A 57256-nucleotide genomic window follows, 5' to 3' on the forward strand; every position below is an offset into this window, starting at 1 on the left:
GTCACCCAGGAAGGCCATTTCACCGTCGACGAGAAGACCCGTCAGGTCGAACTCAACGAAGCCGGTCACCAGTTCATCGAAGACCAGCTGACCAGCATCGGCCTGTTGGCCGAGGGCGAGAGCCTGTACTCGGCGCACAACCTGAGCCTGCTGACCCACGTCTATGCCGGCCTGCGCGCGCACAAACTGTTCAACCGCAACGTCGAATACATCGTGCAGGACGGCCAGGTCGTTCTGGTCGACGAACACACCGGCCGTACCATGCCGGGTCGTCGTCTGTCCGAAGGCCTGCACCAGGCCATCGAAGCCAAGGAAAACCTGAACATCCAGGCTGAAAGCCAGACCCTGGCTTCGACCACGTTCCAGAACTACTTCCGTCTGTACACCAAGCTGTCCGGGATGACCGGTACGGCCGACACCGAAGCGTTCGAATTCCATCAGATCTATGGTCTGCAGGTCGTCGTCATCCCGACCAACAAGCCGTTGGCCCGCAAGGACTACAACGACCTGGTGTTCCTGACCGCCGAAGAGAAATACGCGGCGATCGTCAATGACATCAAGGAAAGCATGGCCGCCGGCCGTCCGGTGCTGGTGGGGACGGCGACCATCGAAACTTCCGAGCACATGTCCGCGTTGCTCGTGAAGGAAGGCATCGAACACAAGGTCCTGAACGCCAAGTTCCACGAAAAGGAAGCCGAGATCATTGCCCAGGCCGGCCGTCCGGGTGCCCTGACCATCGCCACCAACATGGCCGGTCGTGGTACCGACATCCTGTTGGGCGGCAACTGGGAAGTGGAAGTGGCTTCGCTGGAAAACCCGACCCCTGAGCAGATCGCCCAGATCAAGGCCGACTGGCAGAAACGCCACCAGCAAGTGCTGGAGTCCGGCGGCCTGCAGGTGATCGCGTCCGAGCGTCACGAATCCCGTCGTATCGACAACCAGCTGCGTGGCCGTGCCGGCCGTCAGGGCGATGCTGGTTCCAGCCGCTTCTACCTGTCGCTGGAAGACAGCCTGATGCGCATCTTCGCCTCCGACCGGGTGAAGAACTTCATGAAGGCCCTGGGCATGCAGCCTGGCGAAGCGATCGAGCATCGCATGGTGACCAACGCCATCGAAAAGGCCCAGCGCAAGGTTGAAGGCCGCAACTTCGACATTCGTAAACAACTGCTGGAGTTCGACGACGTCAACAACGAGCAGCGTAAAGTGATCTATCACATGCGCAACACGTTGCTGGCCGCCGACAACATTGGCGAAACCATTGCCGACTTCCGCCAGGACGTACTGAACGCCACCGTCAGCGCTCACATTCCGCCGCAATCGCTGCCGGAGCAGTGGGACGTGGCCGGTCTGGAAGCCGCGATTGCCAGCGACTTCGGCGTGAAACTGCCGATTCAGCAATGGCTCGACGAAGACGATCACCTGTACGAGGAAACCCTGCGCGAGAAGCTTATGAACGAGCTGGTCGCCGCGTACAACGAGAAGGAAGACCAGGCCGGTGCCGACGCACTGCGCACCTTCGAGAAACAGATCGTGCTGCGCGTGCTGGACGACCTGTGGAAAGACCACCTGTCGACCATGGATCACCTGCGTCACGGCATCCACCTGCGCGGTTATGCGCAGAAGAACCCGAAGCAGGAATACAAGCGCGAGTCCTTCACGCTGTTCTCCGAGCTGCTGGATTCCATCAAGCGCGACTCCATTCGTGTGCTGTCGCACGTTCAGGTGCGCCGCGAAGATCCGGCCGAGGAAGAGGCGCGCCTGCGTCAGGAAGCCGAAGCACTGGCCGCTCGCATGCAGTTCGAACACGCCGAGGCGCCAGGTCTGGAGCAGTCGGAAGCCGTCAGCGGTGAAGAGGTCGATGTGGCCCTGGCCGCCGCGCCGGTTCGCAACGAGCAGAAGCTGGGCCGCAACGAACTGTGCTACTGCGGTTCGGGCAAGAAATTCAAGCATTGCCACGGGCAGATCCAGTAAACCCCGTTTCAATCGCTGAAATACCCGCGCCGCGACCGGCATCAGCCGTCGCGGCGTTTTGCCATTTACACCACCGTCAATACGTCTGGCGGTGCTGACATCATTGAGTAAGGAGCGCATTCATGGCTGTTGGTCTTGGTCCTTTGCCAACGTTGCACCCGGTTGCCGGTTTTGAACTCGGTATCGCTTCGGCCGGTATCAAGCGCCCCGGGCGCAAGGATGTCGTGGTGATGCGCTGCGCCGAAGGTTCTACCGTGGCGGGCGTGTTCACGTTGAACGCTTTCTGCGCGGCGCCGGTGATCCTGGCCAAAAAACGTGTGCAGAACGCTGTGCGCTACCTGCTGACCAACACCGGCAACGCCAACGCCGGCACCGGCGAGCCGGGTCTGGCCGCCGCCGAGCGCACCACCGCGAAACTGGCCGAACTGACCGGTGTGGATGCCAGCCAGATCCTGCCGTACTCCACGGGCGTGATCGGCGAGCCGCTGCCGGTCGAAAAGATCGAAGGCGCCTTGCAGGCTGCACTGGACGATCTGTCGGAAAACAACTGGGAAGCCGCCGCCACCGGCATCATGACCACCGACACGTTGCCAAAGGGTGCCAGCCGCCAGTTCCAGCATGACGGCGTGACCATTACCGTCACCGGCATCAGCAAGGGCGCGGGCATGATCCGTCCGAACATGGCGACCATGCTCGGCTACATCGCCACCGACGCCAAAGTCTCCCGCGACGTGCTGCATAACCTGATGCTGGACGGCGCCAACAAGTCGTTCAACCGCATCACCATCGACGGCGACACCTCGACCAACGACTGCTGCATGCTGATCGCCACCGGCAAGGCTGCACTGCCGGAAATCACCCGGGCCGAAGGCGAGCTGTTCGCCAAGCTGAAACAGGCGGTGTTCGAGGTATGCATGGACGTGGCCCAGGCCATCGTGCGTGACGGCGAAGGCGCGACCAAGTTCGTGACCGTTGAAGTCAATGGCGGCGGCAATCACCAGGAATGCCTGGACGTCGGCTACACCGTGGCCCACTCGCCGCTGATCAAGACTGCCCTGTTTGCGTCCGACCCGAACTGGGGCCGGATCCTCGCCGCTGTCGGCCGTGCCGGCGTGCCGGATCTGGACGTGAGCAAGATCGACGTGTTCCTCGGCGACGTGTGCATCGCCAGCCGTGGTGCCCGTGCGGCGACCTACACTGAAGCCCAGGGTGCGGCGGTGATGCAGCAGGAAGAAATCACCATCCGTATCGAACTGGGTCGCGGCGATTGCAGCGAAACCATCTGGACCACCGACCTGTCCCACGAATACGTGAAGATCAACGCCGAATACCGCACCTGATCCCTGCTAAAGAGGGAGGTCCGCGGACCTCCCTTTTCTGCTGTCCCATGAAAGGACCCGAACATGAGCCTTCACCTGATCATTGGCGACAAACTGCTTTCCTCCTGGTCCCTGCGTGCGGCACTGGCGCTTGAACTGACCGGCGCGCCCTACACCGAAGAACTGATCAAGCTCGGCAAGCCCGACACCCGCGAGCGGCTGCTCAAGCATTCGCCGACCGCCAAGGTGCCGCTGCTGAAAACCGCTCGAGGCACCATCGCCGACTCTCTGGCGATTGCCGAATACCTGGCCGAGCAGTATCCATCCGAACAACTCTGGCCAACCGATATCGCGGCCCGCGCCCAGGCGCGTTCTGCCTGCGCGCAGATGCACAGCGGTTTCTTCGCCATGCGCAATCACATGCCATTCAACCTGAGCCATGACGCACCGCTCAATCCGGTACCGCCGGAGGTGAAAGTCGATGTCGAGCGCATGCTCGCGCTGTGGGCCGAGTGCCGTGCGGCGGCGACCGAAGAGGGGCCGTTCCTGTTTGGTCGCGTGTCGCTGGCCGATGCGTTCTTCGCGCCGATTGCCGTGCGCCTGCGGACCTATCGGGTGAAGCTGCCGGCCGAAGATGAAGCCTATGTTGAAACCGTCTACCAATGGCCGGCCTTCAAGGCCTGGCAAAAGGCCGGACTGGAGGAATTGCAGTCGTGAAACGCGTACACGTCGCTGCCGCCGTCATTCGTGACGACAGCGGCAAAATCCTTATCGCCCGTCGTGCCGATACTCAGCACCAGGGTGGTCTGTGGGAATTCCCCGGTGGCAAGGTCGAGGCCGACGAGTCGGTTCAGACTGCGCTGGCCCGTGAGCTGCAGGAAGAGTTGGGCATAGTCGTCGGCGCCGCCCGCCCGTTGATCAAGGTTCGTCACGATTACCCGGACAAACAGGTGTTGCTGGATGTCTGGGAGGTTTCGAGTTTCACCGGCGAGCCTCACGGCGCCGAAGGCCAGCCGCTGGCCTGGGTTTCGGCGAAGGAACTGACGAACTACGAATTCCCGGCCGCCAACCAGCCCATCGTGGCGGCGGCGCGCCTGCCTGCCCAATACCTGATCACCCCGGAAGACCTGGAAGCCCCGGCCTTGCTGCGCGGCATCCAGAAGGCGATTGCCGGTGGGATCAAGCTGATCCAGCTACGTGCGCCCAATGGTTATGACCCGAAGTACCGCGACCTGGCGGTGGACGCGGTCGGTCTGTGTGCCGGCAAGGCGCAGTTGATGATCAAGGGACCGTTCGAGTGGCTCGGGGATTTTCCGTCCGCCGGGTGGCACATCACTTCGGCGCAGTTGCGCAAGTACGCCGTCGCCGGGCGGCCGCTGCCGGCGGAGCGCTGGTTGGCGGCGTCTTGTCACAGTGCTGAAGAACTGGCGCTGGCCGAGCAAATGGGCGTGGATTTCGTCACCCTGTCGCCGGTGCAACCGACCCTGACTCACCCGGACGCACAGCCGCTGGGCTGGGAGCAGGCTTCGACATTGATCGAAGGTTTCAGCAAACCGGTATTCCTGTTGGGCGGAGTCGGACCGAACGAGCGCGAAAAAGCTTGGAGTGCGGGGGCTCAGGGTGTGGCGGGGATTCGGGCGTTCTGGCCGGAAGCTTGATGAAGCATTGATGCAACTGGCCCTTTCGCGAGCAGGCTCGCTCCCACATTTGATTGCATGCCAATTACAGGAATGCATTTTCTTTGTGAGAGCGAGCCAGCTCGCGAAGGCGTCCTGACAGTCGTTATTGATCTGAAGGCTTGCTCGCCGGCTGCCACAGAATCTCGGCAACACCCTGGCGCCGTGCAATCAGCCTCGCCGCCACAAAAAACAGATCCGACAAGCGATTGATATAAGCCAGGCCCACCCCGGCCAACGGTTCAATGGCATTCAAATGCTGACAACGCCGCTCGGCACTGCGCGCCAGGCTGCGGCAGACATGGGCCTGGGCAATCAGCATCGAGCCGCCGGGCAGGATGAAATTCTCCAGCGGCCCCAATTCTTCGTTCCATACATCGATGGCCGCTTCCAGCCTGTGGATTTCTGCTGCATTCAAGGCCTGGTATTCCGGCATCGCCAGCTCGCCACCGAGATCGAACAATCGGTGCTGGCAGGGCGCCAACACGTCGATCAACTCATTCAGCCCGGGGCAGGTCTCGCGTTCGGCGATCAAGCCGGCCAGCAGTACGCCGACCTGACTGTTCAGGGTGTCGACTTCGCCAATGGCTTCGATGCGCGGGTGATCCTTGGGCACGCGGCGACCATCGCCGAGGCCGGTCTCGCCTTTGTCGCCGGTGCGGGTGTAGATCTTCGACAAGCGATAGCCCATGGTTTACCTCGGTAGTGGGGTGGTTTCGGCAGCGATGGGCGCCGGTTGTGCAAGCGGCAGGCGCAGGGTGAAGCAAGTGCCTTGCCCCGGTGTGGACTGCACTTCCATCTGCCCCTTGTGATTGTTGGTGATGATGAAGTACGACACCGACAGCCCGAGGCCGGTGCCCTGGCCGATTTCCTTGGTGGTGAAGAACGGTTCGAACGTGCGTTTGCGCACGTTCTCGCTCATGCCGATGCCGTTGTCCTCGACCTGAATCTCGGCCCAGGGTGGATTGAGCCGGGTACGCAGGATGATCCGCCCCGGTTCGCTATCGTCTGCGCGCTGGTGGATCGCTTGCGCAGCGTTTTTCAGCAGATTGAGCAGTACCTGTTCGAGTTCGTTGGCGGTGCCCGGCACCGGCCCGAGTGCCGGATCGAACTGGCGGATGATCGCCTGGCCCTTGAAGTCGAAGCCGATGGCCAGATCGAAGTCGTTGCCGGCGATCTCCACCGCTTGATCGATCAGGGCCGGCAGGTCGCACGGCGCCATCTGTCGCGTGCTGCGACGGCTGAAACTGAGCATGTGAGTGACGATCTTCGCCGCCCGGGCGCCGGCCTGCTGGATGCCGTCGAGCAGTTGCGGGACTTCCCGGGCTTGCAGGTAGCGGTTCACGGTCTCCAGCTCGATCCCCAGGTGTTCGGCCTGTTCGAGGTTCTTCGGCAGGTCCGGCGACAGGCGCCGGCGAATGTTTTGTACGTTATGCAGGATCGCGCCCAGCGGATTATTGATTTCGTGGGCCATGCCGGCGGCGAGGCCGCCGACCGAAAGCATTTTTTCCGACTGCACCATCATTTCTTCCAGGGACAGACGCTGGGTGATGTCGTCGATCCGGATCACCACGCCACGCCCGGCGCCACCCATCAGCGGGTAGAAGGTCAGGGCGTAGTGCTTGGGTTCGTCGTCCTTGAGCCAGGTCACCCGCTCGATCTTCGCCACGGTGTGTTCTTCCACCGTTTGCTTGAGTTGCGGCAGAAACGGCTTGAGCGGTTCGAAGGCGAGGAAGATCGGCTGGTTCAACGCTTCGTCCAGCCGCGTACCGGAGAGGGCGCTGGCCTCCTGGTTCCACTGTGTGACGTAGAGCTGTTCGTCGAGGGCGATCAGCGCCGAAGGCATGGAGTCGATGATGCTGTTGAGGTAGTTCTGAAAGCCTGTGAGCTTCTTCTCGATCTTGCTGCGCACCTGGACTTCCAGTTCCAGTTTGCGATTGGTGTGGCGGGTTTCTTCGGCCAGGCCTTGCGCCTGATCGTAGGCCGCCTGCGAGTCGTCGCGGGCACGCTTGAGCTGCTGTTCCCGGGCCTCGATGCGCGAAAGCATGGTGTTGAAGGCCTCGGCCAGGCTGCCGATTTCGTCGTGGTTGCCACGGGAGGCGCGCAGGGAGTAGTTCTCTTCGCGGGTTACCTGACGGGAGAGTTCTTCGAGTTCATGGATCGGCCGGGTAATCAGGCGTTTGATCTGTCGGGCGATCACCAGCCACAGCAGCACGCTGAAAATCAGGATCCCCAGGCTTGCGGTCAGGGTGCCGGTGTAGAACGCCATCGGCAATTCGCTGCTGGCCACCAGCAACAGATGACCTGGCGCAGTGCCGGGGCGGGGCAGGGTGATCAGTTGATTGCTGCGAAACTCGGTGAGCTGCCAGGCTTCGATGTGCCGGTAGCGTTCCGGCAGGTTGAGCTTGTCGCCGCGCTGCACCTGAGCGATGCGCTCGCCCTTGCCGTCGTACAGCGCGGCGGCGCGTAGCGGCGAGTAGCTGTCGAGCTCCTTGAGCAGGCGTTCGGCGCTTTGCGGTGATTGCAGGGCTTCGGCGATCAGGCTCGGGTTCGCGACCAGGCGGCCGATGGTCTGCAGCGCCTGGGGTGCCATGCTTTCCTGGGAAATGTAATAGGCCGCGCTGATGAAAGTCAGATTGGCGACCAGTAATACGGTGGTCAACAGCACCAGCAGGGCGGCCAGCAGTTTCTGGCCGACCGGCAGGTTTTCGAGGCGCTGGCGCAATGGCATCAGTTTTATCGCTGCAAAGGAACAAGTGGGCAGCGTAGCCGCTGCTCAGTCGACGGGCAATCCGAGACTGTGCAGATGGGCTGTCAGCCGTTGCTGCAATTGTTGCAGATGCGGCAGGCCGATTTGATGGCGTTGCGCAACTCTGCAGGCATGGCCCAACAGGTAACTGATTTCGGTGCGGCGTCTGTTGGCCACGTCCTGATACATGGAAGAGAAGTTGGCCGCGGTGGCATTAATCACCCGCTCGACTTCCTGTTGCAAGTTGTCGGCCGCCGCAGGCTGACCGCAACGTTCCAGCAGTTCGGTCAGTTCGGCACACAGGGTGGCGACTTCGCAGTGATGCTGCTGCAAACCGCCATTGCGGCAGTCGTGTAACACGGTCAGAGGATTGATCGCACAATTGAGCGCCAGTTTTCGCCACAGTCGGGTGAGAATGTCGGCGCTCCATTCGTGGGGGATTTTTGCAGCCTCCAGATCGTCGAGCCAGATCGGTGCCACAGGATGGCCGGCATCACCGAGCCAGGTGTAGCCGTGGCCGGCGAAGACCACGCGCCAGTCACCGTCGCGAAATGCACCTTCGGTGCTCGATGCGCTGATGCAGCGTACCTGCGGCACGAGTGCTGCGACGGCTTCCTGGCTGCCGAGGCCGTTCTGTAGAAGAATCAGTTCGGCGTCCGGCGCCAGTCGATGAGCCACGGCGGCCACGGCATTTTCGGCGTCGTAGGCCTTGCAGGCCACCAGCAGGCGGCGGATCGGTTCGGGGCTGTCCGGGGTTTCGCCAGGGATGACGTAAGTGCTGGCGATGCCTTGTTCGACGAGAGTCAGCCCGCCAGCGGTCGCATAGTCATGCAGGCGGTCGATGTCGCGCAGGATCAGCCGCACCGGCAATCCGGCCCGGGCCAGACGTGTGGCCCAGAGGGTGCCGAGACTTCCGGCGCCGAGGATGTGCCAGGGGGTGGACATCAGTTTTTCACTCGGTAAGGTACAGGCATGCAAGGCTCGCCGTGTCGGTGGGTAAAGACCCGTTATAATGAGCCCGATTTTAACCGCAAGCCAAGCGCGCCGCGTCCTGAACGAGCGCGCCTTTTTATTGGAGAGATTACATGCCGTCGTTCGACGTGGTATCCGAACTGGACAAACACGAGCTCACCAACGCGGTCGAGAACGCCGCGAAGGATCTCGATCGTCGTTATGACCTGAAAGGCAAGGGCAGCTACGAGTACAAGGAAAAGGAACTGACCGTCAACCTGACCGCCGAAGCCGAGTTTCAGCTGGAGGCGATGATCGAAATCCTCAAGCTGGCACTGGTCAAGCGCAAGATCGATGTGCAGTGCCTCGAGGTCAAGGACGCTTATGCATCGGGCAAGGTGATGAAGCAGGATGCCGTACTTCGGGAGGGCATCGACAAGGAGCTGGCGAAAAAGATCGTCGCTCATATCAAGGACGCCAAGCTCAAGGTGCAGGCCGCCATTCAAGGCGAGCAGGTGCGCGTGACCGGCAAGAAGCGTGACGATCTGCAGGAAGCCATTGCAGCACTGCGTGCCAAGGAGTTCGGCATGCCACTTCAGTTCAACAACTTCCGCGATTGAGCCACCTCGGTCGGGAACCTCTCGGCGTTTTCAGCGTCCGAGGGCCAAGCAACGGCAGAAACGATTGAGCCTCAAGGGGCTCGGTCTTTCTGCCGTTGATCTTTCATAGCCCGGGTAGCCGGAAATCAGGAGATAAAAGATGGATTTGAATGCTGAGGTGGACAACCTGGTCAAGGTGTCCCAGGCGTGGATTCCGATGATCATGGAGTACGGCAGCCGTGTGCTGCTGGCGGTGATTACCCTGGCCATCGGCTGGTGGCTGATCAACAAGGTCACGCAAAAGCTGGGCGGCCTGCTGGCCCTGCGCAATGCCGATCTGGCCCTGCAAGGTTTCATCAGCAGCCTGGCCAATATCGTGCTCAAGGTGCTGCTGATCGTCAGCGTCGCGTCGATGATCGGTGTGGAGACCACCTCGTTCGTCGCGGCGATCGGTGCGGCGGGCCTGGCCATCGGTCTGGCGTTGCAGGGCAGCCTGGCGAACTTCGCCGGCGGCGTGCTGATTCTGCTGTTCCGTCCGTTCCGTATCGGTGACTGGATCGAAGCGCAGGGCGTGGCGGGTACTGTCGACAGTATCCAGATTTTCCACACGGTGCTGCGCACCGGTGACAACAAGACCATCATCGTCCCGAACGGCAATCTGTCGAACGGCATCATCACCAACACCAACCGTCAGCCGACCCGCAAGGTTGTGTTCGATGTGGGTGTCGATTACGAAGCCGATCTGCAAAAGGCCCGTCAGGTGCTGCTGGATCTGGCCAAGGATGATCGCGTTCTGCAGGATCCTGCACCGCAGGCCGTTATTTCGACACTGGGTGACAGTTCGATCACTGTTTCTCTGCGTGTGTGGGTTAAAACCGCAGACTACTGGGATGTGATGTTCATGTTTAACGAACAGTCCCGTGATCGTTTAAAGGCGGCCGGTATCGATATTCCGTTTCCACAGCGAGTGATTCGTGTGGTTCAGGAAACAGCGGTGCAATGATAGGTTGCTAATTAATTGCCTGACTTGTTGGTCAGGCAGTTATTACAAGTGACAGATAACAAAAAAGGCCCATCCGAAGATGGGCCTTTTTCATTCAACCAAACTAACCACTGACGATTACAGGATGTTCAGTGGGTACTCGGTGATCAGACGGAACTCTTTGACGTCGCCTTCGCCTTCATCAGCGTTGGCAACGTGCCAGGCTTGACGAATGCGGAAGGACAGGTCTTTGGCCGGACCGCTTTGAACCACGTACTTGGCTTCAAAGTTGGTTTCGTGGTGTTTGCCGTCTTCACCATAGAGGCCGGTATAAGCGCTACCCGCTGGAGTGTGGGTGCCGTCGATGTCCCAGCCCTTGACGTAACGAACCATGAAGCTCAGGCCAGGAACGCCGTACTCGGCCATTTTCAGGTCGTAACGGGCTTGCAGGGATTTCTCGCCTGCACCGTTGAAGTCGGAGTACTGGATGGAGTTGGCGAGGAAGATCGAGTCGCCACCACGGTTGTTTTTGCCCACGCCGATGTAGTCGAACGGGGTGTCGCCGTTGACCTTCTGGAAGGCCAGGGTGAAGGTGTGTGCCTTCAGGAACGACAGAGCGGTCGCCAGGGAGAATGTGGTGTTGCTGATGTCACCTGCTTTGGCGCTGCCGGTGTCGGTGGTGCGGTAGATGTTGAAGTCAGTGTTCAGCGAAGTGTCACCACCGAACGGCGTGGTGAGGTTCACGTTGGCGTAGTACTGGTTCCAGATGTCTTCGAGCTTGGCGCCGTACAACGATGCGGTCAGGTTGTCGGTGATGCCGTATTTGCCGCCGAAGTAGTCGATGCTTTTGGCTTCGACGCCAGCGTAAGTGGCGTAGAGGCCGCCTTCACGGGCGTTCTTGTCCTGGCTGGTGGCCGAGTAGAAGTGGCCGGCTTCCAGGTCGAGGTCCTTGATTTCGCTGCTCTGCAGCTGGAAGCCGCTGGCAGTTTGCGGAAGGATACGGGAACCGCCGATAGCGAACACTGGAGCCGTGGTTGGCTGCTGGTCGCCGATTTTCAGCTCGGTCTTGGAAATGCGGAACTTGATGGCAGCGCCGGCCTTGCCCTGGCTGTCGTTGACGTCATGGGCGTAACCGTTGGCTTTGACAGCATTGCTGCGGCTCATGTTACCGGTACCGCTAGTACCGTCACCACCGTCCAGTTTTACAGCCAGGTAACCGAATGCATCGATACCGACGCCTACGGTGCCTTGGGTGTAACCGGAAGTGAAGTTGCCGAGGAAGCCCTGGGTCCAGTCTTTCTGGTCGTGGCCGCCGTTCTTGTTGTCCCGGTTGAAGTAGTAGTTCTTCAGCGTCTCGGTCAGTTTCGCGTCTTCAACAAAACCTTTGGCTTCTGCCTGGTCACTTACAAAAGGCGCGGCCGTAGCCAACTGGGAACTGGCTGCTGTAACGGCCAGTGCGATCATGCTCCACTTCATCACGCGCATCGTGATTTGCTCCTTTGGTTTTAGAAGAGTACTGCCGTCCCACCTGTTTTATTATCTGGGCGGCTCTTTCTTTTTGTGTCGGCGCAAACTTATATCACGCCGACCATGTTGGCGATACTTGCGCCTACAACCTTTCATGTTCTTTACGACGCTGTCGCAAATGACTGGGTCGATGTCGCAAATTCACAGTACCCATGCAGCCGGGCTGACAACTTTATCGCTGTTTCGGAGCCTTTCTGCATCGGTAAAAAAGAGTCCCTGGCAAAACACTTGAATCTCCATCGGGCAACCCTGCCACTGTTTTTCTGGGGTCTTGAGTGTCCACTTCCCGTGGAGTACTCATGGCCCATTTGAGTATGAATGCAACAAGCGTGCACAAACCGCAGAATCGATGCGGTTATTTTCTTTCGCACCCGCCTGTCTCTGTAAAAACCTTGTAAAACCGGGGTTTCTGGCACGCAGTTGACGGGGGTTGACGCCTCCCTGTTGCTTGGTGCTATCGCAGGTGTTTCAGCCCGCGACAATCAAAAACGTTACCGGTTCACCCTGTCAGTGAGTATTTGGCGGATACTCAAGCCATTGAGCGTAGACGCGCTGTACGGTTTTGGTGCAAAAATTTTTTCCGGCTGTGCTGAATTCAAACACTTGGGTCCTGTCATGAGCCTGAACACGGGAGCGCGCTGCGGTCATTCCGGCAGGTTGCACGTCCTGAACGGTCTCGTGCTGGTGCGCAATCGCCGGAAATGTTCCATGTCGGGGCACCGTTTCGCCGTGAAGGGCCGGGCAATCAAAGGTATGCTGCCGTCCTGTCGCTTGGTGCGCCGTCCCCGCAGGAGGCCCGCTAAGCTGAATAATGCCGATCAGCCGGGAGTGCATGCAGTGTTTGCTTTAGATCCACGACTTCAACAGGACAGCCTGACCATCGGCGATTTCCCGCTCTGCCGATTGCTGCTGTCCAATGACGCCAACTACCCTTGGTTCATCCTAGTGCCTCGTCGCGACGATATCAGCGAGTTGTTTCAGTTGGATGTCGCCGACCAGCAGCGTCTGTGGCAGGAAACCACCGCGCTGGCCGAAGTGCTCAAGGATTCGTTCGATGCCGACAAGATGAACGTTGCCACCCTGGGTAACGTCGTCAGTCAATTGCATATGCATGTAATTGTGCGCAAGCGTGACGATGCCGCATGGCCAGCACCGGTCTGGGGCAAGCATCCGGCCAAGCCTTACAGCGCAGAACAGGTGGCGGCGATTCGTGAACGCCTGCGCCTGGTGCTGGATGAAGATTTCAAGTTTCTGGAGGGCTGAATCATGAGCCTGGAACAACGTGTTACCGATCTGGAAAGTCGCCTGGCGTTTCAGGACGACACCATTCAGGCGTTGAACGATGTGCTGGTGGAGCAGCAGCGCGTGGTTGAGCGTCTGCAATTGCAGATGGCCGCAGTGCTCAAGCGTCAGGAGGAGATGGTTGGTCAGATCGGCTCCTTCGAGGAAGATGCGCCGCCTCCGCACTATTGAGTTTCAGCTTCTTCAGGACGATAAAAAACCGCGAGCAGCCGGGCTGTTCGCGGTTTTTTTGTTGTGGATCAGCGACGCGGCAGGGCGGCGATCACGTCTTCGGCCTGCAGGCCTTTGTCACGGTTCATCACCGAGAACTCCACGCGCTGGCCTTCGACCAGAACGCGGTGCCCTTCGCCGCGGATGGCGCGAAAGTGCACGAAAATATCATCGCCGGAGTCCCGGGAGATAAAGCCGAAGCCCTTGGAGGTGTTGAACCACTTGACGGTGCCGGTATCGCGGTTGCTCATGTCGTAGCTGGTTGGAGCGGCAGCCGGGGAGGACTTGTAGAAACTGACGGCCAGGTGCAGTACCACGGCAACCAGAGCGATTGCCAGGCTGAACAGAACCGCAGGCTGACCGGCGATGACCGGCATCGGTGCGATCAGGGTCAGGGTTTGCAGTACGACGGTCAGAACCAGAAGGGCGCTGACCAGATTTTGCAGATGCTGGCGCGGGCCTTTGTTCCAGTTAGGGATCACCGGAGCAATGACCAGGTTCAGCAGGCCGAAAAAGGCCAGGTAAAGTGCATCGGGTTGTTGCAGGTAAGGAACGGCTTCGGATTTCAAGCTGGGTATGAACGACAGCAGCAACGCCGCTGCGCCCATCAGCAGGTGGACGATTTTCAACATTTTATTGACTCACGTTATGACGGCTCACAAGGAAGAGCTGAAGGCGCACGGTTCGCTTCGAAACAATAAGAGGCGTTGGACACGTGCCCGGCATCAGCCTATGCGCAACGCCCGGAAAACGGGGCGTAGCGACACACTGCCTATTTAACAGCAAAGCCCGTAACGACTCAAATCACCCCGGCCAGCGGCGTGCGTGGGGCGATTTGTCGCCTCTATGGGCTCGATACGGGGGCTGCGGGGCGAGGGTGCCCTTGCTACAGTGAAACGGCATCTGCTGGATGAACTCAATCGCCTCAGGGGGTAAACATGGCAATCGATATCGGTATCAGTGAAGAGGATCGCAAATCCATCGTCGAAGGGTTGTCGCGCCTGCTGTCGGACACCTATGTGCTGTATCTGAAAACCCACAACTTCCACTGGAACGTCACCGGACCGATGTTCCGCACCCTGCACCTGATGTTCGAAGAGCAATACAACGAACTGGCCCTGGCCGTGGACTCGATAGCCGAGCGCATCCGTGCACTGGGTTTCCCCGCACCAGGCGCCTATGCGACTTATGCGCGTCTTTCTTCTATTAAGGAAGAAGTGGGCGTGCCGAGTGCCGAAGACATGATCAGGCAGCTGGTCGAAGGCCAGGAAGCGGTCACCCGAACCGCTCGCGGCATTTTTCCGCTGCTGGACAAGGTCAGTGACGAACCTACGGCTGATCTTCTGACTCAGCGCATGCAGGTTCACGAGAAAACCGCCTGGATGCTCAGGGCGTTGCTCGAAGCCTGATCGCGCAGGCGCACGGACACAAGTTGTGGGGCGTGCGCCTTTTTTGAAACGTGAAAAGGCATCCAATGACGTAAGAAATTCGGAAGGCGATCTGCCGCTCCATGATCCTCCCTACTGTGTTGGCTTATCCTACGCGGACGGACAAAAAGTCGTCTGGATATGCCGTTGCCCCTGCGCATTTAATGAGTTGACAGGATGTTGCCTCGACAAGAGGCAGCGATGGCAAAGGAGTGTCAACGACATGGAAGATGGAGAGAGGCGAGATGGCCTCGTCATGGGTTTGCGACAGGAGAGGGGGCAGCCGCCGCTTCTTGAAGAGTTCGATATGACATTGATCCGGCCGCTGGCCCGTTCGGTGCGATTGAACGGTTTTGCGACCTGCATGCGGCTGGAGCAGGTTTACTGGAATATTCTGGGCCGCATGGCCGAGAACAACAGTTGTTCGGTCGGGACGCTGTTGTCCCGTGTGGATCGCGAAGTGCATCTGCGCCACGGCGGGGTCAAGAACTTCAGCGGCCTTGTGCGGGTGGTCTGTGTCGTCCACGGCCTGCGGGATGCCTCGGCGACAACCGGGAGTTGTCGATGAGGGGGCGGCCTGTGCAGTCTTCCGGCTGCACAGGCCGCATTTAATGGATATAATCCCGCTCTTTCGCCACACCGCCCTGCGGGAGCTGGCAATCTGATCGCCGAGACAACTCCATGCCGATGTACGATTACCAATGTGCTTCCTGTGGTCATCAGTTGGAAGCCATTCAAAAGATCAGTGACGCACCGCTGGTCGATTGCCCTGCCTGTCAGGCACCAGAACTCAGGAAACAGCTGTCCATGCCAGGCTTTCGTCTAAGCGGCAGCGGTTGGTACGAAACCGATTTCAAGACCGGCGCGAAGAAGAATCTGGCCGGTGGCGACAAATCCGACTAGGGTTGAGGCCCGGGTCCAACGACACGCGAGAGCATCCACCGGTCGCACGGAATCTGAGTGCGGCGGATCTCCACCGAATTTCGAATTACGAGAAGCGAAACCACTACCATGATGCGCAGCCATTATTGCGGCCAACTGAACGAAAGCCTGGAAGGCCAGGAAATTACCCTTTGCGGATGGGTTCACCGTCGCCGCGACCACGGCGGGGTGATTTTCCTCGATATCCGTGATCGTGACGGTCTGGCCCAGGTGGTATTCGATCCGGATCGCGCCGAAAGCTTCGCCGCCGCCGACCGCGTTCGCAGCGAATACGTCGTGAAGATCACCGGCAAGGTGCGTCTGCGTCCGGCCGGTGCCGTCAATGCCAACATGGCTTCGGGTGCAATCGAAGTGCTGGGTTACGAGCTGGAAGTGTTGAACGAGGCTGAAACGCCTCCGTTCCCGCTGAACGAATACTCGGACGTCGGCGAAGAAACCCGTCTGCGCTACCGCTTCCTCGACCTGCGTCGTCCGGAAATGGCCGAGAAGCTGCGTCTGCGTTCGCGCATGACCACCAGCATCCGTCGCTACCTCGACGAGAACGGCTTCCTCGACGTGGAAACGCCGATCCTGACCCGTGCGACTCCGGAAGGCGCGCGCGACTACCTCGTGCCGAGCCGTACTCACGCCGGTTCGTTCTTCGCCCTGCCGCAATCGCCACAGCTGTTCAAGCAGCTGCTGATGGTGGCCGGTTTCGACCGTTACTACCAGATCGCCAAGTGCTTCCGCGACGAAGACCTGCGTGCCGACCGTCAGCCTGAATTCACCCAGATCGACATCGAGACCAGTTTCCTCGACGAAAAAGACATCATGGGCCTGACCGAAGGCATGATCCGCAACCTGTTCAAGGAAGTGCTGGATCTGGAGTTCGGCGAATTCCCGCACATGACGTTCGAAGAAGCCATGCGCCGTTACGGTTCCGACAAGCCGGACCTGCGTAACCCGCTGGAGCTGGTGGACGTTGCCGACCAATTGAAAGAAGTCGATTTCAAGGTCTTCAGCGGCCCTGCCAACGACCCGAAATGCCGTATCGCCGCACTGCGCGTGCCAGGCGGAGCGAGCATGCCGCGCAAGCAGATCGACGACTACACCAAGTTCGTCGGCATCTACGGTGCCAAGGGCCTGGCGTACATCAAGGTCAACGAGCGTGCTGCCGGTGTTGAAGGCCTGCAGTCGCCGATCGTGAAAAACATCCCGGAAGCCAACCTGAACGTGATCCTCGATCGCGTTGGCGCAGTCGACGGCGATATCGTGTTCTTCGGCGCCGACAAGGCCAAGATCGTCAGCGAAGCCCTGGGCGCGCTGCGCATCAAGCTCGGTCACGACCTGAAGCTGCTGACCTGCGAATGGGCACCGATGTGGGTCGTCGACTTCCCGATGTTCGAAGAGAACGATGACGGCAGCTTCTCCGCCTTGCACCACCCGTTCACGGCGCCGAAGTGCACCCCGGAAGAGCTCGAAGCCAACCCGGCTGGCGCGCTGTCCCGTGCCTACGACATGGTTCTGAACGGCACCGAGCTGGGTGGCGGTTCGATCCGTATCCACCGCAAAGAGATGCAACAGGCGGTATTCCGTCTGCTGGGTATCAACGAAGCGGAACAGGAAGAGAAGTTCGGCTTCCTGCTCGATGCCCTGAAATACGGTGCGCCGCCACACGGTGGTCTGGCCTTCGGTCTGGACCGTCTGGTGATGCTGATGACCGGTGCCCAGTCGATCCGTGAAGTGATCGCCTTCCCGAAAACCCAGAGTGCCGCCGACGTGATGACGCAGGCACCGGGTGTCGTGGATGCCAAGGCACTGCGCGAATTGCACATTCGTTTGCGCGAAACGCCAAAGGCTGAGTAAGACGGGCCTGAAGGCGCATCTTCGGATGCGCCTTTTTTCTTTCTGCAAGGAACGGGTCGAGATTTTTTGTTTGCCGGCTGCGCAATGTGCCAAGCGGGTAAGGTTTCAAAGAGAATTCGGAGCGAGTTATGGCAGGTCATTCCAAGTGGGCGAACATCAAGCACCGCAAAGAACGTCAGGATGCCAAGAGAGGCAAGATCTTCACCAAGTGGATTCGTGAACTGACCGTCGCGGCCCGTCAGGGCGGCGGCGATCCGGGCTCCAACCCACGTCTGCGACTGGCCCTGGACAAGGCGCTGGGCGCCAACATGAGTCGTGACATCATCGATCGTGCGGTGGCCCGTGGTGCCGGTGCGACCGAAGCGGACAACGTTGAAGAGCTGACCTACGAAGGTTACGGCCCGGGCGGCGTGGCGGTGATGGTCGAGTGCATGACCGACAACCGCAACCGCACTGCCGCGGCCGTGCGCCATGCGTTCAGCAAATGTGGCGGCAACCTCGGGACTGACGGTTCTGTGGCCTATCTGTTCGAACGCAAGGGGCAGATCAGCTTCGCGCCGGGTGTTGATGAAGACTCCCTGACCGAAGCAGCGCTGGAAGCCGATGCCGACGATGTGGTTGCGCATGAAGACGGCTCGATCGACGTGTTCACCTCGTTCAGCAGCTTCTACGCGGTACGCAATGCGTTGGAAGCGGCGGGCTTCAAGGGTGATGACGCGGAAATCGTCATGCAGCCGACCACCAGCGCCGAGCTGGATCTGGAAGGTGCGGAGAAGGTGCTCAAGCTGATCGACATGCTCGAGGATCTGGATGACGTGCAGAACGTCTATTCCAACGCGGACATTCCGGAAGACGTGGCGGCTCAGCTCGGCTGATAGCGGCTAGTCTTCAATGTGGGAGCTGGCTTGCCAGCGATGGCGTCGGCACATCAGGCAATGATGGGGCCTGACACTCCGTCATCGCTGGCAAGCCAGCTCCCACATTTGTTTTGTGTTTTTTCGAACCTGCAGGCTTATGACTTTAATTCTTGGTATCGACCCCGGTTCGCGCATCACCGGATATGGCGTTGTACGCGATACCGGACGTGGTTGCGTCTACGTGGCTTCCGGCTGCATTCGCACCGGTGCCGGCGAGTTGCACGAGCGTCTGCAGATCGTCTATCGCGGCGTGCGGGAGATCATCCAGACCTACGGACCGGTGACCATGGGTATCGAAAAGGTGTTCATGGCGAAAAACGCCGATTCCGCACTGAAACTGGGGCAAGCGCGGGGAGCCGCCATTGTTGCTGGCGCTGAAGAGAGTCTGGAGATCGCCGAGTACACGGCGACCCAGGTCAAGCAAGCGGTGGTAGGCACTGGTGCTGCAAACAAGGAGCAGGTGCAGATGATGGTCATGCATATGTTGAAGCTGACCAGCAAACCGCAGATCGATGCCTCGGATGCCCTGGCAATCGCCATTTGTCATGCACACACCCGGTCCAGCCTGCTGCCTCATGGCCTGGGCACCGCACGCAGTCGTGGCGGTCGCCTGCGTCTCTGATAGCATCAGCAGTCAAATTTACGGAAGGCGGATCTCGTGCCTGGGTCGTCGGCCCGAAAACCGCTTTTCGACAGTCGCCAGCCCACGGCTGGCCAACGCTCAAGGATCTGAAACGTGATTGGACGCTTGCGGGGCACCCTCGCTGAAAAACAGCCGCCGCATCTGATTCTGGATGTAAACGGCCTCGGGTATGAGCTGGAAGTGCCCATGACTACCCTGTATCGCCTGCCGTCGGTCGGTGAACCGCTGACCTTGCACACCCATTTGGTCGTGCGCGAAGACGCGCAGTTACTCTATGGTTTTGCCGGCAAGCGCGAGCGAGACTTTTTTCGCGAGCTGATCCGTCTCAATGGTGTTGGGCCGAAGCTGGCGCTGGCCTTGATGTCCAGCCTGGAGGTCGACGAGCTGATCCGTTGCGTGCAGTCCCAGGACACCTCGGCGCTGACCAAGGTGCCGGGCGTGGGCAAGAAAACCGCCGAGCGCTTGCTGGTGGAGCTTAAGGACCGCTTCAAGGCCTGGGAAACCTCGCCGGCCATGTTTGCGCTGGTGCCGAACCAGCCGGACGGCCCGGCGCCGGTCAATACCGCCGAGAACGACGCAGTCAGCGCGCTGATTTCCCTGGGCTACAAGCCGCAGGAAGCCAGCAAGGCGATTTCCGCGATCAAGGAGAAAGGCTTGAGCAGCGAAGACATGATCCGACGCGCCCTGAAGGGAATGATTTAAGTGATTGAAGCTGATCGTCTGATCGCCGCCACGCACAGTCCGCGTGAGCGCGAAGAAGTCCAGGATCGGGCGATACGTCCCGTCAGCCTGGCCGAGTACATCGGCCAGCCGACCGTGCGCGAGCAGATGGAACTATTTATCCAGGCCGCCCGGGGTCGTGGCGAATCCCTCGACCACACCCTGATCTTCGGTCCGCCGGGGCTGGGCAAGACCACTCTGGCCAATATCATTGCCCAGGAAATGGGCGTATCGATCAAGAGCACTTCGGGGCCGGTACTCGAACGGCCGGGCGATCTGGCGGCGCTGCTGACCAATCTCGAGCCTCACGACGTGCTGTTCATCGATGAAATCCATCGTCTGTCGCCGATCGTGGAAGAAGTGCTGTACCCGGCGATGGAGGATTTTCAGCTCGACATCATGATCGGTGAAGGGCCGGCGGCACGTTCGATCAAGCTTGATCTTCCGCCGTTCACCCTGGTCGGTGCGACGACGCGGGCGGGGATGCTGACCAACCCGTTGCGCGACCGTTTCGGGATTGTCCAGCGTCTTGAGTTTTACAGCACTGCGGATCTGGCGACGATTGTCAGCCGCTCGGCGAACATCCTCGGTTTGCCGCTGGATCCTGAAGGTTCTTTCGAGGTCGCCCGTCGTGCCCGAGGCACGCCGCGAATCGCCAATCGACTGCTGCGTCGGGTGCGGGATTTTGCAGAAGTCCGGGCCAAGGGGCATATCACCAAGTCCGTTGCCGACCTGGCACTCAACCTGCTGGATGTCGATGAGCACGGTTTCGATCATCAGGACCGGCGTCTGCTGTTGACCATGATCGAGAAGTTCGATGGCGGGCCGGTCGGTATTGATAGTCTGGCCGCTGCGATCAGCGAGGAGCGCCATACCATCGAGGATGTGCTGGAGCCGTATCTGATTCAGCAGGGCTACATCATGCGCACGCCGCGAGGCAGGGTGGTGACCCGGCATGCGTATTTGCATTTTGGTTTAAACATTCCGTCACGAATGGGCGAAACACCCGTGGCAGACGAGTTTCTCGATGCCTTGGACGATTGATACACATTTATTGGCGATTTATTCAGCGTTTGTACTGTCTCAGGACGGTACTTTTGCGGTAAAGCCTTTGAACAATGAAAAACAGTTGCCTGGCCGGATTGGCAACCCGAGGAGTAAGCACTAGAGTATGCGCGCGCAAAACGGGCTTGAGCCGTTCGCACATCGTTGTCGCGTTTATTACGAGGACACCGATGCGGGCGGCATCGTGTATTACGTTAATTACCTCAAGTTTATGGAACGGGCTCGAACCGAGCGGCTCCGGGAGCTGGGCTTTGCCCAGTCGGCGCTGGCAGGTGAGGATCTGTTGTTCGTCGTGCATTCCAGCGAAGCGCGTTATCACGCGCCGGCGCGACTGGACGACGAACTGCTGGTAAGCGCTGATGTAATCGAATTGAACCGTGCCAGCCTGCGCTTTCGACAGCAGGTCAGGCGGGCAACGGATAATGCGCTGCTCTGTGAGGGGCAGTTTCTGGTGGCCTGTGTGCGCACTAACAGTTTGAAACCCCGGGCCCTTCCCGAAGACCTGCGTACGGCTTTCGCCGAGGCGGTCGGCACGGGTACACACTTGAAGCAGGAGATAAAGCGTGGAAGCTAACGTCGTCGACCATTCCTCCATGTGGAGCCTGGTCAGCAATGCCAGCATCGTGGTGCAGTTGGTAATGTTGACCCTGGTGGCCGCATCGGTGACCTCATGGATCATGATCTTTCAGCGCAGCAATCTGCTGCGCGCCGGTCGACGTGCCCTGGAGAGCTTCGAGGAGCGCTTCTGGTCGGGTATCGACCTGTCCAAACTCTACCGTCAGGCCGGCAGCAACCCGGATCCGGACTCGGGCGTGGAGCAGATCTTCCGTGCCGGTTTCAAGGAGTTCTCGCGTCTGCGCCAGCAGCCGGGTGTCGATCCTGAAGCGGTGATGGAAGGCGTGGCCCGTGCCATGCGCGTGGCCATCTCCCGCGAGGAAGAAAAACTCGAGCAAAGCCTGCCGTTCCTGGCCACCGTCGGTTCGGTCAGCCCGTATATCGGTCTGTTCGGTACCGTCTGGGGGATCATGAACTCCTTCCGCGGCCTGGCCAGTGCACAACAGGCCACTCTCGCCACAGTGGCTCCGGGTATTGCCGAGGCCCTGGTCGCTACCGCGATCGGCCTGTTCGCCGCGATCCCGGCCGTTATCGCTTACAACCGTTTCTCTGCCCGCAGCGAAACCCTGCTGGGCCGCTACTACACCTTCGCCGATGAGTTCCAGGCGATCCTGCACCGCAAAGTGCACACCAGCGAAGAATAAGCAGGTATTTCCCGATGGCTTTAATCACTCGAGCCCGACACAAGCGCAAGCCGGTCGCCGAGATGAACGTAGTGCCTTACATCGACGTGATGCTGGTGCTGCTGGTCATCTTCATGGTGACTGCGCCGATGCTCAATCAGGGCGTGAAGGTGGATCTGCCCAAGGTTTCCAGCGAAGCCTTGCCGCAGGACAACAACACCCAGGTGCTGACCATTTCGATCAAGGCTGACAAGACCTACTACTGGAACCTTGGCAGCGAAGTCGACACCGAGAAGCAACAGGACCGGGCCATGACCCTGCCGCAGATGACCAGCGCGGTGACCAAGATCATCGCGGCCGGTAATGATAACGGCAAGCGTACCCAGGTCTTCATCCGTGGCGACAAGTCCGTCGATTATGGCTCCGTCATGGGCGCCATGGGCGGGTTGCAGAAAGCCGGGGTCGGTAATGTTGGCTTGATCACCGAGGCCCCCTGATGCAGCAACAGCGAGAGCCGTCCGCCTCGGAAAGCTACTTCTGGCCCAGCGTCTGGGCGATTGGCTTGCACGTGCTGGTGTTCGGCATGCTGTTCGTCAGTTTCGCCATGACGCCTGAGCTGCCGCCGGCCAAGCCGATTGTCCAGGCAACCTTGTACCAACTGAAATCGAAAAGTCAGGCAACCACCCAGACCAATCAGAAGATTGCGGGTGAGGCGAAGAAGTCCGCCGCGCGCCAGACCGAAGTCGAGCAGATGGAGCAGAAAAAGGTCGAGCAGGAGGCAATCAAGGCGGCGGAACAAAAGAAAGAAGAAGCGGCTCAAAAGGCCGAGGAAGCCAAGAAGGCCGATGAGGCGAAGAAAGCGGAACAGGCGAAGAAGGCTGACGAAGCCAAGAAAGCCGAAGACGCTAAGAAAGCCGCCGAAGCCAAGAAGGCAGAAGAGAAACAATTGGCTGATATAGCCAAGAAAAAAGCTGAAGAAGAAGCCAAGAAGGCTGCTGAAGAAGAGGCCAAGAAAGAGGCCGCTGAAGAAGCCAAGAAGAAAATCGTCGAAGACGCGAAGAAGAAAGCCGCCGAAGACGCCAAGAAGAAAGCCGAAGCTGAAGAGGCGAAAAAGAAAGTCGCCGACGAAGCCAAGAAGAAAGCGGCTGCCGATGCTGCGAAGAAGAAAGCGCAGGAAGCGGCACGCAAATCGGTCGAGGACAAGAAGGCCCAGGCACTTGCCGACCTGTTGTCCGACAAGACCGAGCGTCAGCAGGCTTTGGCGGATGAGCGTGGTGACGAAACCGCGGGCAGCTTCGATGATCTGATTCGCGCGCGGGCGGCGGAAGGCTGGGCTCGTCCTCCTTCGGCACGCAAAGGCATGACGGTTGTGCTGCAGATCGGCATGTTGCCGGACGGTACGGTGACCACGGTCAGCGTGGCCAAGTCCAGTGGCGACGGTCCGTTCGATGCGTCGGCAGTGGCAGCGGTCAAGAATATTGGACGTTTGACGGAAATGCAGGGAATGAAGCCGAGCGATTTCGCTCCGTATCGTTCATTCAAGATGACATTCACACCTGAGGATCTAGCCTTGTGAGAAACCTTCTTCGAGGAATGCTGGTCGTGATCTGCTGCATGGCAGGGATCGCGATGGCGGATGAAAAGAACATTCTGGTCACCAGCGGCAGCGATCGGGCGACCCCGATCGCCGTCGTACCGTTCGGCTTCCAGGGCGGTGCCGTGCTGCCGGATGACATGGCTGAAATCATTGGCAACGATTTGCGGAACTCGGGCTATTACTCGCCGATTCCGAAGCAAAACATGATCAGCCAGCCAAGCCAGCCGAGCGAAATCATCTTCCGTGACTGGAAGGCGGTGGGGGCCCAGTACATGATGGTCGGCAATATTGTTCCGGCGGGCGGTCGTCTGCAGGTGCAATGGGCATTGTTCAACGTCGCCACCGAGCAGAAAGTGGCGGACGGCAGTGTTTCCGGCACCACCGAACAGCTGCGCGACATGGCGCACTACATCTCCGATCAGTCCTTCGAAAAACTGACCGGCATTAAAGGTGCATTCTCGACTCGCCTGCTGTACGTCACAGCCGAGCGCTTCTCCGAGAAGAACACCCGTTACACGCTGCAACGTTCGGACTATGACGGTGCCCGTGCCGTGACCCTGCTGCAATCGCGCGAGCCTATTCTGTCGCCGCGTTTCGCACCGGATGGCAAGCGCATCGCCTATGTGTCGTTCGAACAGAAGCGTCCGCGCATCTTCATGCAGAACATCGACACCGGTCGTCGTGAGCAGATCACCAACTTCGAAGGCCTGAACGGTGCTCCGGCCTGGTCGCCGGATGGCAATCGCCTGGCGTTCGTACTGTCGAAGGACGGCAACCCGGACGTCTACGTGATGAACCTCGGCTCGCGCCAGATCACCCGAGTGACTGCAGGTCCCGGCATCAACACCGAACCGTACTGGGGCAAGGATGGTTCGACCATCTACTTCACTTCCGACCGTGGTGGCAAGCCGCAGATCTACAAGACCAGCGCCAATGGCGGTGGTGCCGAGCGTGTGACGTTCGTGGGCAACTACAACGCCAACCCGAAGCTGTCGGCTGATGAAAAGACCCTGGTGATGATCCATCGTCAGGACGGTTTCACCAATTTCAAAGTGGCGGCTCAGGATTTGCAGCGCGGAAGTGTAAAAATCCTCACTGATAGCACTCTGGACGAGTCGCCTACTGTTGCGCCCAACGGCACCATGGTAATCTACGCCACCCGCCAGCAGGGCCGGGGAGTCTTGATGCTCGTGTCCATTAATGGACGCGTGAGGCTCCCGCTTCCTACCGCTCAAGGCGAAGTCAGAGAACCGTCCTGGTCCCCTTACCTGAACTGACGCGGCGCTTTACGTTTTACTTAACACACTGGGGTTCATTAGGAGTTTCACGATGGAAATGCTGAAGTTTGGTAAATTTGCTGCGCTGGCTCTGGCCATGGCTGTAGCTGTAGGTTGCTCGTCCAAGGGTGGCGACAACGCCGGTGAAGGCGCTGTTGATCCAAACGCTGGTTACGGCGCAAACACTGGTGCAGTTGACGGTTCCCTGAGCGAAGAAGCTGCTCTGCGCGCAATCACCACCTTCTACTTCGAATACGACAGCTCGGACCTGAAGCCAGAAGCCATGCGCGCTCTGGACGTTCACGCCAAAGACCTGAAAGCAAACGGCGCTCGCGTTGTTCTGGAAGGCAACACCGACGAACGTGGTACTCGTGAGTACAACATGGCACTGGGCGAGCGTCGTGCGAAAGCCGTTCAGCGCTACCTGGTACTGCAAGGTGTTTCCCCAGCTCAGCTGGAACTGGTTTCCTACGGCGAAGAGCGTCCAGTTGCTACCGGCAACGACGAGCAGTCCTGGGCTCAAAACCGTCGCGTCGAACTGCGTAAGTAATTCGATATGCGAACGTGCCGTCGTGCTGTAACTGTTCTGGCTCTCAGCCTCGCGCCGCTTGCGGCGTGGGCTGCGGTTCCTGTGGTCGATGACAACTCCGGTTATAACAATAGCGGGAGCAGTTATCCGCCTGCAGGTTACGGTACGAACGGCGCCTATGCCGGGGGAGCGGCTACGGCCCCTGCCTCGGCACAAGGCATGCTGTTCAACCAACTGCAACAGATGCAGGATCAGATATCGCGCCAGCAGGGTGTGATCGAAGAACTGCAGAATCAGGTTGCGCGCATGAAGCAGGAATCCCTGGAGCGATACCAGGATCTTGATCGGCGCATAGGGTCGGGTGTTGCACCTGCCGCGACTCCAGAGAATTCTTCAGCCGGTGGCGATGCAAGCGCTGCTGCCGGTGCCGCCGCCGCCGCCGGTGCCGGGGCTGCTGCAGCCCAGGCGCCCGCCGCGAACAGTGAGCCGGGTGATCCGGCCAAGGAAAAGCTGTATTACGATGCAGCCTTCGACCTTATCAAGGCCAAGGACTTCGACAAGGCCAGCCAGGCGTTTTCTGCGTTCCTGCGTAAATACCCGAACAGTCAGTACGCGGGCAATGCCCAGTACTGGCTGGGTGAGGTGAACCTGGCCAAGGGCGACCTGCAGGGCGCAGGTCAGGCTTTCGCCAAGGTTTCGCAGTTGTATCCAAAGCACGCCAAGGTGCCGGACTCGCTGTACAAGCTGGCTGACGTAGAGCGCCGTCTCGGTCACACCGACAAGGTCAAGGGTATTCTGCAGCAAGTGGTTTCCCAATACCCGGGCACCTCTGCAGCCCAACTGGCACAACGCGATCTGCAACGCATGTAACTGTGTTTGTCCGTCTGGAAGAAACCCGCGCTTGTCGCGGGTTTTTTCGTTAGAATTCACGCCCTTTTATGAAACACGCTTCTGGTGATCTACGCGTTGGCGGGGTTGCCTGGAGTGCCTGACGGAGGCGGACAGCCTGTTTAGCTGTTACGCCCGTGGCGACTATGCAAGACACATTGAGAATCACCGAAGTTTTCTACTCTTTGCAGGGGGAAACGCGGACTGCCGGGCTGCCCACTGTTTTTGTGCGCCTGACCGGTTGCCCATTGCGTTGCCAATACTGCGACAGTGCCTACGCGTTCAGCGGCGGCACGATTCGTACGCTCGACGATATCCTTGAACAGGTAGCCGGATATCATCCTCGCTACGTCTGCGTCACTGGCGGTGAGCCGTTGGCGCAACCGAATGCCATTCCTTTGCTCAAGCGATTGTGTGATGCCGATTACGAGGTCTCGCTGGAAACCAGCGGCGCTCTCGATATTTCGGCGGTCGATCCCCGGGTCAGTCGAGTTGTCGACTTGAAGACCCCGGACTCGAAAGAGGCGCATCGCAACCGTTACGAGAACATCGAACTGCTGACACCCAACGATCAGGTGAAGTTTGTCATCTGTTCGCGGGAAGACTACGACTGGGCAGTATCAAAGCTGATTCAGTACGGTCTTGAGCGACGCGCTGGCGAAGTGCTGTTTTCCCCCAGTCACCACGACCTGAATGCTCGGGACTTGGCGGATTGGGTGGTGGCGGATAATTTGCCGGTACGCCTGCAATTGCAACTGCACAAATATCTGTGGAATGACGAGCCGGGGCGCTGAGATGGCAGAGCAACTGAACACTACTGAAAAACGTGCGGTCATTTTGTTGTCCGGCGGTCTGGACTCGGCAACGGTTGTTGCCATGGCCCGCGCGGAAGGTTATCGCTGCTACACCATGAGCTTCGATTACGGCCAGCGCTCCCATGCCGAGTTGGATGCTGCCGCGCGCGTCGCCCGCGATTTGGGCGTGGTCGAGCACAAGGTCATCGGTCTGAACCTGAACGGCATGGGTGGTTCGGCCCTGACCGACAGTAATATCGATATACCGGAGGAGCCGGGAGAAGGTATTCTGGTGACTTATGTGCCAGCGCGCAACACCGTGTTCCTGTCCCTTGCCCTGGGTTGGGCTGAAGTGCTGGGTGCCCGTGACATCTTCATTGGTGTCAATGCGGTGGATTATTCCGGGTATCCGGATTGCCGTCCTGAGTTCATTGAATCTTTCGAGCGTATGGCCAACCTTGCGACCAAGGCCGGCGTGGAGGGCAACGGTTTCCGTATCCAGGCTCCATTGCAGAACCTGAGCAAGGCCCAGATCGTTCAGGCGGGTGTGAAGCTTGGTGTGGACTACGGGCTGACCGTTTCCTGCTATCAGGCGAACGATGAAGGCCGTGCCTGCGGCAAATGCGACAGCTGCCGGCTGCGTGCAGAAGGCTTCGCAGCGGCCGGAATCAGCGATCCGACACGTTATTTTTGATTTTTTTCAAATTAGGTGTTGAATAGTCCTTAAAAATCAGTATTATACGCGCCACCACACAGCGGGTCGTTAGCTCAGTTGGTAGAGCAGTTGGCTTTTAACCAATTGGTCGTAGGTTCGAATCCTACACGACCCACCATTTTTGATGTTTTTAAAAGTCTGGAAGGCCCACGAAAGTGAGGATTTCCGGATTTTTTTTTGCCTGCGATCTGGCTCCCTCCTTTTGGCGCCGTTGCGCTGACACAGGTCAGATTCATCTTTTGCATCACCGGGATATTCTGTAGCCTTGCGCAGCTTCAACGCTGTCCGTGCCTGATAACACTCACTCTCCCGGCGGTACCCTCAAGCGGTCCGGAGCCGGGTGTATACTCGACTTTCGCGCGAATGCGCCTGCAGGTCTTGCGAACATGACGCAGATATCCGAACGCCTTCTGGTACAAGCCCACCTCGACGCCAAGCAGCCCAAACCGCTGACGGCCGAGGAGGAGGCTTTTTACCGTTCCGCCATCGCTGCCGAGCTCAAGGCTCAGGACGCGGTGCTGGTCGCCCATTTTTATTGCGATCCGATCATCCAGGCCCTTGCTGAAGAAACCGGCGGTTGCGTTTCCGACTCTCTGGAAATGGCCCGTTTCGGCAATGCTCATCCGGCCAGGACCGTGGTGGTCGCCGGCGTGAAGTTCATGGGGGAGACCGCGAAGATTCTCAACCCGGAAAAACGCGTGCTGATGCCGACCCTGGAAGCGACCTGCTCGCTGGATCTGGGATGCCCGGTGGACGAGTTTTCGGCGTTCTGTGATCAGCATCCGGAGCGTACCGTTGTGGTGTACGCCAACACTTCGGCAGCCGTGAAGGCACGGGCGGACTGGGTGGTGACATCGAGCTGCGCACTGGAGATCGTCGAAAGCCTGATGGACAACGGCGAAACCATCATCTGGGGTCCGGACAAGCATCTGGGCACCTACATTCAGCGCAAGACCGGCGCCGACATGCTGCTGTGGGACGGTGCCTGCATCGTTCATGAAGAGTTCAAGTCCAGGCAACTGGAAGACATGAAAGCGCTGTACCCGGATGCGGCCATTCTGGTGCACCCGGAGTCACCGACTTCGGTGATCGAGCTGGCGGACGCTGTCGGTTCCACCAGTCAGCTGATTGCAGCTGCACAGTCGTTGCCGAACAAGACCCTGATCGTGGCCACCGATCGTGGCATCTTCTACAAGATGCAGCAGCTGTGCCCGGACAAGGTCTTCATCGAGGCGCCAACCGCCGGTAACGGCGCAGCATGTCGCAGTTGCGCCCATTGCCCGTGGATGGCCATGAACACCCTTGAGCGCACGCTGAAGTGCCTGAAGGAGGGTTCGAACGAGATCTTCGTCGACCCGGCGCTGATTCCCCAGGCCATTCGTCCGCTCAAGCGCATGCTGGACTTCACTCAGGCTGCGCGGATGAAGCTGGCGGGCAACGCCTGATTCTGTGCTGCACAAAAAAACGCCCCGATCGTATCGGGGCGTTTTTGCATCCACAGAATTACTTCGCTTTCTTCGGAACCCGCACCAGTTGCGTATCCGAATAGATGTCATGCCAGGCGCGCTTCTGTTTATCGAACAGCGACCAGAAGAACCCCAGGCCCAGACACAGCCACGAAGCGATCGATACCATGAATCGAAGCAGCGCCTGCCACAGGCTGATCGCAGTGCCATCGGCGTTCTGCACACGAATGCCCCACACCTGCATGCCCAGTGTCTGGCCTGCATGAGTCCAGAATTTGGCGAAGAAGGCGAACAGCACCAGCAGCAGCACTGTGGAGTACAGGGGGTCCCCATCCAGCTTGCCGGCATCGGTCAGGATCCGCAGACGTTCCTCGCCGATGATTGCGGCCTGAATCATCTTGTAGATGCCGCCAGTCACGATCAGCAGGGCGGTGCACAGCAGAAAGTCATAGAACACCGCTGCCAGGCGACGGCCCAGGCCGACGGCGGGGAACTCGCCCTGGGGATTGAGCAGGTGTTTCGACATGGCAGCCTCTGGACGGAAAGTGAAGCGCCATTTTACGGATTCGAGCGCACAAAAAAGCCCCTGATATCAATATCAGGGGCTTTTTCGTTACAGAAAATCAGGCTTCAGCGATGACTTCGTCAGCTTGCATGCCTTTCTGGCCCTGCACTGCAACGAAGGTCACTTTCTGGCCTTCTTTCAGGCTCTTGAAGCCGCTGCCCTGAATGGCGCGGAAATGCACGAACAGATCCGGACCGCTTTCTGGAGTGATAAAACCAAAACCTTTCTCGTCGTTAAACCACTTGACGGTACCGCTCTGACGTGTGGACATTTCTTATTTCCTTTGACGCAAAAATTGATGACAGTCTCTTCCTCATGAAAGAGTACTGGGGCTGGTTGCAGGAGAGTAAGAAGACGTCGAACGGGATGTAGCTAACTTGTAGGCTACTGCCCAGGTCACGATTCCAAGCTGACCCATGCAAACACAGTGGGCAAACTCTACGCCAACTACATGAGGAAATACAAGCCCTGTGAAGGCCCCGGTTTTCCTGTGCTTGCAGACTGTTAGGCGGTCCACTAGTCGGGCTTATACGATTAGCCTGTTCAATTGTTTTCGATCGTTATAAGCCAAGTTCATATTCGAATCGAATGTAAGGAAAGTGCACTGTTTTATGGCGATTGCGTTACACATTAGTGCACGCATAACGCAATCGCGTTACTTATAGAAACAGTCAATCAACCACGATAGTAGCGTTGTGGAACGAATGGCATTTTGCTTACAAGCATTTGCACCTTTTTCCCACGAACGATGGCCCAGACTGGCGTGTCCAGCGCGACGTAGGCGCTGTCGAGGTAACCCATCGCCAATGGCCCTCCCAACGTCGGGCCGAAGCCGCCGCTGCACACGCTGCCGATGATTTCGCCGGCTTCGTTGACGATTTCTGCACCTTCACGGACCGGTGTGCGCTCCTGCGGCAGCAGGCCGACGCGTTTGCGCACGACACCGTTCTGCTGCTGGCTGAATACTTGTTCTGCACCCGGGAAACCACCGGCACGCGCGCCATCGGCGCGGCGCGGTTTGGAAATGGCCCATACCAGGCTCGCTTCGATCGGCGTGGTATCGGTGTTCATATCGTGGCCGTACAGGCACAGGCCGGCCTCCAGGCGCAGCGAGTCACGGGCACCCAGGCCGATGGCGGCGACTTCCGGTTCGGTCAGCAGGGCACGGGCGAGTTTTTCCGCCTCGGCTGCCGGTACGGAGATTTCGAAACCATCTTCACCGGTGTAACCCGAACGGCTGACGAAGCAATCCACACCCAGCAGTTTCACGCGGGTGAATTGCATGAAAGTCATCTTTGCCACTTCCGGCGCCAGGCGTGCAAGCACGGTGACGGCTGCCGGGCCTTGCAGGGCGAGCAGGGCGCGGGCTTCGAACAGCTCGGTAATGGTGCACTGATCGCCGATGTGTTTTTGCAGATGGGCCAGGTCCTGATGTTTGCACGCAGCGTTGACCACCAGGAACAACTCGTCGTTGCCAAGGTTGGCGACCATCAGGTCATCGAGAATGCCGCCGGTTTCGTTGGTGAACATCGCGTAGCGCTGCATACCCGCCGGCAGGTCGATGATGTCCACCGGCACCAGGGTTTCCAGGGCTTTGGCGGCATTGGCGCCGGTCAGGCGGATCTGGCCCATGTGTGACACATCGAACAGCCCGGCCTGCTCACGGGTGTGCTGATGCTCTTTCATCACGCCCAGTGGATATTGCACCGGCATGTCGTAGCCGGCGAACGGCACCATGCGGGCGCCGAGTTCGAGATGCAGAGCGTGCAGCGGGGTTTTCGACAGTTGTTCGGTGGACATGCGTGACTCCTTGATTCACACCAACTCTCTCCCGGAGGGAGAGGGAACCGTTTTGTGTTCTCTCCCGGAGGGAGAGTGAGTTAATGACGCGATCAGCACTCGATAATGTTGACCGCCAGACCGCCGCGGGCGGTCTCCTTGTATTTGCTTTTCATGTCGGCGCCGGTCTGGCGCATGGTGCGGATAACCTTGTCGAGGGAGACAAAATGCTGCCCGTCTCCACGCATGGCCATGCGCACGGCATTGATCGCCTTGACCGAGCCCATGGCGTTGCGCTCGATGCAGGGCACCTGCACCAGCCCGCCGATCGGATCGCAGGTCAGGCCGAGGTTGTGTTCCATGCCGATTTCGGCGGCGTTTTCCACTTGCTGCACGCTGCCGCCGAGGACTTCGCACAACGCACCGGCCGCCATCGAACAGGCCACACCAACCTCGCCCTGACAGCCGACTTCGGCGCCGGAAATCGAGGCGTTTTCCTTGTACAGAATGCCGATGGCCGCCGCGGTCAGCAGGAAACGCACCACGCCGTCATCGTTCGCCCCAGGAATGAAGCGCATGTAGTAATGCAGGACCGCCGGAATGATCCCCGCCGCGCCATTGGTCGGTGCCGTGACCACGCGCCCGCCGTGGGCGTTTTCTTCGTTGACGGCGAGGGCGTATAGATTGACCCAGTCGAGCACCGACAACGGATCGCGCAGCGACGATTCCGGGTTCTTGCACAGTTGCCGGTGCAACGCCGCCGCTCGTCGCTTGACCTTCAAACCACCCGGCAGGATGCCCTCGTTGCGACAGCCGGCGGCCACGCAGTCCTGCATCACTTGCCAGATTTTCAGCAGGCCGGCACGGGTTTCCGCTTCCGGGCGCCAGGCGCTTTCGTTGGTCAGCATCACCTGGCTGATCGACAGTCCGTAGGTGGCGCAGTGACCGAGCAAGTCCTTGGCACTCTTGAACGGAAAGGTCAGCGGTGTGGCGTCTTCGACGATGCGGTCGGCCCCGGCCGCGTCTTCGTCGACCACAAAACCGCCGCCCACCGAGTAGTACTCGCGGCTGCGGATCTGTAATCCCGCTGCATCGAAGGCACGGAAGATCATGCCGTTGGGGTGATAGGCCAGCGGCTTGCGGATCATGGCCAGATGTTCTTTCTCGTTGAACACGATGCTGTGTTCACCGAGCAGGTTCAAACGGCCACTGCCGCGAATATCCTGTAGACGGGCGGCGACGGTTTCAGTGTCCACGGTATCCGGATGTTCACCTTCCAGCCCCAGCAGCACGGCCTTGTCGCTGCCGTGGCCCTTGCCGGTGGCGCCGAGGGATCCATACAGCTCGACCCTGACGCTGGTGGTGGCCGACAACAGGTTTTCCCGGCGCAGGCCTTCGACGAAGCGCGCAGCAGCGCGCATCGGGCCGACGGTGTGGGAACTGGAAGGGCCGATGCCAATCTTGAACAGGTCGAACACGCTTAACGACATGGTTGTTCTCCGGTTTCTTGTTATAGGCACATCAGGCACGCATGAGGGGGGCGGGCGAACCCGCCCCCCTCACAGGTCAAGCGTAGCTTTCGATCGACGGGCAGGCGCAGACCAGGTTGCGGTCGCCGAACACGTTGTCGACGCGGCCGACCGGCGGCCAGTACTTGCCTTCGATCAACGACGCCACCGGGTACACCGCTTGTTCACGGCTGTACGGATGAGTCCACTCGCCGACCAGCTCGGCAGCAGTGTGCGGAGCGTTCTTCAGTGGGTTGTCGTCCTTGTCCAGAGTGCCGTTTTCCACTGCGCGGATTTCTTCGCGGATGCGGATCATGGCGTCGCAGAAACGGTCCAGTTCTTCCCTGGATTCGCTTTCGGTCGGCTCGATCATCAGCGTGCCGGCCACCGGGAACGACATGGTCGGGGCGTGGAAGCCGAAGTCGATCAGACGTTTGGCGACATCATCGACGCTGATGCCGCTGCTGTCTTTCAGCGGACGCAGATCAAGAATGCACTCGTGCGCCACCAGACCGTTGCTGCCGGTGTACAGCACCGGATAGTGCTCTTCCAGGCGACGGGAAATGTAGTTGGCATTGAGAATCGCCAGTTGCGAAGCACGCTTGAGGCCTGCGCCGCCCATCATGCGAATGTACATCCAGGTGATCGGTAGAATGCTCGCGCTGCCGAATGGTGCCGCGCAGACCGCGCCTTCCTTGCGTTCCATGTGGCCATGGCCCGGCAGGAACGGGGCCAGGTGCGATTTCACGCCGATCGGGCCGACGCCCGGGCCACCACCGCCGTGGGGAATGCAGAAGGTTTTGTGCAGGTTCAGGTGCGAGACGTCGCCGCCGAACTTGCCTGGTGCGCAGAGGCCGACCATCGCGTTCATGTTGGCGCCGTCGATGTACACCTGGCCGCCGTTGTCATGAATGATGCCGCAGATTTCGCGGATGCCTTCTTCGAACACGCCATGGGTCGACGGGTAGGTGATCATCAGCGCCGCGAGGTGTTCGCGATGCTCGATGGCCTTGGCGCGCAGGTCTTCGATGTCCACATTGCCACGGGCGTCGCACGCGGTCACGACCACGCGCATGCCGGCCATGTTGGCGGTGGCCGGGTTGGTACCGTGGGCGGACGACGGGATCAGGCAGATGTCGCGACGGTCTTCGCCACGGCTCTGGTGGTAGGCGCGGATCGCCAAGAGACCTGCGTATTCACCCTGGGAGCCGGCGTTCGGTTGCAGCGAGATCGCGTCGTAACCGGTGGCGGCGCAGAGCATCGCTTCCAGCTCGTCGGTCAGTTGCTGGTAGCCGGCGCTTTGCTCGGCCGGGGCGAACGGGTGCAGGGCGCCGAATTCGGCCCAGGTCACCGGTATCATTTCGCTGGCGGCGTTTAGCTTCATGGTGCACGAGCCCAGCGGGATCATGGTGCGATCCAGTGCCAGGTCCTTGTCCGCCAGTTTGCGCAGGTAGCGCATCAGCTCGGTTTCCGAGTGATAACGGTTGAACACCGGGTGGCTGAGGATCGGCGACTGACGCACCAGTGCGGCTGGAATGGTGCTCTGAGCGGAGGCGGCGAGAGCGGCGAAATCCGGCAGGGCCTTGCCATCGGCGAACAGCCCCCACAGGGTTTCGATGTCGGCCTGGGTGGTGGTTTCGTCCACCGACAGGCCCAGACGCTGAGCATCGATCACGCGCAGGTTGATCTGTTGAGCGCGAGCCTTGTCATGCAGCGCAGCAGTGTGCGCGCCGGTGGCCAGGGTCAGGGTGTCGAAGAAGCTGACTTGCTCGACGGTCACGCCCAGTGCGCTCAGACCCTTGGCCAGGATCGCGGTCAGGTGGTGCACGCGGTTGGCGATCCGGGTCAGGCCTTTCGGGCCGTGGTACACGGCATACATGCTGGCGATGTTGGCCAGCAGCACTTGTGCGGTGCAAATGTTCGAGGTGGCCTTCTCGCGGCGGATGTGCTGCTCGCGGGTCTGCATCGCCAGACGCAGGGCCGGCTTGCCGAAGCGGTCAACCGAAACGCCGACCAGACGGCCCGGCATGTCGCGCTTGAACGCATCTTTGGTGGAGAAGTAAGCCGCGTGCGGGCCACCGAAGCCCAGCGGCACGCCGAAGCGTTGTGCCGAACCGATGGCGACGTCTGCACCGAACTCGCCCGGGGCGGTCAGCAGGGTCAGGGCCAGCAGGTCGGCGGCCACGGCTACCAGGGCATTGGCAGCGTGGAAGCGTTCGGTCAGTTCGCGGTAGTCGAACACATCACCGTTGCTCGCCGGGTACTGCAGCAGGGCGCCGAAGAATGGCGTCACGTCGGTCAGTTCGCGCTCGTCGCCCACCACCACCTCAATGCCCAGCGGCTCGGCACGGGTGCGCAGCACGTCGAGGGTTTGCGGATGACTGTGGATCGAGGCGAAGAACTGGTGACTGCCCTTGTTCTTGCTCAGGCGTTTGCAGAAGGTCATGGCTTCGGCAGCGGCGGTGGCTTCGTCGAGCAAGGAGGCGTTGGCGATCGGCAGACCGGTGAGGTCACTGATCAGAGTCTGGAAGTTCAGCAGCGCTTCGAGACGGCCCTGGGAAATTTCCGGCTGGTACGGGGTGTAGGCGGTGTACCAGGCCGGGTTTTCCAGCAGGTTGCGCAGGATCGGCGACGGCGTGTGGCAGTTGTAGTAGCCCTGGCCGATGTAGGTCTTGAACAACTGGTTCTTGCCGGCGATGGATTTGATCATCGCCAGGGCGTCGGCTTCGCTCAGGCCATCGTCCAGGCCGAGTACGCTGGTGCCCTTGATGCTTTCCGGGATGACGCTGGCGGTCAGGGCTTCGAGCGAGTCGAAGCCGAGGCTGTTGAGCATGGCCTGCTCGTCACCGGTGCGAGGACCGATATGACGAGTAATGAATTCGTTGGCGGTGCCGAGATTTACTTGGGTCATGTCAGGTTCCTCAGGCTTCGGCTTGGGCTTTGATCAGACGGTCGTAGGCGTCCTGATCCAGCAACTTCGCGACAGCCGACGCGTCGGCAGGCTTGAAGCGGAAGAACCAGCCTTCACCCAGCGGATCTTCGTTGACCAGTTCCGGGCTGTCTTCCAGCGCCGGGTTGGTCGCCAGGACCTCGCCGTCCAGCGGCATGTAAACGCCGCTCGCGGCTTTGACCGATTCCACGGTGGCAGCTTCGGCGCCTTTCTCGTAAGCCTGCAATTCAGGCAGTTGCACGAACACCACGTCGCCCAGGGCGTTCTGCGCGAAAGCGGTGATGCCAACGGTGACAGAGCCATCGGCTTCGGCGCGCAGCCATTCGTGATCTTCGGTAAAACGCAACTCGCTCATGGAATCTCCTAAGGGCCAGACTCGTCTGGTGGACGCGGTGGAATACTCGGGCGGCAATGCCCTGATTTTATGAGCGGTTACTTAGCAAGAACGCGGCCAAAGTAAAAATGTCCTTATAAATCAATAATTTGAATAGCTATCTGGTAATCATGATCGAGCAGGGTGTAGCGAAATCGCTACAGCTTGGAGCGAAGAAAAAAGCTGAAGCGGATCAGAGCCTTGCACGACGGTGATCGGAGAGGGGTGTAGCGATATCGTTCCGCTGTAGCGCTTTCAGTACAGATAGAGGTCGCTTTTGTCGGGGTCAGGCTTTTCCTGGAATCCCGTACTTGCGCAGCCGATGGGCAATTGCGGTGTGTGAGGTCTGTAGACGACTGGCCAGTTGGCGGGTCGAGGGATAGCTGACATAGAGTTTTTCCAGCAGCGATTTCTCGAAGGCTTCCACCGCTTCTTCCAGGCTGTCGACATCGGTGTCGGTCTGGCGTGCCACCGCGGTACCGGCGATGTCGAGGTCACCGATGTCCACCAGACTGCTTTCGCAGATCGCCGCCGCGCGGAAGATCACGTTCTGCAATTGCCGCACGTTGCCCGGCCAGCGGTTGCCGAGCAGCGCCGGGTAAGTGCCCGGGGCGAGGCGGCAGACCGGGCGCTGGATCTGCGCGCAGGCCTGCTGCATGAAATAGCGTGCCAGCAACAGAATGTCCTGACCGCGTTCGCGCAGCGGTGGCACTTCGACGTTGAGCACGTTGAGACGGTAGAACAGGTCTTCGCGGAACAGGCCTTCGCTGACCATTTTTTCCAGATCGCGATGGGTCGCGCTGAGGATCCGCACATCGACCTTCACTTCGCGATCACCGCCCACCCGACGGAAGCTGCCGTCGTTGAGGAATCGCAGCAGCTTGGCCTGCAAGTACGGTGACATCTCGCCAATCTCGTCGAGAAACACCGTGCCCTGGTTGGCCAGTTCCATCAGTCCCGGTTTGCCGCCCCGTTGTGCGCCGGTGAAGGCGCCAGGGGCGTAGCCGAACAGTTCGCTCTCGGCGAGATTCTCCGGCAGGGCCGCGCAGTTCAGTGCCAGGAAAGGCGCATTGTGTCGGGCGCTGCTGGCGTGACAGGCACGGGCCACCAGCTCCTTGCCGGTGCCGGTTTCGCCCTGGATCAGCAGCGGTGCATCGAGCGCCGCTACCCGTTGTGCGCGGGCCTTGAGAGTGCGGATCGGCGGGGAATCGCCGAGCAGTGCGTCGAAGCCTTCGGCGTGATCGTGGTGCAGCGCCGAGAGCTGTTCGCCGATGCGATTCGGTTGATACAGCGTCAGCAGGGCGCCGGCGTCGGTGATCGGTGTGGCGTCCAGCAGCAGGGTCTGGCCGTTGACGGTGATTTCCCGCAGCGGCAGGCGGAAACCCTGTTCGAGCAGGGTTTCGAGCAGGCCCGGATCGTTGAACAGCTCCGAGACACTTTCCCCCGCTGGTTCGCGACCGTACAGGGCGATCAGCGCCGGGTTGGCCAGCAGCACCTTGCCGGCGCTGTCCAGCGCCAGCACCGGGTCTGTCATCGCCGCGAGCAAGGCGTCGAGCTGCAAGTGTCGACGCTGGCCAGGCAGGATATCGACCACCACCACGGCCTCCACGCCGCGTACCCGGAACAGCGCATCCTTGAGTTCTTCGAGTACTTGCGGGCTGAGGGTCGGGGCGTCGATGTAGACGTTCGGCGGGACCATTTCCACCGCATCCAGATTGAGGTTGCGTCCACCGAGAATCGCCAGGACTTCCTGGGTGATGCCGACGCGGTCGATGAAGCTGACGTGGATACGCATGGGGTGGTTCTGGATTCTGGAGTGCGGAGGGGGGCAAGTATGCCTTGGGGCGGGGAAATGGTGAAATCCGGCCAACCGATGTGGGAGCGAGCCTGCTCGCGATAGCGGTGTGTCAGCAATGAAGATGTCGACAGAAAAGCCGGCTTCGCGAGCAGGCTCGCTCCCACAATGGAAACGTGCTGTGCAGGGTTACTCGAAATGCTCGGGATTGACCGGGTCCCCGGATTTCATATTCAGCTGCATACGAATGTCTTCAAACATCAGGTCGTAATGCTTGTGCACCGAGCCGAGCTGGCTATGGCTTTTGGGGATGCCGTATTTTTCGGCGATCTGCGTCACGTTGCGGGCGAAGTTGTAGGCCTCTTCCTTGGGCAGAAAGAACGGCTCGTTGACCTCTTTGCCCTGGATGCTTCCGATCAGCCGGAACTGTATTCCTTTGCCTTTTTGCGGATCCTGCGACACCTCGTATTCGAGGCGGATGTTGTAGTTGACGTCATCCTGGGTCAACGCGTGCCGCTCGATGTGCAAATGACCGGGTTCGAACTGGGCCATGGTGTTCTCTCCTTTCAAGGCATGGGAGAAGGGCAGACCTGGAGTCTGCCCCAGCATTTCATTTTTATCGGTAGGTGATGCCGGGTTTCGCGGTACTGACGCGAGTACCGGCGGTGCCCTGGACGATGGCTTCGATGTCTGCCAGCGAACCGATCACCGCAACCTTGCCAGTATGGCGCGCAAATTCGCAGGCTGCCTGCACCTTCGGCCCCATGGAGCCGGCGGCGAAGCCCAGGCGCTCCAGTTCGTCCGGGTGGGCCTGGGCGATGGCTTTCTGGGTCGGCTTGTTGAAGTCGACATAGGCGGCGTTGACGTCGGTGGCGATCACCAGCAGATCCGCTTCCAGTTGTTCGGCGAGCAATGCCGAGCACAGGTCCTTGTCGATGACAGCCTCGATGCCCTTGAGGTTGCGCTGCTCGTCGTACATGGTCGGAATGCCGCCACCGCCGGCGCAGATCACGATGCTGCCCTTGTCCAGCAGCCACTTGATCGGGCGGATCTCGAAAATGCGTTTGGGTTTCGGGCTGGCGACCACGCGACGGTATTTGTCACCGTCGGCCTTGACCACCCAGCCTTTCTCCTTGGCCAGGCGCTCGGCTTCTTCTTTGGCATAGACCGGGCCGATGAATTTGGTCGGGTCCTTGAAGGCCGGGTCTTTGGGGTCGACTTCGACCTGGGTGAGCAGGGTGGCGAACGGGACTTCGAAGTCCAGCAGGTTGCCCAGTTCCTGTTCGATGATGTAGCCGATCATGCCTTCGGTTTCGGCACCGAGCACGTCCAGAGGATAGGCTTCATCAGGTTTGTAGGAGAGGCCTTGCAACGACAACAGGCCGACTTGCGGGCCGTTTCCGTGGGCGATGACCAGCTGATTGCCGGGATGGATCTTGGCGATTTGCTCGGTGGCGATGCGGATGTTGGCGCGCTGGTTGTCAGCGGTCATCGGCTCGCCACGGCGGAGCAGGGCGTTACCGCCCAGAGCTACGACGATACGCATGATGCAGTCCTTTCAGAATTCGGTGAGCCTGCGGGGGCAGCCTTTGGCGGCGCCCGCAGGTCAGGGGCAACGCTTACAGATCAGCCAGGGTCGACACCAGAATCGCCTTGATGGTGTGCATGCGGTTTTCCGCTTGCTCGAAGGCGATGCAGGCCGGCGACTCGAACACGTCATCGGTCACTTCGATGCCGTTGGCCAGGTGCGGGTACTGTTCGGCGATCTGTTTGCCGACCTTGGTATCGCTGTTGTGGAACGCCGGCAGGCAGTGCATGAACTTGGTGCGCGGGTTGCCGGTGGCTTTCATCAGCTCTTTGTTGACCTGATACGGTAGCAGTTGCTTGATGCGTTCACCCCAGGCATCGACCGGCTCGCCCATCGAGACCCAGACGTCGGTATGCACGAAGTCCACGTCCTTGACCGCCGCTTTCGGATCTTCGGTCAGGGTGATGCGGGCGCCGCTTTCTTCGGCGTATTTGCGGCAGCGCTCCACCAGATCGTCATGGGGCCACAGGGCCTTCGGTGCGGCAATGCGCACGTCCATGCCAAGCTTGGCGCCGATCAGCAACAGCGAGTTGCCCATATTGTTGCGGGCATCGCCCAGGTAGGCGTAGCTGATGTCATGCAATGGCTTGTCGCTGTGCTCGCGCATGGTCAGCACGTCGGCGATCATCTGAGTCGGGTGGTATTCATCGGTCAGGCCGTTGAACACCGGTACGCCGGCGAACTTGGCCAGCTCTTCGACGATTTCCTGCTTGAAGCCACGGTACTCGATGGCGTCGTACATGCGACCCAGCACGCGGGCCGTGTCTTTCATGCTTTCCTTGTGGCCGATCTGCGAGGAATTCGGGTCGATGTAGGTGACGTTGGCGCCCTGGTCGTAGGCGGCGACTTCGAACGCGCAGCGAGTGCGGGTCGAGGTTTTTTCGAAGATCAGGGCGATGTTGTTGCCCTTGAGGTGTTGCTGCTCGGTACCGGTGTACTTGGCGCGCTTGAGGTCACGGGACAGGTCCAGCAGATAACGCAGCTCGCGGGTGCTGTGATGTTCGAGACTGAGCAGGTTACGGTTGTGGATATTGAAAGCCATGATGGATCTCCTTGCGTACTGGGTTGTCCCCCTGGCCGCGACTTTCTGTTGAAAGAAGGCGAGTCGCGGCCAGGGCTCAGAGTTTTAGTAATCGATCGGGTCGCGCACGATCGGGCAGGTCATGCAGTGGCCGCCGCCACGGCCACGACCCAGTTCGCCGGCGCTGATGGTGATGACCTCGACCCCGGCCTTGCGCAGCAGCGTATTGGTGTAAGTGTTGCGGTCGTAACCGATGACGACCCCGGGCTCCAGGGCCACCACGTTGTTGCCGTCATCCCATTGTTCGCGTTCGGCAGCGAAGCTGTTGCCGCCGGTTTCCACCACGCGCAGGTTCGGCAGATTGAGCGAGCTGGCCACCACTTCGAGGAACGTTTTGTTCTCCCGGCGTACGTCCATGCCGTAAGGTTTGCTTTCATCAGGACGGATGATGAACGGCACGATTTCCTTAACCACTTCCGGGAAGACCGTGACGAGGTCGCGGTCGCAGAAACTGAACACGGTATCCAGGTGCATCGCCGCACGGGATTTCGGCAGGCCGGCGACCACGACTTTGTCCGCCGCACCTTTGGCGAACAGCGACTGCGCCAGTTGGCCGATGGCCTGGCGCGAGGTGCGCTCGCCCATCCCGATCAACACCACACCGTTGCCGATCGGCATCACGTCGCCGCCTTCGAGGGTGGCTTTGCCGTGCCCCTTGTCTGGATCGCCGTACCAGACGTCGAAATCGGCGCTGGTGAAATCGGGATGGAATTTGTAAATGGCGGTGGTCAGCAGGGTTTCCTGACGGCGCGCCGGCCAGTACATCGGGTTAAGCGTCACGCCGCCGTAGATCCAGCAGGTGGTGTCGCGGGTGAACTGGGTGTTGGGCAGTGGGTCGAGCAGAAAGCTGGAGTGGCCCAGGTAATCGCGGTACATCTTGATCACGCTGGCGCCTTCGCTGTCCGGCAGATCCTCGCCGGCCACACCGCCGATCAGGAATTCGGCGAGTTTGCGGGGCTCCAGGCCTTCGAGCCAGCTGCGCACTTCGTTGGTCAGGCCGACACCGACGGTGTCCGGGGTGATCTTGCGATCCAGAATCCATTTCAGTGCTTCGGGATTGCCGACGATGTCAGTCAGCAGATTATGCATTTCCAGCACTTCGACACCGCGCTCACGCATCTTGGTGACGAAATCGAAGTGATCGCGCTTGGCCTGGTTGACCCAGATCACATCGTCGAACAGCAGTTCGTCGCAGTTGCTCGGGGTCAGCCGCTGATGGGCCAGACCTGGGGAGCAAACCATGACTTTGCGCAGTTTGCCGGCTTCGGAGTGGACGCCGTACTTAACTTTTTCCGTGGTCATTTCAGTGATCCTCCAGATAACAAATCAATCAGCTACTACAGAGTCAGGAAGCCGTCGTAGAGACCGTAGGCCGCCACCAGGGCACCGACGATCACTGCGGCGAAAATCAGCTTCTCGACGTTGGTGAAAACCGCTTGTTTGAGTTCGAGCTTGGCCTTGGCGAACAAAATTGCGCCGGGGGCATAGAGCAGGGCCGAGAGCAGCAGGTACTTGACGCCGCCGGCATACAGCAGCCAGATCGCGTAGACGAGGGCGATGGCGCCGATGATCAGGTCCTTGCGTCGTTCGGCGGCAAAACCTTCATAGGTTTCGCCACGCACCGCCAGCAGCAGGGCATAGGCCGCCGACCACAGGTACGGCACCAGGATCATCGAGGTGGCGAGGTAGATCAGCGACAGGTAGGTGCTGGCCGAGAACAGGGTGATGACCAGAAACAGTTGCACCATCGCGTTGGTCAGCCACAGGGCATTGGCGGGCACCTGGTTGGCGTTTTCGCGGCGCAGGAACTCCGGCATGGTGTGGTCCTTGGCGGCGGCGAACATGATCTCCGCGCACAGCAGCACCCACGACAGCAATGCCCCCAGCAGCGAGATGATCAGACCGACGCTGATCAGCACCGCGCCCCAGTGACCGACCACGTGTTCCAGCACGGCGGCCATCGACGGGTTCTGCAGCTTGGCCAGTTCCGGCTGAGTCATGATGCCCAGCGACAGTACGTTCACCAGCACCAGGAACAGCAGCACGGTGATGAAGCCGATCACGGTGGCCTTGCCGACGTCCGTACGTTTTTCCGCCCGGGCCGAGAAGATGCTTGCGCCCTCGATGCCGATGAACACCCACACGGTGACCAGCATCATGTTGCGCACCTGGTTCATCACGCTGCCCAGGTCAGGGTTTTTCAAGCCCCAGATGTCGGCGGTGAAGATGTCCAGTTTGAAGGCGAACAGTGCAATCAGGACGAACAGCAGCAGGGGGACGACCTTGGCGACGGTGGTCACCAGGTTGATGAACGCCGCTTCCTTGATCCCGCGCAGCACCAGAAAGTGTACGGCCCACAGCAACACCGAGGCACCGATGACGGCCGCGACCGTGTTGCCTTCACCGAACACGGGAAAGAAATAACCTAGCGTACTGAACAGCAGCACGAAGTAGCCGACGTTGCCCAGCCAGGCACTGATCCAGTAACCCCAGGCCGAAGAGAAACCCATGTAGTCGCCGAAACCGGCCTTGGCGTAGGCGTATACACCGCCGTCCAGGTCAGGTTTGCGATTGGCCAGGGTTTGAAAGACGAACGCCAGGGTGAGCATGCCGACGGCGGTGATGGCCCAACCGATCAGCACCGCGCCGACGTCGGCGCTGGCTGCCATGTTTTGTGGCAAAGAGAATATCCCGCCACCGATCATTGAACCGACTACCAATGCAACCAGTGCACCTAGTCGTAGTTTTCCGGGAGCTTCAGACATTGCATGACTCCATTGCAGGAGAGAAGAGTTCACAGCGTAGTTCTGTTGGCTTTTCAAACAGCTGACTTAGATCAGTGCATGCTCACATTCCATTGTTAATGAATGACTTATGAGACCGATAGTGGCATAAGGCTTGTGTCTGGAAGGCCCGTCCCAGAGGCCTTTCGATGGTGCGGTTGGGAATGGATCCTATTGCTTTCGAGTTATCACGCTAGTTGCTTTTCGACGTTTGGCAAATTTTTCACATCTGTTTTCAGCACAGAATTGATTTATCAGGATCAGCGCACAAAACTATCTTCCTGTGCTATGCGTTAGCGTCATTCGCTATATATAAATGGATGTTGTCCGGTATTCCCTGATAAACGCCGGCCAGTTTTATCCACTTGGTTAATAGTTGTTACAGATAAAGCCTCGCCACCTATTTCAAGGAGATTTGAATGTCGCAACCGACGCAAAAGCTGCGCCTTGGCGCACTGATCGCTCTGGTGGTGGGTTCGATGATCGGCGGGGGGATTTTCTCTTTGCCGCAGAACATGGCGGCGCGGGCCGATGCCGGGGCGATCCTCATCGGTTGGGGAATCACCGCCATCGGCATGCTCACGCTGGCCTTCGTGTTCCAGACCCTGGCCAACCGCAAGCCGGAGCTGGACTCCGGCGTCTACGCCTACGCCAAGGCCGGGTTCGGTGACTACATGGGTTTCTCTTCTGCCTGGGGCTACTGGATCAGCGCCTGGCTGGGCAACGTCGGTTATTTCGTGTTGCTGTTCAGTACCCTCGGCTACTTCTTTCCAGTGTTCGGCCAGGGCAATACGCCGATTGCCATCGGTTGTGCTTCGGTGCTGCTGTGGGCCGTGCACTTTCTGGTGATGCGCGGGATCAAGGAGGCGGCGTTCATCAATCAACTGACCACCGTAGCCAAGATCGTGCCGTTGATCATGTTCATCGTCATCGCCGCCGTGGCATTCAAGGCCGACATCTTTACCCGTGATATCTGGGGTCGCAGCAATCCGAACTTCGGCGGGGTGATGGATCAGGTGCGCAACATGATGCTGGTGACGGTGTTCGTGTTCATCGGTATCGAGGGCGCCAGCGTTTACTCGGCGCGGGCCGAGAAGCGTACGGATGTCGGGCGGGCCACGGTGATCGGCTTCATTGGCGTGCTGGCGCTGCTGGTGCTGGTCAATGTGTTGTCGCTGGGGATCATGAGCCAACCGGAACTGGCGACCCTGCAGAACCCTTCGCTGGCGGCGGTGCTGGAACACATCGTCGGGCCCTGGGGGGCGCTGGCAATCAGTATCGGCCTGGCGATTTCACTGCTCGGCGCGTTGCTGTCATGGGCGCTGCTGTGCGCCGAAATCCTCTTCGCCACGGCCAGGGACAACACCATGCCGGCGTTCCTGAAAAAGGAAAACGCCAACCATGTGCCGGTCAACGCGCTGTGGCTGACCAATGTGATGATCCAGATTTTCCTGTTGATCACGCTGTTTTCCGCCGGCACCTACACCAGCCTGATCTACCTTGCCTCGTCGATGATTCTGGTGCCATACCTGTGGTCGGCAGCGTACGCGGTGCTGTTGAGCGGGCGCGGCGAAACCTATGAACACGCCTCGGCCGAACGCACCAAGGATCTGCTGATCGGCGGCATCGCCCTTTGCTACGCGGTGTGGTTGCTGTACGCCGGCGGGGTGAAATACCTGCTGTTGTCGGCGTTGCTCTATGCGCCGGGCGTGATCCTGTTCGCCAAGGCCAAGCATGAACAGGGCGAGCCGCTGTTCACCACGATCGAGAAGGGGATTTTCACCTGTGTGATCGCCGGGGCCGGGCTGGCGGCCTACGGTTTGTACAGCGGTCTGCTGTCGCTGTGAGGCTGCGCCTCGACTACCGGGCGCCCTGCGACTGGCCGGCGATGCTCGGGTTTCTCGCGGCGCGGGCGGTGATCGGGATGGAGACCGTGGTCGAGGGGGTGTATTCGCGCAGTATCGGATTGAACGGTGTGAAGGGTACGGTTTCGGTCTGGCCCGGTGACGGCGATGCGTTGGAGGTGGAGCTGGATTTTCCGGAGGCGACGGCTGTTCCCGAGATTGTGGCGCGCTTGCGTCGGCTGTTCGATCTGGATGCGGATCTGCCGACGATGCAACGGCACCTGAACGCTGACCCGCTGCTGGCGCGATTGATTGCCGAGCGTCCGGGGTTGCGTGTGCCGGGGGCGTGGGACGGACTGGAGCTGGCGTTTCGGGCTGTGCTGGGGCAGCAGATTACCATGATCGGGGCGATCCGGCTGGCGGGGAAACTGCTGGCGCAGCATGGCGAGCCGTTGTGTTCATCGGTGCCTGGCTTGACTCATGTGTTTCCTCAGGCCGCGGTTTTGGCGAACGCCGATCTGGCAGCGTTGGGTATGCCGAAAAGTCGCGCACTCACCTTGTGCGGCGTGGCCCAGGCGTTGCTGGATGATCCGTTGCTGTTTGAATCAGGGACTGCGCGGTTGCTGGCTCTGCACGGGATCGGCGACTGGACGGCGCAATACATTGCCTTGCGGCAGTTGCGGGACATGGACGGGTTCCCGACCGGTGATGTGGGGTTGTTGCGAGCACTGGAGGTGCTGGAAGGCGAGCGGATGACGGCGCGGGAGTTGTCAGCCCGCGCCGAGGCCTGGCGCCCGTTTCGCGGTTACGCGGCGCAGCTGCTGTGGACGTCGTCGAGTCGTGCGGATTGATATCCGCACATCTTTAAAACCATCGCGGTTGATGTGAACCCAGCTCAGTGGCCGGCAACGCCCACTGCAACGGCGTCCCGCTGATCTTCAATGGCGCCTGTAGTCGATGCGCCGCCCCCCAGGGTGTCTGCTCCACCAGCAAGCTTTGATCCTGTGGATTTTCCGGACGCAGCACTTCATCAGTCCCCGGTCCGTGTTCGATCAGCAACTTCGCCGTCCGCGCCAGTGACAATCGCGCCGATCCACCACGACCGTTACTCAGCTTTTCAATCAGCAAGCGGATCGCACTCGCCGCCATCAGATACCCGGTCGCATGATCCAGCGCCTGCACCGGCAGCGGCGTCGGTTTGTCCGCCTGCTTCCAGCGCTGCCCGGCTTCGGCAATCCCGCTGCTCATCTGCACCAGGCTGTCGAAGCCCCGGCGGTTCTGCCACGGGCCGCTCCAGCCATAGGCGTTGAGGCAGACGTCGATCAGCCCCGGTCTCAGTTGCCGGCGACGTTCGACGCCATAGCCGAGGTGTTCGAGCGCATCGGCGCGATAGCCATGCAGCAAAATGTCGGCTTCCTTGAGCAAGCCTTCAAACACCGCACGATCTGCCGGTTGCTGCAGATCCAGCCGTGCGCAGCGTTTGCCGAGGGTGACTTCCGGCACCACGCCGGGCTCGTTCCAGGTCGGCGGGTCGATGCGCAGGACGTTCGCGCCCATGCCCGCGAGAAAGCGGCTGGCGGTCGGGCCGGCGAGGACGCGGGTCAGATCGAGCACCTTGAGCCCGGCCAATGGTTGCGCCACCGAGCCTTGCCAGAGGTGATGACTTTCGTCTTTCCCATCACTGAAATGCACCAGGGGTTCGGCATTCACCGCCAATCCTTGGGGATGTTTTTGCCACTGCGCCCAACTGCGCATTTGGGCAGCGCAGCCCTTGGCATTGACTACCGCCTGCTCCAGATCGGCACTGGCCCAGTGCGCGACTTTCGCCGCCATCGCCGCGCGATCGGCGCAGGCACCGAGCACGCTTTCAGCGGCGGCGCGGTGGTGTGGGGCGTTGGTGTGCAGACGAATCCAGCCGTCCCGGGTCGCGTAGTCGCCGGCTACCGGATCCCACAGCGGCGGCACTTCCCAACCTGTTGGTCGTAGTGAGGTGGCGAACCAGAACGAGGCGAGGCGGCGGTCCACTTCAAGGGTAGGTAAATGTCCGGTTTGCTGCCGGAGCAATTCGCTGATCGCCTGCCCGGCTGCGGCAATGCTCGCGCAGGCCAGGTCGGTGACGGCAAACGCCGAGGGCAGGGCGCCGCTGGCGGTGAACGGAATCGGCGTGGGGGACAAACCGAGTGCGGTTTGAACGGACGTGAGCAAATCATTCATCGAAGGCCCTCCGGGGGAGGGCCTGATCATAGATCAATTCAGACGCGGAACTGATCCATCAATTTCATCTGCTGGCTGGCCAGGGCATTCAACTGGCTGCTGATCGCGGCCGATTCGGTGGCCTGTCCGGTCAGGGTTTCGGTGACGGTGCGAATCGCCGAGACGTTGCGGTTGACCTCTTCGGCCACCGCACTTTGCTGTTCGGCGGCGCTGGCGATCTGCAGGTTCATGTCGCTGATCACGGTCACCGCATCGCTGATCTTGCCGAGAGCGTCCACGGCCTGGCGGATCTGCCCGGCGTTGTTGTGGGCCTGTGCCTGGCTCGAATGCATGGTGGCGACCACGTCACGGGTGCCGGTCTGGATGCGTTCGATCACCACGCGGATTTCTTCCACCGAATCCTGGGTGCGCTTGGCCAGGTTGCGGACCTCATCGGCGACCACCGCGAAACCACGACCGCTTTCGCCGGCCCGGGCGGCTTCGATGGCGGCGTTCAGCGCCAGCAGGTTGGTCTGTTCGGCGATGCTACGGATCACTTCCAGCACCGAGCCGATCTGTTCGCTGTTGACCGCCAGTTCTTCGACTTCGGTCACCGCTTTGCTGACTTCGTCGGCCAACTGGTTGATGTCGCGGGTGCTGCGCTCGATGATCGACAGCCCGTCTCTGGCCGACTGGTCCGCGCCTTTCGCAGCGCTGGCGGCGTTCGAGGCGCTGTTGGCGACATCGTGGGCGGTGGCGCTCATTTCGTTGGACGCGGTGGCCACCTGATCGATCTCGCGGAACTGCACTTGCATGCCTTCGCTCGTCTGGCGGGCGATTTCCGACGATTGATCGGCGGTGCCACGGGCCTCGGTGATGCTTTGTTTGATCTGGGCGATGGTCGGTTGCAGCTTGTCGAGGAAGCGGTTGAACCAGTTCACCAGCTCACCCAGTTCATCCTTCTTGCTGTAGTTCAGGCGCTGGGTCAGGTCACCTTCACCGCTGGCGATGTTCTTCAGCATCTCGGCGACGCTGTTGATCGGCCGGGTCACGCCCGACGCAGTGAGCCAGATCAGTACAAGACCGATGAGCCCCGCGATCACGGCCACCGACAATGCGGTGATCGTGCCGGCTTTCTGCGCCTCGTCGAGTACCGCTTGCAGTTTGACCGAGTCGGCCAGCAGCACTTGCTTCGGCAGGTCGATGACCACGCCCCAGGCACGGGAGTTGCCAATCGGATCGACCGGGTAAACGGCGCGGATCAGATCGCCCTGTTCGAGAATCTTCGGCGTGCCGGCGCTCAGCAGTTGCAGGATGTCCTTGCCTTCGGTGCCGAGGGTTTCGGCGATGCCTTTGCCGACCTTGGTGGCGTCGGTGCTGTACGCACCCAGCACGCCGCTGCCGGAGACAATCAGCATGTGCCCGGCACCGTTGAACAGTTCGCGCTGGGAACCCACGGCCGCCGCTTGCAACGCATCAAGGGCGATGTCGACGCCGACCACGCCGATGGCCTTGCCATCCACCAGCAGCGGCACGGCAATGGTGGTCATGAGCATTTCCTTGCCGCCCACGGTGTCGGCGTAAGGGTCGAGCAGGCAGGTGCGCTTGTTGTCGCGAGGGCAGGTGTACCAGCTGTTGTAAGGCGTGCCGCTGACGCTGAGGGTGGTCTTGGTCATGTCCTCTTCGACCATGATCGTGTTCAGCGCGGAACCGGCGGCGCGGCTCCAGTAGGTGGCGAAGCGCCCGGCTTCGTTGGACTGGCGGGCGGCGTCGTTGACGAACTCGCTGTCCTTGCCGTCCAGCCCGTTGGGCTCGAAGGCCAGCCAGATGCCCAGCACCTTGCTGTTGCGCTCGAACGCGGTTTTCAGGCTCAGGTTCAATTCTTCACGCAAGGCCCCGGCGTCCAGCGAACGCTTGGCGGCCATGACGCGCATGTCCTTGATCTGGTCGGCCAGTGCGGTGATCACCAGCAGGCTCTCGCCGAAGGTCTTCTGCACTTGAACCGCCTGTTCGGCGGCCTTGGCCTGCAGCAGATTCTGCACGCTGGCGGTGAGCATCTTGCTGCTCGAGTCGCTGACCAGTTCGTCGTTCCGGTTGGTCTGGTAGATGTTGATGCCGACGATCAGCGCCACCACGCCGAGCAGGCACAGCCCGGACAGCAGGACGATTTTCAGGCGAATGGACAGGGAGTCGAACATGGGACGTTCTCGCGAATGAATGAGCTGTTGGCTACGGGGCACGGAATTGCCCGGTTCGCCAAATCCATTCAGCGCCATTCAATGCTCATCGGCGCGGGGCGAGGCGGCATGAGCCGTCTGCCGACGAACGGTCGCGGCAAAACGTTTGCGCGGGGAAATGCCCTGGAAAGCGATGAAAAATCAGGAAATCTCTGGCCGAGATTCCGGGCGCGACCAGATCCACAGGTTGCCCAGCGTCATGCCGGCAATGGCCAGGTAGACCGGCCAGCCGTGGTCGAGCATCACCAGCATCAGGGTCGCGCACAGCAGCATGCTGACGGTGGCGCTGACCTTGGCCTTGCGGGCGATGATCTTGCCGTTGCGCCAGTTGCTCAGGATCGGCCCGAACAGCCGGTGGTTTTCCAGCCAGGCACTCAGGCGCGGCGAGCTGCGGGTCGCGGCCCAGGCGGCGAGCAGGATGAACTCGGTGGTCGGCAGGCCGGGCACGACGATGGCGATCAGGCCGATGCCGAGGCTGACGTAGGCCAGCAGGCCGAACAGCAGGCGGGCGAGTCGGGAGGAGGCGGGTTGGGGCATGGGCTCGAGGGAGTGCGTGAGGCGAAATGGCAATCTTACAGATTTGTGCGGTTCCCTGTGGGAGCGAGCCTGCTCGCGAAAGCGCCATGTCAGTCAACGCTGAGATTGAATCTGACAGCTTCTTCGCGAGCAAGCCCGCTCCCACATTGGGGAGTCGCGTGGCTTCAGGCCGGTTCGGCCTCCGTGGTGTAAGCCTGTTCCAGCAGCACGGTGAAGCGGTTGAATGCGTCGAGCGCGCCTTGCTCGATTTCGGCTTCTTCCTCGGCACTGAACTGCAAAGAGTCGAGGGTGCGCACGAAGCTTTTCCAGCCTTCGGCCCGGCCACCTTCAGGCTCGCCCAAGTGACGGGCGCCGAAGGTTTCGCTCAGCTCCAATGCGACCGCGCGCTTGATCAGGAACGCGGCGCCGAGCTTGGAGCCCTCGGAGACGAAGATCCAACCCAGGGCGCGGGCCTTGCTCGGGTTTTTCACTGCACCGGCCACCGGGGCTGGCACTTCAGTGTCCAGGTCGGCGAGGTCGGCTTTGGCCGCTTCGGCGCGGCAGCGGGCCGGCAGGTCAGGGATGATGGCAGTCAGTTCGGCATCGTTGTACAGCGAGACCAGTTCCGACTGGAACAGGTACTGCGCGACCACGAAGCGGGCGAAACTGGCGCGTGTCTCGAACGGCGCGTGGGCCTTGACCAGCGCATCGAGCTTGCTGTGCGGCGCGTGGGTGATCTGGTTCAGGCGTTGCGAACGCAGGGCTTTTTCCGAGGTGCTCATGGGGTGTCCTTGATAAAAGAGGCGCTTGATAACGAGACGAACAAGTAGTCGTGGGAGCGTAAAAAAACCTCACTGCGCGCTGATTCACACACGCAGTGAGGTGGGGGCGGATCAGATGTCCCAGACCAGATTGATCGCGAAGTTGCGACCCGGTTGAGTCAGGCGATCAAGGTTGGCAGGGCTCAGCACGGCGGCTTCGCCGACGCTGTCGTAGCCACGCACGTCATCCCACAGCCAGTACTTCTTGTCGGTCAGGTTGTAGACGCCGCCGCTGACGGTGACGTCGTCGGTGACTTTGTAATACCCGGTCAGGTCGAGAATGCCGAAGCCCGGCGACTTGAACTGGCTGCTGACACCGTCCGGCGACTTGAAGTTGCTGTCGTCGACGCGATCCTTCTTCTTGACCACGGTCCAGCTCAGCAGGCCGCCATAGGTGTCCTGGTCGTAACCCAGACCGAACACGCCGGTCAGCGGATTGACGCTGTTGAGCGGCTCGCCGGTGTCGTTGTTGCGCCCGTAGGCGTAGGCAATCGAGCCCTGGGTGTACAGGCCTTGTGGCGCACCGAACGAATCCAGGTTCAGGCGACCCTTGACTTCGGCACCCTTGATGGTGGCGTGCTTGATGTTGTTGGTCTGGAATGTCAGCTCGTTGTAGCCCGGGGTGACGGCGTCTTCGTTGATGAAATCGCGATACTTGTTATAGAACACCGCCACGTCGAACGAGCCTTGCTCGAAGTTGCCGCGCAGGCCTGTTTCATAGCTTTTGCTTTTTTCCGGTTCCAGGTTCGGGTTCGGCGCCACGTTGTAACCGGTGGTGCTGTTTTCGAAGCGACCGTACAGCGCTTTTGCGGTCGGGGTGCGGAAGCCTTCGGCGTACTGGCCGTACCAGGTGTAGTGGTCGGTCAGGGCGTAGGTCAGGCCGAATTTCGGCGAGACTTTATGCCAGGTCTTGTTTTGATCGCTGACCGTGCCCTTGCCGTCGGCGGCCACGGTGTTGAGGAATTCCTGCGTGATGTGCGGCTTGAGCTGGGTGTAGTCGTAGCGCAGGCCCGGCAGGAAAGTCCATTTGTTCCAGCTGATCTGATCCTGGGTGAACAGGCTGTAGGTGTTGATGGTCGGGTCCGGGAAGTCGCTGGACTTCTTCAGCACGTCAGCCGCACTGGTGGCGCCGATGGCGGTGCAGCCGCGACCGACCGCCAGGCACTTGCCGTCGCCGCTGCGTGAACCGGTGACCTTCTGCTGTTTGATCGTGGTGCCGTAGGTCAGCACGTGATCGGTGTCACCGATGGCGAAAGCCTTGTCCAGTTGCGCGTCGAACACCCACTGTTTTTCCTCGTAGATCGTGTCGCGGGTTCGCAGCACTTTACGGGTCATCGGGTAGTAGAACTCGTCGGTGCTCTGGTCGGTCTTGGCGGTCTGGTGGTTGAGGCTCCACTTCACGTTGTCCGCCAGCAGGCTGTTCAGCTCGAAGCTGTGTTCCAGGCCGAAACGCTCGCGAGTGACCGTGTCGTTGCCGGTGCGCCACTGGTACATGCCGCCGGGCAGTACGCTGTTCGGAATGGTCGGCGCGCCGTTGAAGTACGGGCCGCCGTAGGCGCTTTTCTGATCGGTGTCGCGATCATCCTTGTACTTTTCGTAGGTCAGGCCCAGGCGCGAACCTTCGTTGTAGTTCCAGCCGATTTTGGCCAGAACGTTGGTGGCTTTCACGTCTTCCGGGTTGGCGGCGGTGCGCTCCAGGCCGGTGCCGTTATTGTTGCCGTAGGAATCGGTTTCATGGCCGTCGCGCCGGCTGTAGTGCAGCAAACCGTCGAACTGGTCGGCGCGACCGGCGACGGTGGCGGATTTCAGCCAACTGTCGTCGGCTGAGCTGTAGCCGGTCTTCAGGCGGGCGCCGACATCTTTGCCGGGCTTGATGATGTCATCCGGGTCGAGGGTGTAGTAGCTGACCGCGCCGCCGATGGCGTTACTGCCGTACAACACCGAAGCCGGACCGCGGAGGATTTCCACACGTTTGACGATTTCCGGGTCAACGTAGTTGCGCTGGGTCTTGGCGTACGGGCCGTTGAAGAAGCCGTCCGGTACTTCAACGCCGTCGACCTGGGTCAGAATGCGGTCACCGTCGATACCGCGAATGTTGTAGCCGCTGATCCCGCCGCGCTGGCCGGCGCCGCCCACGGAGACGCCCGGTTCGTAGCGCACCAGATCCTTGATGGTGTTGACGTTGTTGCGGTCCAGCTCCTGACGGGTCTGCACGGTGACGGTGGCCGGTACGCTGTTGACTGACTGTTCCTGACGGGTGGCGCTGATGGTCACCTGCTCGAGGTTGAGTGCGCCGCTGTTGATGCGTTTTTCCAGCACGACATTGTTGTTGCTGATTTTTCGGAAGCTCAGGTTGGTCCCCACCAACAAGCGCTCCAGGGCTTTTTCCGGTGGCAGCGAACCGCGCACGCCCGGCGACGACACGCCTTTACCCAATTCAGCCGGCAAGCCGACCTGCCAGCCGGTGACGGCAGTGAACGCGTTGAGTGCCGACACCAGCGATTGCTGGCCGATGGCAAACGAGTAATCGCCCATGTTGCGTGCCGGTTGTTCGGTGGCGGCCATCAGCGGCGCGGTGCCGGCCATCAGGATGGCGGCGGTCAGCAGCGACAGCACGCGGGAAGGAGAGGAAGTCTGGCGGGTAAGGCGTGAGGACATCGATAGCGCTCCGTGTCGCACGAATCTTTATAGGTGCTGATTCGCGTCAGAAGATGCGAATCAATTGCATTGGCTATAACGAGACGAACGAGCTTCGGCTATCGAGTAAAAATAATTCTCATTTAGTTCAGGATCACCAGCGCCGGGAATTCCTGAAGCCTGGCGGAGGTGATGTGAGCAAGCGAACGCACCACGTCCAGCGGCTGGTCGAGACGGTAATTGCCAGTGACGGCGACGTCGGCCAAGTGTTCGTTGGTGTTGATGATGAAGCCCGGATAATAGCGGCGCAGCTCCGCCAGCACCTGGCTCAGCGGACAGTTCTCGAAGATCAGCCGCCCTTGTACCCACGCCAGATCGGTGGCGGCATCGGCCTTGGCCGGCCCGTCGAAACCATTCGGACCGATGCGGATGCTTTCCCCGGCGGACAGACGCACGCGGGCATCGTCACGGGTCGCACGCAGATCGACATCGCCGCGCTGCACCCGCACTTGCGCCACGCCATCCAGATAGCGCACGGCAAACGCGGTGTCTTGCACGCTGGCTTTCACCGGGCCGGCGTCGATTTCCAGCGGTTGGCTGCGGCTGGCCGGAATCTCGAAAAACGCTTCGCCCTGATACAGGCGCGCCATCCGCTGTCGATCGTTGATCGTGCTGGAGAAGGCGGAGTTGGTGTTGAGCAGGACTTTCGAACCGTCCTCAAGCTGCAAACGTTGACGCTCGCCGACCAGCGTCAGGTGATCGGCCTGAAGACGCATCGGCAGGTTGCTGAAGCTGAACAGGCCGAGAATCAGCACCGCAGCGGTGGCCAGCGGTTTCCAGTGCGGGCGCAGGCGGGTGAGGACGGTGACTTTCTTCGGTCTGGCTGCGAGGTTCTGCGCGCACTGGGCGATCTGCGGCCCGTCCCAGATTGCCTGGGCTTTGGCGAATGCCTGGGCGTTCAACGGATCGGCCGCCAGCCAGGCATGAAACTGCCGGGTCTGCTCCTCGTCCGGGCTGCCGAGCACGATGAGCCAGTCCAGAGCCTGGTCCATTGCGTTGGCGGCATCCTGCGCCGTGTCGGGCGAAGGAGGGCGGTGGGTGTCCGTCACGGTGTTTCCTCGGCAGTGTCTGTGCACGGCTGTTTTTTAGTGAAGCGTAAAAGTCGGGCAAGGGTAACAAAGCCCGATGATCAGTGCAGTCGATCCTGAGGCCTACAGAAAAGCCCTGCAGCATCAGTCGTCATTTAAACGTTCGGCGACACCGATGCAGATGGTCATGATCAGTTTGAGTTCTTTTTGCACTGTGCTGAGGGACACGCTCAGCTCTTCGGCGATTTCCTGATAGCTGTGCCCGTGCAGGCGGCTGAGGATGAAGATTTGCTGTTGACGGGGGCTGAGTTCACCGAGGCTCACGTTCAGGCGCTCCAGCAATTGTTCGGCGTGGGCGGCGTCTTCGGCGCTGCTGGCGGGGGCGGCGACACTATGCACCACGTCCTGCGGCACGTCGTCGACCATGGTTCGCGAATGAATCTTGCGGGCACGCAAATGGTCCAGCGCCAGGTTGCGCGCGGTCTGGAAGACAAAGGGCTCAAGGTGATCGATGGCCCGTTCGCTCAGCGCCCGCGTGACACGCAGGTAGGTTTCCTGCAACAGGTCTTCGGCGGTGCTGTGATTGTTGACCATGCGTTCCAGCGTACGCAGCAGTGACGTGCGCTGGGCGAGGAAAACGTGATTGAACTGCGACTGACTCACGGGAGGGCCTGATCCATTTCGAGCGAATGATAATGCTTATCATCCAGTTGAGTGGTCAAGCTCTGATTTCAAATTGAAATCGAAACCTGTGGGAGCGAGCCTGTTCGCGAATACGATGTGTCGTCCTGCATTTATGCTGGCAGATATACCGCTTTCGCGAGCAGGCTCGCTCCCACAGGGATGTGCTTTTATTCCGCGTTACACAGCGCCAGGCAGTTATCGAGCATGCGGTTGGAGAAGCCCCATTCGTTGTCGTACCAGGCCAGCACCTTCAGCAGTTTGCCGCTGGATTTGGTGTGGTTGGCGTCGAAGATCGACGACAGCGGGTTGTGGTTGAAGTCGCTCGAGACCAGCGGCAGGGCGTTGTAGCCGAGGATTTTCGAGTGCTGGCTCGCGGCTTTCATCAGTGCGTTGACTTCATCGGCCGAGGCTTCGCGCTTGAGTTGCACGGTAAGGTCCACCAGCGACACATTGATCACCGGCACGCGCACGGCCATGCCGGTCAGCTTGCCGGCCAGTTCCGGCAGCACCAGGCCCACGGCTTCAGCGGCGCCGGTCTTGCTCGGAATCATGTTCTGCGTGGCGGAGCGGGCGCGGTACGGGTCGGTGTGGTAGACGTCGGTCAGGTTCTGGTCGTTGGTGTAGGCATGGATGGTGGTCATCAGACCGCTTTCGATACCCAGTTCACGGTGCAGCACCTGGGCCACCGGGGCCAGGCAGTTGGTGGTGCACGAGGCGTTGGAAATGATCTGGTGCGACTGGCGCAGGATGTCGTGGTTTACACCATAAACCACGGTGGCATCGGCGCCTTTGGCCGGGGCCGAGATGATGACTTTGCGCGCACCGGCAGTAATATGCGCGGCGGCTTTGGCCCGGTCGGTGAACAGGCCGGTGCATTCGAACACCACATCAATCTTTTCCGCCGCCCATGGCAGTTCGGCGGGGTTGCGGATGGCGCTGACTGAAATGCGGTCGCCGTTGACGGTCAGACTCTCGTTGTCATGCGCGACTTCAGCATCGAACGTGCCGTGAACGGTATCGTATTTGAGCAGGTGCGCATTGATCGCGCTGTCGCCCAGATCGTTGATGGCGACGATCTGCAAATCCTGACGATAGCCCTGGGTATACAGTGCGCGCAGGACATTACGGCCGATGCGGCCAAAACCATTGATTGCGATTCGAAGAGTCATTGAGCAGCGCCGCCGTCGTTTTGTTGTTGGAATTACAAGATTATTCGCAAAAAAATAGAAAACAAGCCTTTTTGGTGGCAGTATTTTGTTTTATCTACAACGAGTGACCTGAATCAACTGGTCCGAATGGTCAAGGAAACCGCCCGTCATCCCACGCGTGCGGGCGCCTTGGTCAGCATAGACAATCAGGTCGCCACATCCGTTAGCCTGGAGTTCTACACATGCATCCCCGCGTTCTTGAGGTCACCGAACGGCTTATCGCCCGCAGCCGCGCCACGCGTCAGGCTTACCTTGCG

53 protein-coding genes, 1 tRNA gene and 2 pseudogenes (2 of these 56 only partly in view) are annotated in these 57256 nt (G+C 60.2%); 30 read left to right on the plus strand and 26 right to left on the minus strand.

All coding sequences use genetic code 11. From position 1 onward, the window contains the following. The 4 genes from secA to ACK6BI_RS19630 form a co-directional block, all read left to right on the plus strand. Nucleotides 1-1971, plus strand: the 3' portion of a protein-coding gene (secA, locus tag ACK6BI_RS19615; RefSeq protein ID WP_409318372.1) for a preprotein translocase subunit SecA. It extends 768 nt beyond the left edge of the window; only the last 1971 of its 2739 coding nucleotides appear in the window; its start codon lies off the left edge, out of view; the stop codon is at nucleotides 1969-1971. A 122-nt stretch (nucleotides 1972-2093) separates the two neighbouring features. Continuing rightward, entirely contained in the window at nucleotides 2094-3311 is a 1218-nt protein-coding gene (gene argJ / locus ACK6BI_RS19620) for a bifunctional glutamate N-acetyltransferase/amino-acid acetyltransferase ArgJ (protein ID WP_409318373.1), read from the plus strand. A 63-nt stretch (nucleotides 3312-3374) separates the two neighbouring features. Next, entirely contained in the window at nucleotides 3375-4007 is a 633-nt protein-coding gene (locus tag ACK6BI_RS19625) for a glutathione S-transferase family protein (RefSeq protein WP_409318374.1), read from the plus strand. Beyond that, nucleotides 4004-4948: a Nudix family hydrolase gene (locus ACK6BI_RS19630; protein ID WP_409318375.1), complete on the plus strand. Its 945-nt coding sequence runs from the start codon at nucleotides 4004-4006 to the stop codon at nucleotides 4946-4948. Before ACK6BI_RS19625 ends, ACK6BI_RS19630 begins: the two co-directional genes overlap by 4 nt. 124 nt (nucleotides 4949-5072) lie before the next feature. Here the strand turns inward: ACK6BI_RS19630 and ACK6BI_RS19635 are convergent, their stop codons facing one another. The 3 genes from ACK6BI_RS19635 to ACK6BI_RS19645 are packed head-to-tail and all read right to left on the minus strand — an operon-like array spanning nucleotide 5073 to nucleotide 8660. Beyond that, on the minus strand, nucleotides 5073-5657 hold the full coding sequence (locus ACK6BI_RS19635) for a cob(I)yrinic acid a,c-diamide adenosyltransferase (RefSeq protein ID WP_409318376.1): 585 nt from the start codon (nucleotides 5655-5657) through the stop codon (nucleotides 5073-5075). Nucleotides 5658-5660: 3 nt separating this feature from the next. Then, entirely contained in the window at nucleotides 5661-7697 is a 2037-nt protein-coding gene (locus ACK6BI_RS19640; RefSeq protein WP_409318377.1) for an ATP-binding protein, read from the minus strand. 45 nt (nucleotides 7698-7742) lie between these two features. Then, nucleotides 7743-8660 (minus strand): putative 2-dehydropantoate 2-reductase, encoded by a 918-nt coding sequence (locus ACK6BI_RS19645; RefSeq protein WP_409318378.1) that lies wholly within the window; start codon nucleotides 8658-8660, stop codon nucleotides 7743-7745. 140 nt (nucleotides 8661-8800) lie between these two features. Between ACK6BI_RS19645 and ACK6BI_RS19650 the strand changes: the two genes are divergently transcribed. Both ACK6BI_RS19650 and ACK6BI_RS19655 read left to right on the plus strand, forming a co-directional pair. Beyond that, nucleotides 8801-9286: a YajQ family cyclic di-GMP-binding protein gene (locus tag ACK6BI_RS19650; protein ID WP_065258535.1), complete on the plus strand. Its 486-nt coding sequence runs from the start codon at nucleotides 8801-8803 to the stop codon at nucleotides 9284-9286. Nucleotides 9287-9425: 139 nt separating this feature from the next. Continuing rightward, complete coding sequence (locus ACK6BI_RS19655) at nucleotides 9426-10268, plus strand: mechanosensitive ion channel family protein (RefSeq protein WP_065258534.1); 843 nt, start codon at nucleotides 9426-9428, stop codon at nucleotides 10266-10268. A gap of 117 nt (nucleotides 10269-10385) precedes the next feature. Here the strand turns inward: ACK6BI_RS19655 and ACK6BI_RS19660 are convergent, their stop codons facing one another. Then, the gene (locus tag ACK6BI_RS19660; protein ID WP_409318379.1) at nucleotides 10386-11732 is read right to left on the minus strand and encodes an OprD family porin; all 1347 of its coding nucleotides are present in this window, start codon (nucleotides 11730-11732) and stop codon (nucleotides 10386-10388) included. An 879-nt stretch (nucleotides 11733-12611) separates the two neighbouring features. Here ACK6BI_RS19660 and ACK6BI_RS19665 point away from each other — a divergent pair. Continuing rightward, nucleotides 12612-13037 carry an HIT family protein gene (locus ACK6BI_RS19665; protein ID WP_409318406.1) on the plus strand — a complete coding sequence of 142 codons (426 nt, stop codon included), beginning with the start codon at nucleotides 12612-12614 and terminating at the stop codon, nucleotides 13035-13037. Between the two features lie 3 nt (nucleotides 13038-13040). Next, nucleotides 13041-13247, plus strand: a complete 207-nt coding sequence (locus tag ACK6BI_RS19670; protein ID WP_065258532.1) for a SlyX family protein — start codon at nucleotides 13041-13043, stop codon at nucleotides 13245-13247. 68 nt (nucleotides 13248-13315) lie between these two features. Here ACK6BI_RS19670 and ACK6BI_RS19675 read toward each other — a convergent pair whose 3' ends face one another. Further along, the gene (locus tag ACK6BI_RS19675; RefSeq protein ID WP_409318380.1) at nucleotides 13316-13918 is read right to left on the minus strand and encodes a cold shock domain-containing protein membrane protein; all 603 of its coding nucleotides are present in this window, start codon (nucleotides 13916-13918) and stop codon (nucleotides 13316-13318) included. Between the two features lie 306 nt (nucleotides 13919-14224). Between ACK6BI_RS19675 and ACK6BI_RS19680 the strand changes: the two genes are divergently transcribed. From ACK6BI_RS19680 to nadA, 19 genes are all read left to right on the plus strand, one after another. Beyond that, entirely contained in the window at nucleotides 14225-14695 is a 471-nt protein-coding gene (locus ACK6BI_RS19680) for a Dps family protein (RefSeq protein WP_065258530.1), read from the plus strand. Nucleotides 14696-14936: 241 nt separating this feature from the next. Further along, entirely contained in the window at nucleotides 14937-15281 is a 345-nt protein-coding gene (locus tag ACK6BI_RS19685; RefSeq protein WP_409318381.1) for a ribbon-helix-helix domain-containing protein, read from the plus strand. A 113-nt stretch (nucleotides 15282-15394) separates the two neighbouring features. After that, nucleotides 15395-15616, plus strand: a complete 222-nt coding sequence (locus ACK6BI_RS19690; RefSeq protein WP_065258528.1) for an FmdB family zinc ribbon protein — start codon at nucleotides 15395-15397, stop codon at nucleotides 15614-15616. 108 nt (nucleotides 15617-15724) lie between these two features. Further along, complete coding sequence (aspS, locus tag ACK6BI_RS19695) at nucleotides 15725-17500, plus strand: aspartate--tRNA ligase (RefSeq protein ID WP_065258527.1); 1776 nt, start codon at nucleotides 15725-15727, stop codon at nucleotides 17498-17500. Nucleotides 17501-17628: 128 nt separating this feature from the next. Next, complete coding sequence (locus ACK6BI_RS19700; protein WP_409318382.1) at nucleotides 17629-18375, plus strand: YebC/PmpR family DNA-binding transcriptional regulator; 747 nt, start codon at nucleotides 17629-17631, stop codon at nucleotides 18373-18375. 139 nt (nucleotides 18376-18514) lie between these two features. Continuing rightward, a complete protein-coding gene (gene ruvC / locus ACK6BI_RS19705; protein WP_065258525.1) occupies nucleotides 18515-19039 on the plus strand; it encodes a crossover junction endodeoxyribonuclease RuvC in 525 nt (174 codons plus the stop codon). Nucleotides 19040-19153: 114 nt separating this feature from the next. Then, a complete protein-coding gene (gene ruvA / locus ACK6BI_RS19710; RefSeq protein ID WP_007951205.1) occupies nucleotides 19154-19762 on the plus strand; it encodes a Holliday junction branch migration protein RuvA in 609 nt (202 codons plus the stop codon). Beyond that, the gene (gene ruvB, locus ACK6BI_RS19715; RefSeq protein ID WP_065258524.1) at nucleotides 19763-20824 is read left to right on the plus strand and encodes a Holliday junction branch migration DNA helicase RuvB; all 1062 of its coding nucleotides are present in this window, start codon (nucleotides 19763-19765) and stop codon (nucleotides 20822-20824) included. A 127-nt stretch (nucleotides 20825-20951) separates the two neighbouring features. After that, on the plus strand, nucleotides 20952-21419 hold the full coding sequence (gene ybgC / locus ACK6BI_RS19720; RefSeq protein ID WP_409318383.1) for a tol-pal system-associated acyl-CoA thioesterase: 468 nt from the start codon (nucleotides 20952-20954) through the stop codon (nucleotides 21417-21419). Continuing rightward, entirely contained in the window at nucleotides 21409-22104 is a 696-nt protein-coding gene (gene tolQ / locus ACK6BI_RS19725; RefSeq protein ID WP_065258522.1) for a protein TolQ, read from the plus strand. Before ybgC ends, tolQ begins: the two co-directional genes overlap by 11 nt. A gap of 23 nt (nucleotides 22105-22127) precedes the next feature. Further along, a complete protein-coding gene (gene tolR / locus ACK6BI_RS19730) occupies nucleotides 22128-22580 on the plus strand; it encodes a protein TolR (RefSeq protein ID WP_169432690.1) in 453 nt (150 codons plus the stop codon). Further along, complete coding sequence (gene tolA, locus ACK6BI_RS19735; RefSeq protein ID WP_409318384.1) at nucleotides 22580-23659, plus strand: cell envelope integrity protein TolA; 1080 nt, start codon at nucleotides 22580-22582, stop codon at nucleotides 23657-23659. The genes tolR and tolA overlap by 1 nt, the downstream gene beginning before the upstream one ends. Nucleotides 23660-23676: 17 nt before the next feature. Continuing rightward, nucleotides 23677-24957, plus strand: coding sequence for a Tol-Pal system beta propeller repeat protein TolB (tolB, locus tag ACK6BI_RS19740; protein WP_176704434.1), 1281 nt, complete (start codon nucleotides 23677-23679; stop codon nucleotides 24955-24957). 52 nt (nucleotides 24958-25009) lie between these two features. Beyond that, entirely contained in the window at nucleotides 25010-25507 is a 498-nt protein-coding gene (pal, locus tag ACK6BI_RS19745; RefSeq protein WP_003178634.1) for a peptidoglycan-associated lipoprotein Pal, read from the plus strand. Nucleotides 25508-25513: 6 nt separating this feature from the next. Further along, entirely contained in the window at nucleotides 25514-26356 is an 843-nt protein-coding gene (gene ybgF, locus ACK6BI_RS19750) for a tol-pal system protein YbgF (RefSeq protein ID WP_409318385.1), read from the plus strand. Nucleotides 26357-26520: 164 nt separating this feature from the next. Next, nucleotides 26521-27168, plus strand: coding sequence for a 7-carboxy-7-deazaguanine synthase QueE (queE, locus tag ACK6BI_RS19755; protein WP_409318386.1), 648 nt, complete (start codon nucleotides 26521-26523; stop codon nucleotides 27166-27168). Nucleotide 27169: 1 nt separating this feature from the next. Next, on the plus strand, nucleotides 27170-27862 hold the full coding sequence (queC, locus tag ACK6BI_RS19760; protein ID WP_409318387.1) for a 7-cyano-7-deazaguanine synthase QueC: 693 nt from the start codon (nucleotides 27170-27172) through the stop codon (nucleotides 27860-27862). Between the two features lie 63 nt (nucleotides 27863-27925). Continuing rightward, nucleotides 27926-28001 (plus strand) — tRNA-Lys (locus ACK6BI_RS19765). 268 nt (nucleotides 28002-28269) lie between these two features. Then, nucleotides 28270-29328, plus strand: coding sequence for a quinolinate synthase NadA (gene nadA, locus ACK6BI_RS19770; protein ID WP_065258516.1), 1059 nt, complete (start codon nucleotides 28270-28272; stop codon nucleotides 29326-29328). A gap of 58 nt (nucleotides 29329-29386) precedes the next feature. On the opposite strand, the gene ACK6BI_RS19775 is transcribed toward nadA, so the two are convergent. The 12 genes from ACK6BI_RS19775 to arcD (ACK6BI_RS19830) all read right to left on the minus strand — a co-directional run bounded on the left by ACK6BI_RS19775 (nucleotide 29387) and on the right by arcD (ACK6BI_RS19830) (nucleotide 43753). Continuing rightward, on the minus strand, nucleotides 29387-29875 hold the full coding sequence (locus tag ACK6BI_RS19775; RefSeq protein ID WP_409318388.1) for an RDD family protein: 489 nt from the start codon (nucleotides 29873-29875) through the stop codon (nucleotides 29387-29389). A 97-nt stretch (nucleotides 29876-29972) separates the two neighbouring features. After that, nucleotides 29973-30185, minus strand: a complete 213-nt coding sequence (locus ACK6BI_RS19780; RefSeq protein WP_065258514.1) for a cold-shock protein — start codon at nucleotides 30183-30185, stop codon at nucleotides 29973-29975. Nucleotides 30186-30589: 404 nt separating this feature from the next. Further along, on the minus strand, nucleotides 30590-31714 hold the full coding sequence (gcvT, locus tag ACK6BI_RS19785; protein ID WP_409318389.1) for a glycine cleavage system aminomethyltransferase GcvT: 1125 nt from the start codon (nucleotides 31712-31714) through the stop codon (nucleotides 30590-30592). A gap of 92 nt (nucleotides 31715-31806) precedes the next feature. Next, a complete protein-coding gene (locus ACK6BI_RS19790) occupies nucleotides 31807-33183 on the minus strand; it encodes an L-serine ammonia-lyase (protein ID WP_409318390.1) in 1377 nt (458 codons plus the stop codon). 76 nt (nucleotides 33184-33259) lie between these two features. Beyond that, a complete protein-coding gene (gene gcvP / locus ACK6BI_RS19795; protein WP_409318391.1) occupies nucleotides 33260-36112 on the minus strand; it encodes an aminomethyl-transferring glycine dehydrogenase in 2853 nt (950 codons plus the stop codon). 10 nt (nucleotides 36113-36122) lie between these two features. Beyond that, nucleotides 36123-36506, minus strand: a complete 384-nt coding sequence (gene gcvH / locus ACK6BI_RS19800) for a glycine cleavage system protein GcvH (RefSeq protein ID WP_007951190.1) — start codon at nucleotides 36504-36506, stop codon at nucleotides 36123-36125. 304 nt (nucleotides 36507-36810) lie between these two features. Beyond that, nucleotides 36811-38319 carry a sigma-54-dependent transcriptional regulator gene (locus tag ACK6BI_RS19805; RefSeq protein ID WP_409318392.1) on the minus strand — a complete coding sequence of 503 codons (1509 nt, stop codon included), beginning with the start codon at nucleotides 38317-38319 and terminating at the stop codon, nucleotides 36811-36813. Nucleotides 38320-38508: 189 nt separating this feature from the next. After that, complete coding sequence (locus ACK6BI_RS19810; RefSeq protein ID WP_409318393.1) at nucleotides 38509-38871, minus strand: DUF5064 family protein; 363 nt, start codon at nucleotides 38869-38871, stop codon at nucleotides 38509-38511. Between the two features lie 64 nt (nucleotides 38872-38935). After that, nucleotides 38936-39865 (minus strand): carbamate kinase, encoded by a 930-nt coding sequence (arcC, locus tag ACK6BI_RS19815; protein WP_260520708.1) that lies wholly within the window; start codon nucleotides 39863-39865, stop codon nucleotides 38936-38938. 73 nt (nucleotides 39866-39938) lie between these two features. Further along, a complete protein-coding gene (locus ACK6BI_RS19820) occupies nucleotides 39939-40949 on the minus strand; it encodes an ornithine carbamoyltransferase (protein WP_065258507.1) in 1011 nt (336 codons plus the stop codon). An 84-nt stretch (nucleotides 40950-41033) separates the two neighbouring features. Further along, nucleotides 41034-42290 carry an arginine deiminase gene (arcA, locus tag ACK6BI_RS19825; RefSeq protein WP_409318394.1) on the minus strand — a complete coding sequence of 419 codons (1257 nt, stop codon included), beginning with the start codon at nucleotides 42288-42290 and terminating at the stop codon, nucleotides 41034-41036. Between the two features lie 35 nt (nucleotides 42291-42325). After that, nucleotides 42326-43753, minus strand: a complete 1428-nt coding sequence (gene arcD, locus ACK6BI_RS19830; protein WP_409318395.1) for an arginine-ornithine antiporter — start codon at nucleotides 43751-43753, stop codon at nucleotides 42326-42328. A gap of 437 nt (nucleotides 43754-44190) precedes the next feature. Between arcD (ACK6BI_RS19830) and arcD (ACK6BI_RS19835) the strand changes: the two genes are divergently transcribed. Further along, nucleotides 44191-45618 (plus strand): arginine-ornithine antiporter, encoded by a 1428-nt coding sequence (gene arcD, locus ACK6BI_RS19835; RefSeq protein WP_409318396.1) that lies wholly within the window; start codon nucleotides 44191-44193, stop codon nucleotides 45616-45618. After that, entirely contained in the window at nucleotides 45615-46466 is an 852-nt protein-coding gene (locus tag ACK6BI_RS19840) for a DNA-3-methyladenine glycosylase family protein (RefSeq protein ID WP_409318397.1), read from the plus strand. The genes arcD (ACK6BI_RS19835) and ACK6BI_RS19840 overlap by 4 nt, the downstream gene beginning before the upstream one ends. 13 nt (nucleotides 46467-46479) lie before the next feature. Here ACK6BI_RS19840 and ACK6BI_RS19845 read toward each other — a convergent pair whose 3' ends face one another. From ACK6BI_RS19845 to gap, 9 genes and pseudogenes are all read right to left on the minus strand, one after another. After that, nucleotides 46480-47829: a CoA transferase gene (locus tag ACK6BI_RS19845; RefSeq protein WP_409318398.1), complete on the minus strand. Its 1350-nt coding sequence runs from the start codon at nucleotides 47827-47829 to the stop codon at nucleotides 46480-46482. Nucleotides 47830-47867: 38 nt separating this feature from the next. Next, nucleotides 47868-48392, minus strand: a pseudogene (locus ACK6BI_RS19850) (methyl-accepting chemotaxis protein); the annotation flags it as partial. Nucleotides 48393-48725: 333 nt separating this feature from the next. Then, nucleotides 48726-50084 (minus strand): annotated as a pseudogene (locus tag ACK6BI_RS19855) (HAMP domain-containing protein); the annotation flags it as partial. Nucleotides 50085-50186: 102 nt separating this feature from the next. Continuing rightward, nucleotides 50187-50582, minus strand: coding sequence for a YbaN family protein (locus ACK6BI_RS19860; RefSeq protein WP_065258502.1), 396 nt, complete (start codon nucleotides 50580-50582; stop codon nucleotides 50187-50189). A gap of 164 nt (nucleotides 50583-50746) precedes the next feature. Beyond that, nucleotides 50747-51343 carry a biliverdin-producing heme oxygenase gene (locus tag ACK6BI_RS19865; protein WP_409318399.1) on the minus strand — a complete coding sequence of 199 codons (597 nt, stop codon included), beginning with the start codon at nucleotides 51341-51343 and terminating at the stop codon, nucleotides 50747-50749. Nucleotides 51344-51454: 111 nt separating this feature from the next. Next, the gene (locus ACK6BI_RS19870; RefSeq protein ID WP_409318400.1) at nucleotides 51455-54040 is read right to left on the minus strand and encodes a TonB-dependent receptor; all 2586 of its coding nucleotides are present in this window, start codon (nucleotides 54038-54040) and stop codon (nucleotides 51455-51457) included. 122 nt (nucleotides 54041-54162) lie between these two features. Next, complete coding sequence (locus ACK6BI_RS19875) at nucleotides 54163-55128, minus strand: FecR family protein (RefSeq protein WP_409318401.1); 966 nt, start codon at nucleotides 55126-55128, stop codon at nucleotides 54163-54165. 123 nt (nucleotides 55129-55251) lie between these two features. Then, nucleotides 55252-55770: an RNA polymerase sigma factor gene (locus tag ACK6BI_RS19880; RefSeq protein WP_409318402.1), complete on the minus strand. Its 519-nt coding sequence runs from the start codon at nucleotides 55768-55770 to the stop codon at nucleotides 55252-55254. A gap of 188 nt (nucleotides 55771-55958) precedes the next feature. Then, entirely contained in the window at nucleotides 55959-56960 is a 1002-nt protein-coding gene (gene gap / locus ACK6BI_RS19885) for a type I glyceraldehyde-3-phosphate dehydrogenase (RefSeq protein WP_260520698.1), read from the minus strand. 221 nt (nucleotides 56961-57181) lie between these two features. Here gap and edd point away from each other — a divergent pair, with 221 nt between their 5' ends. Further along, nucleotides 57182-57256, plus strand: partial view of a phosphogluconate dehydratase gene (gene edd, locus ACK6BI_RS19890; RefSeq protein ID WP_409318403.1) — the start only. It continues 1752 nt past the right edge of the window; only the first 75 of its 1827 coding nucleotides appear in the window; it begins with the start codon at nucleotides 57182-57184; its stop codon lies off the right edge, out of view.

This window comes from Pseudomonas sp. KCJK9016, from assembly GCF_046231795.1.
Lineage (GTDB): Bacteria > Pseudomonadota > Gammaproteobacteria > Pseudomonadales > Pseudomonadaceae > Aquipseudomonas > Aquipseudomonas bananamidigenes.

Excerpts from the sequence above, each read along its gene's own strand:
- ACK6BI_RS19790 (WP_409318390.1), bottom strand. The coding sequence starts at position 33,183 with ATGTCGTTAAGCGTGTTCGACCTGTTCAAGATTGGCATCGGCCCTTCC.
- queE (WP_409318386.1), top strand. The coding sequence starts at position 26,521 with ATGCAAGACACATTGAGAATCACCGAAGTTTTCTACTCTTTGCAGGGG.
- gcvH (WP_007951190.1), bottom strand. The coding sequence starts at position 36,506 with ATGAGCGAGTTGCGTTTTACCGAAGATCACGAATGGCTGCGCGCCGAA.
- ACK6BI_RS19650 (WP_065258535.1), top strand. The coding sequence starts at position 8,801 with ATGCCGTCGTTCGACGTGGTATCCGAACTGGACAAACACGAGCTCACC.
- ruvC (WP_065258525.1), top strand. The coding sequence starts at position 18,515 with ATGACTTTAATTCTTGGTATCGACCCCGGTTCGCGCATCACCGGATAT.
- arcD (WP_409318396.1), top strand. The coding sequence starts at position 44,191 with ATGTCGCAACCGACGCAAAAGCTGCGCCTTGGCGCACTGATCGCTCTG.
- ACK6BI_RS19640 (WP_409318377.1), bottom strand. The coding sequence starts at position 7,697 with ATGCCATTGCGCCAGCGCCTCGAAAACCTGCCGGTCGGCCAGAAACTG.
- ACK6BI_RS19685 (WP_409318381.1), top strand. The coding sequence starts at position 14,937 with ATGGAAGATGGAGAGAGGCGAGATGGCCTCGTCATGGGTTTGCGACAG.
- ybgF (WP_409318385.1), top strand. The coding sequence starts at position 25,514 with ATGCGAACGTGCCGTCGTGCTGTAACTGTTCTGGCTCTCAGCCTCGCG.
- ACK6BI_RS19870 (WP_409318400.1), bottom strand. The coding sequence starts at position 54,040 with ATGTCCTCACGCCTTACCCGCCAGACTTCCTCTCCTTCCCGCGTGCTG.
- ACK6BI_RS19820 (WP_065258507.1), bottom strand. The coding sequence starts at position 40,949 with ATGGCTTTCAATATCCACAACCGTAACCTGCTCAGTCTCGAACATCAC.
- ACK6BI_RS19675 (WP_409318380.1), bottom strand. The coding sequence starts at position 13,918 with ATGTTGAAAATCGTCCACCTGCTGATGGGCGCAGCGGCGTTGCTGCTG.
- arcD (WP_409318395.1), bottom strand. The coding sequence starts at position 43,753 with ATGTCTGAAGCTCCCGGAAAACTACGACTAGGTGCACTGGTTGCATTG.
- ACK6BI_RS19660 (WP_409318379.1), bottom strand. The coding sequence starts at position 11,732 with ATGCGCGTGATGAAGTGGAGCATGATCGCACTGGCCGTTACAGCAGCC.
- ybgC (WP_409318383.1), top strand. The coding sequence starts at position 20,952 with ATGCGCGCGCAAAACGGGCTTGAGCCGTTCGCACATCGTTGTCGCGTT.
- ACK6BI_RS19690 (WP_065258528.1), top strand. The coding sequence starts at position 15,395 with ATGCCGATGTACGATTACCAATGTGCTTCCTGTGGTCATCAGTTGGAA.
- gcvP (WP_409318391.1), bottom strand. The coding sequence starts at position 36,112 with ATGACCCAAGTAAATCTCGGCACCGCCAACGAATTCATTACTCGTCAT.
- ACK6BI_RS19680 (WP_065258530.1), top strand. The coding sequence starts at position 14,225 with ATGGCAATCGATATCGGTATCAGTGAAGAGGATCGCAAATCCATCGTC.
- ACK6BI_RS19625 (WP_409318374.1), top strand. The coding sequence starts at position 3,375 with ATGAGCCTTCACCTGATCATTGGCGACAAACTGCTTTCCTCCTGGTCC.
- aspS (WP_065258527.1), top strand. The coding sequence starts at position 15,725 with ATGATGCGCAGCCATTATTGCGGCCAACTGAACGAAAGCCTGGAAGGC.
- ACK6BI_RS19655 (WP_065258534.1), top strand. The coding sequence starts at position 9,426 with ATGGATTTGAATGCTGAGGTGGACAACCTGGTCAAGGTGTCCCAGGCG.
- pal (WP_003178634.1), top strand. The coding sequence starts at position 25,010 with ATGGAAATGCTGAAGTTTGGTAAATTTGCTGCGCTGGCTCTGGCCATG.
- ACK6BI_RS19635 (WP_409318376.1), bottom strand. The coding sequence starts at position 5,657 with ATGGGCTATCGCTTGTCGAAGATCTACACCCGCACCGGCGACAAAGGC.
- ACK6BI_RS19860 (WP_065258502.1), bottom strand. The coding sequence starts at position 50,582 with ATGCCCCAACCCGCCTCCTCCCGACTCGCCCGCCTGCTGTTCGGCCTG.
- ACK6BI_RS19780 (WP_065258514.1), bottom strand. The coding sequence starts at position 30,185 with ATGTCCACACGTCAGAGCGGTACCGTCAAGTGGTTTAACGACGAGAAA.
- argJ (WP_409318373.1), top strand. The coding sequence starts at position 2,094 with ATGGCTGTTGGTCTTGGTCCTTTGCCAACGTTGCACCCGGTTGCCGGT.
- queC (WP_409318387.1), top strand. The coding sequence starts at position 27,170 with ATGGCAGAGCAACTGAACACTACTGAAAAACGTGCGGTCATTTTGTTG.
- tolB (WP_176704434.1), top strand. The coding sequence starts at position 23,677 with ATGCTGGTCGTGATCTGCTGCATGGCAGGGATCGCGATGGCGGATGAA.
- arcA (WP_409318394.1), bottom strand. The coding sequence starts at position 42,290 with ATGACCACGGAAAAAGTTAAGTACGGCGTCCACTCCGAAGCCGGCAAA.
- tolA (WP_409318384.1), top strand. The coding sequence starts at position 22,580 with ATGCAGCAACAGCGAGAGCCGTCCGCCTCGGAAAGCTACTTCTGGCCC.
- ACK6BI_RS19810 (WP_409318393.1), bottom strand. The coding sequence starts at position 38,871 with ATGGCCCAGTTCGAACCCGGTCATTTGCACATCGAGCGGCACGCGTTG.
- gcvT (WP_409318389.1), bottom strand. The coding sequence starts at position 31,714 with ATGTCCACCGAACAACTGTCGAAAACCCCGCTGCACGCTCTGCATCTC.
- nadA (WP_065258516.1), top strand. The coding sequence starts at position 28,270 with ATGACGCAGATATCCGAACGCCTTCTGGTACAAGCCCACCTCGACGCC.
- ACK6BI_RS19645 (WP_409318378.1), bottom strand. The coding sequence starts at position 8,660 with ATGTCCACCCCCTGGCACATCCTCGGCGCCGGAAGTCTCGGCACCCTC.
- ACK6BI_RS19865 (WP_409318399.1), bottom strand. The coding sequence starts at position 51,343 with ATGAGCACCTCGGAAAAAGCCCTGCGTTCGCAACGCCTGAACCAGATC.
- ACK6BI_RS19845 (WP_409318398.1), bottom strand. The coding sequence starts at position 47,829 with ATGAATGATTTGCTCACGTCCGTTCAAACCGCACTCGGTTTGTCCCCC.
- ACK6BI_RS19775 (WP_409318388.1), bottom strand. The coding sequence starts at position 29,875 with ATGTCGAAACACCTGCTCAATCCCCAGGGCGAGTTCCCCGCCGTCGGC.
- ACK6BI_RS19700 (WP_409318382.1), top strand. The coding sequence starts at position 17,629 with ATGGCAGGTCATTCCAAGTGGGCGAACATCAAGCACCGCAAAGAACGT.
- gap (WP_260520698.1), bottom strand. The coding sequence starts at position 56,960 with ATGACTCTTCGAATCGCAATCAATGGTTTTGGCCGCATCGGCCGTAAT.
- ACK6BI_RS19805 (WP_409318392.1), bottom strand. The coding sequence starts at position 38,319 with ATGCGTATCCACGTCAGCTTCATCGACCGCGTCGGCATCACCCAGGAA.
- ACK6BI_RS19670 (WP_065258532.1), top strand. The coding sequence starts at position 13,041 with ATGAGCCTGGAACAACGTGTTACCGATCTGGAAAGTCGCCTGGCGTTT.
- arcC (WP_260520708.1), bottom strand. The coding sequence starts at position 39,865 with ATGCGTATCGTCGTAGCTCTGGGCGGTAACGCCCTGCTCCGCCGTGGC.